Here is a 56,273-nt window from a genome sequence, read left to right on the forward strand (position 1 = left end):
TCTCGATCACACTCAGCGCCCGCTCCGCGCCGACGGCCTGACCGACCACCTCGACCCGGTCGTTGAACACAGCAAGCATGGCCTTGAGACCCTCGATGACCATTTCGTGGTCGTCGACCAGCACAAGGCGCACTGGATTGGAGGGCGCCATGGCATCACCCTAAAGGTGGTACCGCAGTCGGTAGATCAACTTGACCGGCCCAATCCCCCGTAGGGGGGACGCGCGACAGATGTGACGTGGGCCACTCTCATGTGGTGTCGTCAACACAAGAGAAGTCATGGCGGGCCGGACGGTTCTGGTGGGACTGTTCGCAGCCTGATCCGAGTGCCCATCCACTGCGTGCGGTGATCCTGGACCTCGATGCGTTGTCGGATGTGGACGTCGACGGGCATCGCGTCGTCTTCAACGCCGCCTTCGCCGCGCACGGTCTGCCCATTCAATGGGGTGTCGCGCGTTACCAGCAGCTTCTCGCGCTGCACGACGAGCGCCAGCGGGTCACCGCCGAGTTGCGCAAGCGGTGCGTGGGCCCGGACTGCGATGTGCTGACCGAGGTGCTCGCCGACGAGATCTGCATGACCAAAGACATGATGTTCGACGAGATGATCCTCGACGCCGGCCTGACGCCTCGGCCGGGTCTGGAGGACCTGATGAACGACGCGTTCCTGGCCGGGCTGCCGGTCGGGGTGGTGGCCGCAGGCCGTCGGCGCTGGGCCGAACCCCTGGTGCGCCAGCTCGTCGGGGACGGTCTGGTGGAAACCGTCGTCACCACCGACGACGTGAGTGGACCCGGCGAGCTCTACCGGCACGCACTGGCCGAGCTGGGCGTGGCAGGCCACGACGCATTGGCCATGGTGGGCTCGGTCGCGGGCCTGCGGTCGGCCAACGCCGCGGGGATGGCGGGCGTCGTGATCGACCCCGACGCCAGTCCGGTTTCACCCGGCGCGGTTGCGGTGCGGCCGGACTTCGCCGGCTCCGATCCGCTGCGGCTGCCGGCCTGCCAGCGCCTGCACACCCAGTGGTGGGTTCAGCGCAGCCCGACTGCTGCATAGGTTTTCGCGCCGTCTGCGTTCGTAACCGGGTGGCGGCGAAACGCGGATTTCACCGCCACCCGGTTACAAACGCGGGCCTGAATCAGGTGCGGAGCGTCTCGATCACGGCGCTGAAGTCCTTGTCGGCATTCGACTCAGCGAATTTCGCGTAGATCTCCGCCGCATGCGTGCCCAGCGGTGCCGATGACCCCGTGGATTCCACGGCCGCCATCGCCAGTCCGAGATCCTTGTTCATCAGTGCCGTCGCGAACCCCGGCTTGAAATCATTGTTGGCCGGGGAGGTCGGAACCGGCCCGGGCACCGGGCAATTCGTGTGAACGGCCCAGCAGTTGCCGGTCGCACCGGTGATCACGTCGAACAGTGCCTGTTTGTCCAGACCGAGCTTCTCGGCCAGGACGAATGCCTCTCCGACGGCGATCTGCTGCACCGCCAGCACCATGTTGTTGCACACCTTGGCGGCCTGGCCGGCGCCGGCGGCACCGCAATGGATGATCTTGCCCGCCATGGGTTCGAGCACAGGCCGCGCGGCGTCAACTGCTTCATCGGTACCGCCGACCATGAACGCGAGCGTGCCCGCCACCGCGCCCTTGACCCCGCCGGAGACCGGGGCGTCGAGCTGGGCGAAGCCGTGCTCGAGGGCAACCTTGTGCACCTCGCGAGCGTCGTCGACGGAGATCGTGGAGCTGTCGATGAACAGGGCTCCGTCGGCGGCGGCGGGCAGCACCTCGGCGTAGCAGCTCTTCACCAACGCCCCGTTGGGCAGCATGGTGATCACCACGTCTGAACCGCTCACTGCCTCGGCGCCGGTGGCGAACACGTTGACGCCGTTGGTCTTTGCCGCCTCCTGCGCGGCAGGCACCGGGTCGAAACCGCGCACGGTGTGCCCGGCGGTGACCAGGTTGGCGGCCATCGGCCCGCCCATGTTGCCCAGCCCCAAGAACGCGATCGTGCTCACGTACGTCTCCTATGCAGAGTTGCGGGCGCGGCTCGATTCCGAGCGACCGATGACCACGCGCATGATTTCGTTGGTGCCCTCAAGGATGCGGTGCACCCGCAGATCCCGGACGATTTTCTCCAGACCGTACTCACGCAGATAGCCGTAGCCGCCGTGCAACTGCAGCGCCTGATCTGCCACCTCGTAGCAGGTGTCGGTGACATACAGCTTGGCCATGGCGCACAACGTCACCTTGTCGGGGTGGTTTGCATCCAGGGCAGACGCAGCCCGCCACAACATGTTTCGTGATGTTTCCAAACCCATGGCCATGTCGGCGAGGGTGAACCGGATGGTCGGCTCGTCGAGCAGGGCCCCGCCGAACGCCTGCCGGTCGGCCAGGTAGCTCAATGCCTTGTCGTAGGCGGCCTGTGCTCCGCCCAGTGAGCAGGCGGCGATGTTGATCCGCCCGCCGTTGAGCCCGTTCATCGCGATGCCGAACCCGGTGCCCTCGGTGCCGCCGAGCAATGCGTCGGCCGGAACCCGGACCCCCTCGAAGATCACCTGTGCGGTGGGCTGGGCGTTCCAGCCCATCTTCTGTTCCTGTGCGCCGAAGCTCAGCCCGGGCGCGTCCTTTTCGACGACGAACGCGGAGATGCCCTTCGGGCCGTCCGCTCCCGTCCGGGCCATCACCACATATACATCCGAGCTGCCGGCCCCCGAGATGAACTGCTTGACCCCGTCCAGCACATAGTCGTCACCGTCGCGCACGGCCCGCGTCCGCAGCGCGGCCGCGTCCGAGCCGGCACCCGGTTCGGTCAGGCAGTAACTGGCGATGGCCTCCATCGACGCCAGCCTGGGCACCCAGGTCTTGCGTTGCTCCTCGGTGCCGAAACTGTCGACCATCCACGCGCACATGTTGTGGATGGACAGGAACGCCGCCAGGGTGGGGTCGGCGACTGCGAGCTGCTCGAAGATGCGTACCGCATCCAGGCGACGCAGCCCGCTGCCGCCGGCGTCCTCGCCGCAGTAGATGGCGCCCATGCCGAGTTCGGCCGCCTCGCGCAATACGTCGGTGGGGAAGTGATGGGTCTCATCCCATTCCAACGCGTATGGCGCGATGCGCTTTTCGGCGAACGCGGCCGCCGTGTCGGTGATGACACGGTCGTCCTCGCTCAGGCTGTACGGGTCGTTCAGATTCACGGGTTGGCTACTTCATGGTCGGGATGACGAACTCGGCGCCATCCTTGATGCCTGACGGCCACCGCTCGGTGACGGTCTTGGTCTTGGTGTAGAACAGGATCGAATGCGGCCCGTGCTGGTTGAGATCGCCGAAACCGGAACGCTTCCAGCCGCCGAAGGTGTGGTAGGCCACCGGAACCGGGATCGGCACGTTGACGCCCACCATGCCGACCTGCACGCGTGAGACGAAGTCGCGGGCGGCATCGCCGTCGCGGGTGAAGATCGCCACGCCGTTGCCGTACTCGTGCTCCGACGGCAGCTTCAGCGCCTCTTCGTAGTCATGCGCCCGGACGATGCACAACACCGGGCCGAAGATCTCGTCGGTGTAGATCGACATGTCGGTGGTGACGTTGTCGAACAGGGTGGGGCCGATGAAGTAGCCCTTCTCCAGGCTCGCGTCACCGAAAGTCAGCTCGCTGCTGGCCCGTTCGCGGCCGTCGACCACGAGTTCGGCACCGGCCTCGACGCCCTGGCCGATGTAGTCGCGCACCCGCTCCAGCGCGGCGCCGGTGACCAGTGGCCCGTAGTCGGCCTTGGGATCGAGGCTGTGCCCGACCCGTAGCTGGTTGACCCGCTCGACGAGCCTGGCGCGCAGGCGGTTCGCGGTCTCTTCGCCGACCGGCACTGCGACGCTGATGGCCATGCAGCGCTCGCCCGCACTGCCGTAGCCGGCACCGATCAATGCGTCGACGGCCTGATCCAGATCGGCGTCGGGCATCACGATCATGTGGTTCTTCGCACCGCCGAAGCACTGGGCCCGCTTGCCGTGCGCGGCCGCGCCCGAATAGATGTACTGCGCGATGTCAGAGCTGCCGACGAAGCCGACGGCCTTGATCTCGGGGTGCTCGAGGATGGCGTCGACGGCTTCCTTGTCGCCCTGCACCACCTGGAACACACCGGCGGGCAGACCCGCCTCGATGAACAGCTCGGCCAGCCGCAGCGGCACCGAGGGGTCACGCTCGGAAGGCTTGAGCACGAACGCATTTCCGCATGCCAGCGCCGGGCCGGCCTTCCACAGCGGGATCATCGCCGGGAAGTTGAACGGGGTGATGCCCGCGACCACGCCCAGGGGCTGGCGGATCGAGTACACATCGATACCGGTGCCCGCGCCCTCGGTGAACTCGCCCTTGAGCAGGTGGGGGATGCCGACCGAGAACTCGATGACCTCAAGGCCGCGCTGGATGTCGCCGTGTGAGTCCGCGACGGTCTTGCCGTGCTCCAGGGACAGCATCTCGGCCAACTCGTCGGCATTCTGGTGCACCAGTTCGATGAACTTCATCAACACCCGGGCGCGGCGCTGCGGGTTGTAGGCGGCCCATTCTTTCTGGGCCTCGACGGCACCGGCGACCGCGGCGTCGACATCGGCGGCCGACGCCAGGACCACCTGTGCCTGCACCTCGCCGGTGCTGGGATTGAGCACATCGGCGGTACGGGTCGACCCGGCGGTGGTGCGCTGGCCGTTGATGAAGTGGGGAATCTGTGTAGTCATGACATTCCGTCCAGGATTGTGCGCAGTGGTGGCAACTCGGGGCTCACCCGAGATACTTGGATATCCTAGTAATTGGTCGGAACCTTTGGCAAGGGTTCTGGTGGTCTGCTGTGCGGTCTCGGCACGGAACCACACGCATCACCGTGGGAGATGGGTCAGTCGAGTGAGACCGGGTCGCCGATCTGCAGGGTGCCTGCGGCGAGCACCTGAAGGTACGTGCCGGCGCACGGCAGAAGGCCGAGGCCGAAGGCGTCGACCCGATTCTCGGCTGCGGGAGTCCGGAGCGCGTGTGGCGCCCGGGGCAGAGCACCGTGCTCGAGGGTCGGAATGACGCAGCGGGGAGTTGGTCCCATGGCCCGTAGCCGCACTCCGCCCACGGTGAGGATTTGATCGGTCCACTCGTTCTCGGCGTATGCGGGAAAACCGGGTGGCGTGGCGATCACCAGATTGGGCCGGTAGCGCGCGGCCTCGACGCCGATGCGCTCGAGGGTCGCGGTGGTGACGGCATGCACAGGAGCCAGATCGGTGAAGGAGTCTCCCGGGGTTGCCAGACCCAGCTCCAGGATCGGAGCGTCGACCTCTGCGTCGACGCCTTTGTCGAGCACTTGATCGGGGTCTGCGCGCTCGATGGAAGCACCGGCGGGCCTGCTGTCGATCAGTCGGACCGACCGCCCCACGAACTGTGACAACACGTCGTCGACACCGTCCTCGTCGGTCGTCGTCGTGCTGCCGTCCGGTAGGTGGATGCGTACCCGCCGCTGTTCGGTGACAGCGCCGCACGACAGGAGGGTCCGCCATAGCCGGGCCTGCTTCGCGCTCGCCACCCGGCCGCTGGATTCGTCGATGAGTGCGAACTTTCGGTCACCCTCTGCTCCGCCGGCGTTGACGGACAACGTTTCCACGCTCTCCCCGAGCATTGACTTGATCGGATACCGGTACAGGCTCTCGACCCGCATGTGCTCAGCTGCATCGGCGCTCATGGACCGAAGATAGCCGGGCCGGGCGGCATGGCGGGCCGCCTCTTTAAATTACGGAACGGTATCGTTACTATATTCTTGTGTCCTTCTCGGATGAGAACCCCGATGTGATCGTGGTCGGCGCCGGCCCTACGGGGCTGACGTTGGCCTGCTCGTTGCGCCTACATGGCATCTCAGTCCGCGTCGTCGACCGCGCGCAGGGGCCGGCGATCACATCGCGGGCCAACTTCCTGCACGCGCGCGGCTCGGAAGTGCTGGGCCGCATCGGCGCGCTGGGAACGCTGCCCAGCGAGTCGTTACGCGCGATGCGCATCACCACCTATCTCGGCGACCGTCCCGTGATGACCCTGGAGTTCGGCGATCCCGGCATGCGGACCGCCGCACCGCCCATGGTGGTGTCGCAGGCCAAGGTCGAAGCGGCGCTGCGGGCCCGTCTGGCCGAGCTCGGCGTCGAACCGGAATGGGGCCGGGGTTTGATCGCCGCGCGAGAGGACGGCGACGCCGTCGTTGCCGAACTGTCAGATGGTGAACGCGTCCGCGCGAAGTGGCTCGTCGGATGCGACGGCACCTCCAGCGTGACCAGGCAACAGGCGGCCATCGGGTTTCCCGGCGTCAAGCTCTCCGAGCGTTTCCTGCTGGCCGACGTGCACCTGGATTGGGACGTGGACCGCAGCGGGACGACCGGGTGGATCCACCCCGACGGGTTGGTGGGCGCGATGCCGATGCCGGACCCGAGCGGTCGTGACGATCTGTGGCGTTTGTTCGTCTACGACCCCATCTCGGACCAAAAGCCGAGCGACAACGAGATCCGCGCACGCATCGAATACGTTGTGCCGCAGCGGACCGGGCGCAGTGTCAGCGTCGGAGACGCCGAGTGGCTGTCGGTGTTCACCGTTCACCGCAGACTCGCCGACAGATACCGCAACGGGCGGATCCTCATCGCCGGGGACGCCGCGCACGCCCATGCGCCGTTCGGCGGGCAGGGCATGTTGACCGGTATAGGCGATGCCGAGAATCTGGCGTTCAAACTGGCCCTCGTGATACGAAAGCTGGCCTCCGACAAACTGATCGACACGTACGAGGCCGAGCGCAGGCCTCTGGCCACCGAAGTGCTGCGCGGGACCAGCGCGGTGACCCGGATGAACGTGGCCAGCAACCGGGTGGGCCGCTTCCTGCGCGACCAGGTGGCCATTCGACTGTTCGGCCTGTCGTTCATCCAGCGGTGGACGACGTACACCACATCGCAGCTGTGGGTGAGTTATCGGAAAGGTCCGCTCGGCGGTGGTGGCCACAAACCGCGACCAGGGGATCGCATTGCCGATCGGCAGTGCACGCGCGCGGACGGCACCGCCACCCGGTTGCACAGTGAGCTCGGCGGCCGTTGGGCGCTACTGTTGCCCGACGGCGTGCCCCATGACCTCGAACTCCTGCGGGTTCACCTAGGCGAATTCGTCGTGGCGCTGCACCACGGCGGCACAGAGGCCATGCTGATCAGGCCCGACGCTCACCTGGCCTGGCGGGGGAGTCCCGCCGACAAGGCCAGCCTCGACCGTTGGCTGGCAACAGCTTTGAGCTCAGGGTCGGTACGATGACCACGCCGCCCGGCCGGGGCCGGCCGCGCGATGCGGGCGCCGATCGCGCGATCCTGCAGGCAGCGCTGGACCTGTTCATCGAGCGTGGTGTCGAGGGTTCCAGCATCGAGCAGATCGCCAAGCGCGCCGGTGTCGGCAAGCCGACCATCTACCGGCGGTGGTCGACCAAGGAAGAGTTGATCGCTGCGGCGGTGGAGACGTTGATCGCCGAAGAGGTGGGCTGGGCCTCACCGGAGGAGATCGATGTCGAGTCGCCCTACGAACTCGTCGAGGCGGCCATAGAAAGCGCCGCCGTCACGACGACCACGCCGCACTACCGGGCGCTGGTCGCCCGAGTTCTCGGATCGGCGGTCAGCCATCCGGCGCTCATGGCGGTGTACTGGGACCGCTACATCGCGCCGCGCCGCAAGCTCGCCGCTCGCCTACTTGAGCGCGCACGCGAGTGTGGAACTGTGCCTGCCGAAACGGATTTCGACGTGTCGATCGACATGATGGTCGGTGCGATCACCTACCGCGTGCTGCAACCCGACCCGCCCGACACCGAGGAGATGCGCCGCTATCTGCGGGCCGTCTACCGTCAGGTCGGCTTGCTTCCCTGATCGTTCTGGTGCTGCCAGCGGTCGAGGACAGCGGGAAGTTCGGCCATCAGGAACGTGTAGAAATCGCGCATCTGCGTCAGTCGGTGATGAGCCGGGCTGGTGCGGTCAGCGGCGGCGATGCCGGTGTCCGCGGCGGCCTGCATTGCCGCGATCGTCTCGTTCTGGCTGGTGAACAGGACCGCCCAAGCGTCGTCGCGTAAGCGGAAGTGCTCACGCCGGCTTGCCGGGGCGGGAACCCGCTCGGCAAGGCCGACGGACGTGAGCATCTTGAGTGAACCCGAGATCGCCCCGGCGCTGGCCTGCAGGGTCTCGGCCAGTTCGGCCATCGTGACGCTGGGTTGTTCGCTGAACAGCAGGGTGGCGAGCACGCGGGCGGTCATCTTCTGCATGCCGTGACTGCTGAGCACCAAGCCGAGTTGCTCAGCCGACTGCTGCAGATCTGTGGACTTTGACACCGCCGGATCCTCCTCGCCAAGAAAAGGCTTCAATAATTACTGAAAGTTTAGTACAGTCATGTCCGGTGTTCCGGGAAGTCTGGTCGGAGATGTGATTTTCGTCTGCGCGGAAGGGCACTGATGCACACAGCGACCGATGTCATCGACGTTCGGGGCTTGACTTTCACTTATCCCAAAGCAACTGAGCCGGCCGTACGCGGCATGGACTTCAGCGTCGCGCCGGGGGAGATCTTCGGGTTTCTGGGGCCCAGCGGCGCCGGAAAATCCACCACCCAGAAGCTGCTCATCGGGCTGCTGCGCGGGCATGGCGGCCAGGCCACGGTGTGGGGCCGGGACCCGCTGGACTGGGGGCCGGACTACCACCAGCGCGTGGGTGTGTCCTTCGAACTGCCCAACCACTATCACAAGCTCACCGGGCTGGAGAACCTCAGGTTCTTCGGCTCCCTCTATGACGGGCCGACGGCGGATCCGATGGAATTACTGGACGCGGTCGGTCTCGGTGATGCCGCCAACACCCGGGTTGCCAAGTACTCCAAGGGAATGCAGATGCGGCTGACGTTCGCACGGTCCCTGATCAACAACCCCGAGCTGCTGTTCCTCGACGAGCCCACCTCGGGGCTCGACCCGGTCACCGCCCGCAAGGTCAAGGACATCATCCTGGACCTCAAAGCGCGCGGCCGCACGATCTTCCTCACGACCCACGACATGTCCACGGCCGATGAACTGTGTGACCGGGTGGCCTTCGTCGTCGACGGCGCCATCGTCGCGCTCGACACCCCCGCCGAACTGAAGATCGCCCGCAGCCAACGGCGCGTCCGGGTGCAGTACCGCACTCCCGGCGGACTCGCCACCGCCGAGTACGGGATGGACGGTCTGGCCGACGATCCGGCATTCCATACGATCCTGCGTGAGCATCACGTCGAGACGATCCACAGTCGCGAAGCCAGTCTCAACGATGTCTTCGTCGAGGTCACCGGGCGGCGGTTGTCATGACCCGGTTGCTCACCGCGATCCGGCTGGAACTGACGGTGGCCAACCGGCAGAAGTTCCTGCACGCGGGTGTGTTCTCGGGCCTCATCTGGTTGGCGGTGCTGTTGCCGATGCCGCGCGACCTGCGCCCGGTCATGGAGCCCTACGTGCTCGCCGGCGACACCGCGATCATCGGCTTCTTCTTCATCGGCGGCTCGGTGTTCTTCGAGAAGCAGGAACGCACGCTCGGCGCGATCATCTCCACCCCGTTGCGCTTCTGGGAGTATCTGACAGCCAAACTATCTGTGCTGCTGGCTATCTCGTTGTTCGTGGCGATCGTGGTGTCGACCATCGCCGACGGCTTCACCTACCATCCGGTGCTGCTGGTCCTCGGGGTTGTCCTCGGCACCCTGCTGATGCTGCTGGTCGGGTTCATCACGTCGCTACCGTTCGCCTCGGTCACCGACTGGTTCCTGGCGGCCACCATCCCGCTGGCGGTCATGCTGGTACCCCCGCTGATCTACTACTCGGGGCTCTGGCCCAACGTGATGCTGTACCTCGTGCCCACCCAGGGGCCGGTGCTGCTCTTGGGCGCGGCGTTCGACCAGGTGGCGCTGACGAGCTGGCAGATGCTCTATTCGGTGCTGTATCCCGTGCTGTCGCTCGTGGTCCTGTGGCGGACCGCTCACGTGCTGTTCGGCCGCTACGTCGTCGAAAGGTCGGGTGTGCTGTGACCGCGATATCGAGTTCCGCGACGGGCAGGGCCGTGGCCGCATTCGGCCGCAACGATATCCGGGGCACCTACCGAGATCCGCTGCTGGTCATGGTGGTGTTTGCGCCGGTGATCTGGACTTCGCTGGTGGCGGTCCTGACGCCCGAGGTCACTGAGATGCTGGCGCAGCGTTACGGCTTCGACCTCGTGCCGTACTACCCGTTGGTGCTGACCGCGTTTCTGCTGTTGACCAGCATCATCATCGCCGGGGGTCTGGGCGCGTTCCTGATGCTCGACGAGGTCGATGCCGGCACGATGACCGCACTGCGGGTGACGCCGGTCCCGATGACGACGTTCTTCGGGTATCGCGCGGGAACCGTCATGGTGGTCACCACCGTCTACGTGATCGCGACGCTGTCGTTCAGCGGTCTCCTGGAGCCGGGGCTGACCGGAGCGCTCGTTCCGATCGGGTTGGTCGCCGGCTTGTCGGCGGTGGTGACGCTACTTCTCATTGTCACCATGGCCGGCAACAAGATTCAGGGCATTGCGATGCTGCGTGCACTGGGCATGCTGATCGCGGGGCTGCCGTGCCTGCCCTGGTTCATCGACTCGTCGTGGAACCTGGCCTTCGGTGTGCTGCCGCCGTACTGGGCGGCCAAGGCGTTCTGGGTCGCCAGTGCGCACGGCACGTGGTGGCCGTATCTGCTGGGCGGCGTGGCATACAACCTCGCGATTGCCTGGCCGCTGTTCCGTCGCTTCCTCGCGAAGAACCGCTGACACTTTCCCGCACTGAAAAGCTCGCCGCTAGCCGAGCGGTTCGGCGGGGCGTGCGTGTGCCGACCGCACCGCGCCGATACTGGCGACCGTCACCAGGGCTACGCCCAGGTAGCCGAGCACCCCGATCTGCTGACCGAGCACCACCAGGCCGGCGAGCGCCGCGGTGACCGGTGACAGGCACGTCAGCACCGCGAACGTGGCAGGTGGAAGACGGCGCAGAGAGATCAACTCGAGCGAGTACGGGATGACCGACGACAGCACGCCGACTGTGGCGCCCACCCCGAGTACGCGCCAGTCCAGTACGTTCAGGTGGACCGAGGCGACTGCGAACGGGGCGACGACGACTGCACCCATGGCGGTGGCAAGAGCCAGGCCGTCGACGCGACGGAACTCCACGGCGGTACGTGCAGATGCCAGGATGTAGCCGGCCCAGGCCACCCCCGCGGCGGCCGCGAATCCGAATCCGGTCGCCTCGAAATGCCCGCCGCCCCCGTGCGGCAGACCCAGTGCTGCGACGCCGGCGAAGGCGAGCAACGCCCACAGCCAAGCGGCCCGGCTCTTGCCGGTCACCACCGAAAGGATCAGCGGACCGAGGGCTTCGATGGTCACCGCGACGCCCAGTGGGATCCGCGCGATGGCCAGATAGAAGCAGAAATTCATCGCGCCGAGCGTCGCGGCCAGCGCGAGCGCCGCACCCCAGGCCTGACGAGTCAGGCCCCGCACGGTCGGGCGTACGGCCGCGCACAGGATCACGCCGGCCACCGCAAAGCGGGCGAACAACGCTCCTACGGTGCCGACCGCAGCGAAGAGTCCGACCGCGAACGCCGCCCCCACCTCCTGGCTGACCGCGGCGATCACCACCAGCAGCGCAGCCCCGAGCGGGGCGTGTGTGGTCACGCCGTCACCGGAAGCCGAGCCCCTGTCGCCAGTTCGGCATAGCCGCGCATCAGCCGCAGCGCGGTCGCGCGGTCGAGGTCGGGATCTCGTGCCACGATCCGGTACCCGAGATAGTCCTCCATCGACATGAGGGTCATCGCGATGTCACGGGTGGGCGAGGCGAGTGTGAAGATGCCTGCGGCGGAGCCTGTTTCGAGTATCTGAGCGTACAGGTCGACCTGTCGGTGATAGATGTGCTGGATGTCGCGCCGTTGGTCGAGCACGAACCCGGCGGCCAACACCGCCCGCCAGATTGCCCGCCACTCGGCGTCCTCCGGTCCCGATGGCAGACCGGCGGCGATCATGAACGCGATCTGATCTCGGACATCCTCGGTGCGTTCCACCACCGCGAGGCGGTCGTCGTAGAACTTGCGGTCCGAGCGCTGCGCGAGCGCCGACAACAGCTGGTCCATCTCGCGGAAGTAGTAGCGCACGGCATTGGGGGTCAGGTTGAGCTCAGCTGCCACGTCGGCGATCCGCACGGTGTTCAGATCGTTGCGCTCGATCAGTGCGATCGTGGCGTCGAGGATCTCCTCGCGCCGTTGCGCTTGTCGATTCGGCCGTCCCACAGGTCACATCCTTACCGGTTTTCGCCGATCAGGTTGCATCGAGCGGTGTCCACAGCCATTATTTGCCAATCTTGAAAAAAATTTCGCCACTACCTTCCGGGGGATGCATGTCTGAATGCTCCTCACGTCCACGCGCCCGCGACATCGGCGTCGTCATCGGCGAACACCCAACCGGTCCGAACAACGCCATCACCGATGTGGCGGGAGTGTCCGTCGGACATCACACGGTCCAGCGCTCCGGCCCCAACCCGGTGAACACCGGCGTCACCGTCGTGGTCCCGCACGCGGGGATCTTCACCGAGCCGGTGTTCGCCGGGGCCCACCGGCTCAACGGCAACGGCGAGCTCACCGGTCTGGAATGGATCCGCGAATCCGGCGAGCTCACCACGCCCATCGCGCTGACCAACACCCACAGCGTCGGTGTCGTCCGCGATGCGCTGGTCACGGCACAGGTGCAGGCCCGCGGCGACGGGTTGTACTGGTCTCTGCCGGTGGTCGGCGAGACCTACGACGGGCTGCTGAACGACTGCAACGGCCACCACGTCCAGGCCGAGCACGTGTTCGCCGCACTCGCCGATGCCTCGGACGGGCCGGTCGGTGAAGGCAATGTCGGTGGCGGCACCGGGATGATCTGCCACGGCTTCAAAGGTGGTATCGGCACCGCATCGCGGGTCACCGACACCGTGGGTGGGCAGTACACCGTCGGCGTACTGGTGCAGGCGAATCATGGTCGGCGGGAACGGCTTCGGGTCAACGGTGTGCCGGTCGGGGAGATGGTGGGGCCCGAACTGGTGCCGACACCGGATCTGCCGATCCCTTACCCGGCCGGATCCGGCTCGATCATCGTCGTCGTCGCCACCGATGCGCCGATGCTGCCGCATCAATGCACCCGACTTGCCCAACGCTCCGCCTTGGCGATCGGCCGGGTGGGCGGAACAGGTGAGCAGTACAGCGGCGACATGATGCTGGCGTTCTCGACCGGCAACCGGGGAATCCCGCCCTACGGATGGGACGAGAACCCCGACGCCAACCGGCCCGAAATCGGGGTGCGCATGGTGGCACCGCAGCTGATGACCCGGTTGTTCGACCTGGCCATCGAAGCCACGGAGGAGGCCATCGTCAACGCGTTGGTGGCGGCCGAGACCATGACGGGCCGGGGTGGGTTGACCGCGCACGCACTCGACCACAAGCTGCTGCACTCCGCACTGGTGCTGGAAGGTCATTGACCTAGGTCGGCGGGGCCGCACGGCCGGGGGAGGAACAGCGACCAGCACATGTTCGGCGGCTGCCACGGATACGGAGGCGGCGGGTTGTCGCCTTCCCACACAGTGGACGAGACGTTGCCCTGACCTTGGTTGACGTAGTGGTAGCTGTGGCAGACGTTCCAGTCCCAGCTCGGCCTCGCATCCGCAGGCGTGTTGAACCCACCGCCGTAACCGCCCGGTTCATCGCCGGGGCACCACTGGTACGGGCCGCCGGCCAGGGCGGTCGCCGCGCACACCAAGCTGGTCAGGGCCAGGCCACCGGACACCAGCAAGGTCGCCGTCAACTGGGAAGCTCGGTTCATGGTGGTCTCGTTTCGTCGGGCACGCCTGCGCTGATGCGCCCATCGTCGCCCCACCGGGCTGTCCCGTATGCAGTAGCGGACTACCTCAATTCAGCCCCGGACGCGGGCGCGCAGCTGTTCGACGAAGGAACGGGCCTCGTCCCACGTCGGCAACAGGCCGGTCGCGCGCACCTGCTCCAGCGTCGGGGCGGCAGCGTCGCGTTCGGAAAGGACCGGCTCGTCGATCGGCCAGTCGATCCCGAGATCGGTGGCCAGGATGGTGTGTTCCCGCTCGGGGCTGTACGGCGCCGAACACAGATACATCACCGTCGAGGAATCCTCCATCGACAGGAAGGCGTGGCCGAGGCCCTCCGACAGGTAGACCGATCGCCGGCTGTGCTCGTCGAGCAGCACCGAATCCCATTGCCCGAAAGTCGGGGAACCCACGCGGATGTCGACCACGACGTCGAGCACCGCGCCGCGCACACACGTCACATACTTGGCCTGACTGGGCGGCAGCTCGGAGAAATGCACCCCGCGCAGCACCCCGGCCGCTGACACCGAGCAGTTGGCCTGCCGCAGATCGAAACGGTGTCCGGTCATCTCGGCGAACCCGGCCTCGGTGAACCACTCGAAGAACAGCCCGCGTGCATCGCCGTGCAGCTTCGGTGTGATCTCCCAGGCGCCGGGGATGGTCAGCTCGCGCGTGGTCACTGGCCGCGCCCCGAGTACGCGTCCTCCACGCCCGTTTTCAATGGACCCCACCAGGATTCGTTGTTGCGATACCAGTCGATGGTGTCTGCGAGTCCTTCTTCGAAATCGGTGTGCTTGGGCGCCCAGCCCAGTTCGTCGTGCAGCGTCGACGGGTCGATGGCGTAGCGCAGGTCGTGGCCCTCCCGATCGGTCACATGGTCGAAGTCGTCGCGATCACGGCCCATCAAGCGCAGCAGCGTGCGCATCACCGTGAGGTTGCTGCGCTCGCACTCCGCCCCGATCAGGTACGTCTGCCCGACGCGGCCGTCGGTCAGGATCTGCCAGACCGCCCGGTTGTGGTCGTCCACGTGGATCCAGTCACGCACGTTGGCGCCGGTGCCGTAGAGCTTGGGGCGCCTGCCGGTGAGCACGTTGGTGATCTGGCGCGGGATGAACTTCTCCACATGCTGGTAGGGCCCGTAGTTGTTGGAGCAGTTCGAGATCGTCGCCGGCACGCGATACGACCGCACCCAGGCCCGCACCAGCAGATCGGCGGCGGCCTTGGTCGACGAGTACGGGCTCGACGGGTTGTACGGCGTGGTTTCGGTGAACCGCGCCGGGTCGTCGAGCTCGAGATCGCCGTACACCTCGTCGGTGGAGATGTGGTGCAACCGGACCCCGTGGGCCCGGACCGCCTCCAACACCGTGAACGTGCCGACGACGTTGCTGTGCAGGAACGGTTGCGGGTTCGCCAGGGCATTGTCGACGTGCGTTTCCGCGGCGAAGTGCACGACGGCGTCGGCCTCGGCCACCAACTGGTTCACCAGGGCCGCGTCGGCGATGTCGCCCTGCACCAACCGGACCTGGTCGGCGACCCCCGCCAGGGACTCCCGGCTGCCCGCATAGGTCATCGCATCGAGCACCGTGACCGACGTGGTCAGCGCCTCGCCGACAGCGAGGCGCACGAAGTTCGCGCCGATGAACCCGGCGCCGCCGGTGACCAGTAGCCGCATGCGCCAACCCTATCGGGCGGTGTCGTCATATCCGCACGATCGTCGGCCCTGACTGTGCGGCTACCCCTTCAGGCCGAGCGGCCCGGCCAATTCGGTCAACGTCGGGATCAGCTTGTCCGGACCGCCGAGAACCTGGATCGCGACATGATCGGCACCGTTGGCGACGTGTTGCTGCAGGCGCGCGGCAATGTCACCGGCGGTTCCGTGCGCGACGACCGCGTCGATCAGCTTGTCGCTACCCGGCTTGGCGATGTCGTCCTCGGTGAAACCCAACCGACGCCAGTTGTTGAGGTAATTGCTCAGGTTCAGATAGAAGTCGACGGTCTTGCGTCCGATCGCACGGGCTGCCGCGCTGTCGGTGCTCAGCACCACCTTGTGCTCAGGCGCCAGGAACACCGACTCGCCCAGCACGTCGCGGGCGTGCGCGGTGTGCTCGGGCGTTGTGAGGTACGGGTGGGCGCCCGCGCTGCGCCGTGCCGAGAGCTTCAGCACTTTGTCACCCAGCGCGGCGATCACCAGCCGACTGGTCGGCACCTTTGCCGCGTCCAGTGCGTCGAGGTACTCCACCAACGCGTCGTAGGGCTTGCGGTATTCGTCGGTGTGCTCTGGATGCCCGACCCCGACGCCGAGCAGGAACCGGCCCGGATACGCGGCCTCGATGCGGTGGAACGATTCGGCGACCGCCGCGGCGTCGGCCGTCCAGATGTTGACGATGCCGGTGGCCAACTGCAGCGTCTGCGTGCGTTCCAGGATGGGTTCGGCGAAAGACAGATCGGCGGCCGGCGAACCGCCGACCCACAGCGCGCCGTACCCGAGCTTCTCGACCTCGGCGGCCTGCTCGGGCTGCACCGCCCCGAACGTCCACACGCCGTAGCGGCCCAGATCCGGCTTGAGTGAGAGCGATTCGGTCATCTGAGCGTCCTTTTCTCTGGTCCTCTAGGCCAGGCCGAGCGGCCCGGCGAGTTCGGCCAGTGCCGGTACCAGTTTGTCCGGTGACGTCAACACTTGCACAGGTACGTGGTCGGCGCCCGCATCACGGTGCTGCCGCAGCCGGGCCGCCACGTCCTCCACCGTGCCATGCGCGACGACCGCGTCGATGAACCGGTCACTGCCCGGCTTGGCCAGATCCTCGTCGGTGAACCCGAGCCGTTTGAAGTTGTTGAGGTAGTTGGACAGTCCGAGATAGATGTCGAGCGCCTTGCGGCCGACGGCGCGCGCCTTGTCCTGATCGGTGGTCAGCACCACCTTGTGCTCGGGGGCCAGAAACGCTGCGGGCCCGATCAACTCGCGGGCCGTCGCGGTGTGTTCCGGGGTGGTCAGGTACGGGTGCGCGCCGGCGGAGCGGGCCGCCGACAGTTGCAGCACCTTGGGTCCGAGCGCGGCCACCACGCGGCGGTGCCGCGGCACGCCGTACTCATCGAGCCTGTCCAGATAATCGGTGAGCGCATCGAGCGGTTTGCGGTATTCGCCGATCGCCTCACGGTGCCCGACGCCGATGCCGAGCAGGAACCGGCCCGGATAGGCCGTCTCGATGCGGTGGAACGATCCTGCCACCGCCTCGGCGTCGGCTGACCAGATGTTCACGATGCCGGTGGCCAGCTGCAAAGTGTCGGTGGCGGCCAGGATCGGGTCGATCCACTCCAGCTCGGCAGGCGGTGATCCGCCGGCCCAGATCGCGCCGTAACCCAGCGCCTCGATGTCGCGCAACTGCTCGGGCGACAGTTGTTGGAACTGCAGGTAGTGGCCGAACGCACCGAACGTGCCGAGATCGGGCTTGGCGCCCACCGTGGTCTGGGTCATGAACGTCTCAACCGGTGTGTGGGTGGGGGCTATTCCGGGCGAATCACGCTGATTCTGGATCTGGCCGGGCCGGCGCCGCCCGCCTTGGCCACTCCAGCGTGACGCTCGACGCTGAGCGCCACTCCAGCGTGACAATCACAGGCGAACCGGCACGGCAGATCTGCCCGGCATCACTCCGACGCTGGAGTCTCCGCGGCCTGGCCCTCGGGCGCCGGCGCCTGCAGCGGCAACAGCACGATGAACCGGGTGTCACCCGGCTCGGACTGCACCCGCAGATCCCCGTGGTGCTTTTCCACCACGATGCGCCAGGCCAGGTCCAAGCCCAGGCCGGTGCCCTCGCCGAACGGCTTGGTGGTGAAGAACGGCGTGAAGATCCGGTTGATGTCCTCGGCCGGAATGCCCGGCCCGTCGTCGCAGATCTCCACCCGGATCATCTCGTCGGTCTCCCGGCTCGTGCGCAGCGTCAGCGTTCCGTGACCGTCCATCGCCTGGATGGCGTTGTCGATGATGTTGGTCCACACCTGATTGAGATCGCCTGGGTAGCAATGCAATTCGGGCAGCGACTTGTCAAGGTCCTTGCACAGGCTGACGGGCTTGTCCTTGCCGATCTTGTCGCCGAACATCATCAGCGTGCTGCGCAGCAGTTCGTGGACGTCGGCGCTCTGATAGTCGCCGCGGTCCATCTGCGAATACTGCTTGGCGCCGGCCAACAGCGCCGAGATCCGCTTGCTCGCCTCGGCGATCTCGTTCATCCGCAGTTCGGTGTCGATGGTGTACTTCAGCCAACCCAGGGCCGCCTGCAGCGTCGCCGACGCCTCCCCGTCTTTGAGCGCATCGTCGACGGACGCCGAGATACGTTCCAGCCAGTCGATGTCGAGACCGGCTTCGACGAAGGTCGGGGCATAGTCCCAGGCACCCACGATGTCGTGGTCCTCGAGCCAGTCGCCCATCTCGTCCTCGCGATCGGAGGTCTCCAGCGCCGTGAGCTCCAGCCCCTTGTGCTTGGCGACCTGCTCGGCGACCTCGTCCTGGATGGTCACCAGCATCCGCAGCGCCTGCGGGGTGAACTTGCCGTCGGCCAGCATCGCCAGCTTGTGCCGCATCTTGCCGACGCCCTCGCGCAGGTCGGCCACGGCACGAGCGGTGGCCGCCGCCGGGTTGTTCAGCTGATGGGTCAGGCCCGCGGTGATGTTGCCGAGCGCCAGCAGCTTCTCGCGCTGACCGATGATCTGGCTCTGCCGACGACCACCGACCTTGTGTCCCTCCAGCAGGTGCACCGCCATCGGGAACTGGGATTGCATGAACCCCGCGAAGGCATTGGCGTCCAGGACGAACACCCGCGACGGCTTCGTCAGGCGCACCGACGCCTCGTAGACGTGTTCCTCGCCGGGGATGTAGGCCGACCAAGCGCCGAAGTACACGCCGCGCATCGAGGTGCGGTTGGTCTGGATGTCGACGCCGCCGGAGCGCTTCGACATCACCAGCTCACCGTCGAGCATCACGTAGAAGCACGTCGCCGGATCACCCTCGGTGACGATCGGGCCTGCCGGGAACGTCTCGATGCTGCCGGCCTGGCACAACGTGTCGAGCTGCCCGTCGGACAAATGCTCGAACAGGAACAGTGTTCTCAGTTCGTCCCGCACGCAGGTCTCGCCCATATCCGTCCTCAACTCCTCAGGCCTCGCCGGCCATCACGCTTCTGCCAGGTAGCGGTGCACCAACATGACCGCCATCGACCCTTCGCCGACGGCGGCGGCCACCCGCTTGGCGGACTCGGCACGCACATCTCCTGCAACAAACACACCGGGCACACTTGTTTCCAGGTGATGTGGCGGACGTTCCAGCCCCCAGCCGCACACGTCGCGCAGGTCGGGGCCGGCCAGGATGAACCCGTGGTCGTCGCGGGCCACCACGCCGTCGAGCCAGTCGGTGCGCGGGGTCGCGCCGATGAAGCAGCACAGGCGCGTTGCAGGCACCTCCTCGTGCTCGCCGGTCTGCCTGTTCACCAGCTCGAGTCCCACCAGATGATCGTCCTCACCGATGGCGCCGACCACCTCGGTGCAGGTGCGGACGTGGATGTTCGGCGTCTGCTCGATCTGCTGGATCAGGTAGAACGACATCGACGCTTCCAGCGACGGTCCGCGCACCAGCAGCGTGACCGACTTGGCCTCGCGCGACATGAACATCGCGGCTTGCCCGGCGGAGTTGGCGCCGCCGACGATGTAGACGTCCTCTCCCTTGCACTCGGAGGCGTCGGACACCGAGGCTCCGTAGTAGACCCCGCGGCCGACGTAGTTGTTCGGGTTGTCGGGATCGGTCCAACAGCCCGGCACCGGGAGCTGGCGGTACTCGACGCCGGTGGCCAGGATGACTGCGCGGGCGCCGATGGTCTCCCCGTCGGCGAAGGTGATGGTGCGGGCCGCGCCCGCGATGTCGAGTGCGACGGCTTCGCGGGTGGTGATCACCTCGGCGCCGAAGCGCTCGGCCTGTCGGCGGGCCGAGGTGGCCAGTTCGGCTCCTGACACCCCCGTCGGGAAGCCCAGATAGTTCTCGATCCGCGAACTGCGGCCGGCCTGCCCACCGGTGGTGGTGCCCTCGATCAGCACCGTCCGCAGGCCCTCGGAGGCGCCGTACACCGCGGCAGCAAGGCCTGCCGGGCCACCGCCGATCACCGCGAGGTCATACATGGTCAGTGATGGGGTGGTCGACAGACCCAGCATGTCGGCGAGCTCACCGTCACTCGGTTCGACCAGCGTCTCGCCGCCCTCGGTGATCACCACGGGAAGTTGCAGGCCGTCGAGCCCCGCGGCTTCCAGGAGCTGGCGACCCATCGGCTCGTCGGTGGTGAACGCACGGAAGGTGTGCTGGTTGCGGGCCAGGAACTGGCGCACCTCCCAGGACCGCGAACTCCACTGGTGGCCGATCACCTTGGTGTGCGGGATGGCCCGGTCGCCGACGGTGTGCCACTGCTCCAGCAGGCCGTCGATCACCGGGTACAGCTTCTCCTCGGGCGGATCCCACGGCTTGAGCAGGTAGTGGTCGAGGTCGACGACGTTGATGGCGTCGATCGCGGCGGTGGTGTCGGCATATGCCGTCAACAGCACACGCCGGGCCATCGGGTAGAGGTCCATCGCGGATTCGAGGAATTCGATGCCGCTCATCTGCGGCATCCGGTAGTCGGCGACGAACACCGCGACGGTGTCGCCACGCAGCTTCAGTTCGTTGAGGGTCTCCAGGGCGTCCGGGCCGGATTCGGCGCGCACGATCCGGTACCGCTCGCCGTAGTGACGGCGTAGGTCCCGGGCAACTGCGCGGGACACCGCGGGATCGTCGTCGACGGTCAGGATTACGGGTTTACGGGGCTGGGAGGCGGGGCCGGTCATCGCTGCTAATTATGCGCCCCGCCGCAGCGGCGCGTCGGCCGCCTCGGTGGCCTGTGGCTACGCGAGGCGACGACGCGAGGCAACGGCGCGAGCCAACTACGCGAGGCAACACTGTGGGCGTCGGCCAATGAGTCAAAGGCCTGCGCCGGCACGGCATGTAAGAATGTCGCCGGTAAGGCGATGACGACAGTGAGGAAGCCGGTGCGAATCCGGCGCGGTCCCGCCACTGTCATCGGGGAGTGACCCTCATCGGCCACGGCTCTCAAAGGGGCTGGAAGGCGAGGCGAACGGTGATCCGAAAGCCAGGAGACTCACGTCATCGCGTCCTGCGATCCGGGGCGGTGTACCCCGAGGAAGCTGATGCACGCCCATGCCCCGTGCGTTGTGGGTGGCACGTGCGCTGATGACGGCGCTGGTCACCATTGCGGTCGCCTCGGCGGCCGGTTGCTCGGCCGAGCACGCCACCGTCACCGACGGCGCGCGTCCCGGTTGCATCACCGGCTTCGATCCGGCCGCCGACTACTTCCCGGACAAATCGACCCTGTCCGAGGCCACCAACTTCCGCCTCGAATACCACCGCAGCTACCAGATCCTGACCGTGCAGCGCCCCTACCTCGGCGGACAGCCGGTGTCGTATGTGCTGGTGCGCTGCGGCGCCCCGGCCCCCGAGCTGACCGGCGAACTCGCACACGCCCAGCAAATCACCGTCCCGGTACGCACTGTGTATTCGGGTTCCACCACCCATCTGGCGATGATCACCGAACTCGGTCAGGCCGATGTGGTGACCGGGGTATCCAGTCCTCCCGAGGTTGCCGATCCGCAGATCCGTAGCCGCATCGATGCCGGCGCGATCGTCGGCTACGCCCCGGGCGGGCAGCTCAACATCGAGTCGGTGCTGCAGGCCGGCCCCGATGTGCTGGTCACCGAGGGCGTGGACGACCCCGGTTATCCGAAGTTGCGTGAGACCGGAATCCCGGTGGTCGCCGACGCCGAATGGCTCGAGCCCACCCCGCTGGGCCGCGCCGAATGGATCAAAATGTTTGCGGCACTGACCAGTACCGAACGCCAGGCCGAGCAGACCTACCGCCAGATCCGTGATGGCTACCACGCGCTGAGCGCCCGGGCCGCCGCGGCCAGATCGGTCGATGTCCTGGTGGGCGCCATGTATTCGGGCAACTGGTCGATGCCCACCGGCGCCAGCTACCCGGGCCGGCTGGTCGCCGACGCCGGCGGGACCTACCCCTGGCTCAGCGACACCGGCGCGCAGAACCGGCAGCTGAACTTCGAATCGGTCTACGCCCGCGCCGGGAACGCACCACTGTGGCTGGTCACCGATAATTGGAAAACCGTGAGCGACGCGGCATCCCAAGACAGCCGCTACGGCGAGCTCGCTGCCGTCCGCGATGGTCAGGTGTGGTCGGCCACGAAGGCCGTCGACCAGAACGGCCGCAACACCTACTGGGAGCGCGGAACGGCGCGGCCGGATCTTCTGCTCGGCGACCTGGTGGCCATCCTGCATCCCGAGCTGGCACCCGGCCACGACTTCGCGTTCTACCGCCAGGTCCCTCGGTGAGGGCCCGGACTCCGCTGGTTCTGACGGGCCTGGTCGTCGCGGTCGTTGTGCTGGTCCTGCTGAGCCTGGCGCTCGGCCCGGTCCGCGTGCCGCTCGCCGACACCGTGCGGGTACTGCTCGGCGCCGAGGCTTCCGACCCGCGCTGGCAGGTGATCGTGGCGAACATGCGACTACCCCGGGTGCTCACCGCGCTGGCCGCCGGGGCCGCGCTCGGAGTCGCCGGGCTACAACTGCAGACACTGTTCCGCAACACCCTCGCCGATCCCTACATCCTGGGGGTCAGTTCCGGTGCCAGCCTCGGCGTGGCGCTGGTCGTGCTGGTCGGCGGCAGCGCCGGCGCCGGGTTCAGCGCCGGGATGGCCGGGGTCGGCCGCGCCGGGTCGGTGGTCGCGGCCGCGGTGGGTGCCGCCGCGATGCTGACGCTGGTGCTGGCGCTATCGCGCTGGACGCGCTCGCCGGCCACCCTGCTGCTGATCGGGGTGATGCTGGGCGCAGCCAGCACCGCACTGGTGAGCCTTGCGATGGTCTATTCCGACCCGCAACGGGTGCAGCAATTTCTGCTGTGGGGACTGGGCAGTTTCGCCGGAACCGGCTGGGGCGACCTGCGACTGTTACTCCCTCTGATCGGCGGCGGGCTGGCCACCGCTGCTCTGACGATCCGGCCGCTCAACGCGCTGCTGCTCGGTGAGAGCTACGCGGTGACCATGGGTATCAACGTCCGGCGAGCCCGGATGGTCACGGTCGGGTCGGCATCGGTGCTGGCGGGCGTGACGACGGCATTCTGCGGACCGATAGCGTTCCTCGGCCTGGTGGTCCCACACCTGGCGCGCATCGCCCTCGGGACCTCCGACCACCGCGTGGTGGTACCCGCGGTGACGTTGCTGGGTGCCGTGGCCGCCCTGGCCTGCGGGATCGTCAGCCAGGTGCCGGGCAGCGATCTGGTGATTCCGGTCAACGCGGTCACGGCGCTGGTCGGGGCGCCGGTGGTGATCACCGTGCTGCTGCGGGCCCGGCGAGGCTCGGGGATGCTGGCATGACCAATCCTGCAGTCGAATTGGCCGGCCTGAGCATCGGATACCGCCACCGCCGCCAGGTCAGCACCGTGGCCACCGGACTTGATGCGCAGGCCCGCCGCGGCGAGCTCACCGTGCTGATCGGCCCCAACGGCGCCGGCAAATCCACCCTGATCCGGACCCTGGCCGGGCTGCAGCCGGCGCTCGGGGGCCAGGTGCTGCTCGACGGGACCGACCTGACCAAGCTGCCTCGTGACGAACTGGCCCGACAGGTCGGCGTGGTCCTCACCGAACGGATCGACCCGGGCTTGCTGTCGGCGCGGGAACTGGTGGGGCTGGGCCGAATTCCGCACCTGGGCCTGGCCGCCCGGCTGGGTCGCGCCGACGAGGAGATCGTGGACTGGGCACTGGCAGCCACCGGCGCCGGGCACCTGGCGTCGCGGTCGGCCGCGGAACTGTCCGACGGCGAGTGCCAGCGGGTGCTGACCGCGCGTGCGCTGGCCCAACAACCCGGCCTGCTGATCCTCGACGAGCCGACCGCATTCCTGGATGTGTCCGCGCGGGCCGCGCTGTTCGGACTGCTGCGCAAGCTGGCCCGTGACCAGCAGCTGGCGGTGGTGCTGAGCACCCACGACCTGGAACTGGCATTGCGGGTCGCCGACCGGGTGTGGCTGATGGATCGGTCGGGCACCCTCACCGACACCATCGGCGAGGAGCTCATGGTGTCCGGGCGCATCTCGGCGATGTTCGGCAACGACACGCTGCACTTCGACCCGGCCAGCGGCATGTTCACCATCGTCGACGACGGCGACCATCGCACCGCTCGCATCGAAGCCGCTGAACCCTTGCGTTCGGCAGTGACGCGCGTGCTGTCCCGGGAGGGCTGGCGGGACGGAGACAGCGCCGAGATCATCCTCACCGCAACCGATGTCGACACCATTGCCGTGCGCACCGTGGCCGGTGCCGAGATAGTGGCACTGCGTGACCTGCCGCAGCTGCTGCGGAGCGTGCCCGCCGGCTCACACTGCTGCGTGCAGGCCGACCAGGTGGCGTCGGCGCTGGCGCAACTATCCACGGTCAGTTCCTATTTCGCGGTGTCCACCGGGCAGATCCCGGACGGCGACTGGCGCCCGGTCGCCCAGCTGTACACCGACGAGCAGCTGCTGGCCGGCGTGGTCGAGCGGGTCCGGGAGCGCATCGGGGCACCGGATCTGCGCGTCGCGGTGTCGACGTTCTACTTAGGTTTCGCCGCCCGGCTGTGGTCGATCGGTCTGGGCGGGCTCGCCGAACACGGCCTGCTGGTGGACCTGCATCGTGATCAGCTCTGGTTCAGCGAATCCGGCGGCTCGGTGCGCTTGCACCTGCGCCATCCCATCGCCTGGCGGGCAGCCGATTCCGAACCCCTGCTGGCCGACATGATCCTGCGTGACCACCTGGTACCGCTGGTCGACGCGGTCCGACGGCTCGGCCCGATATCGCAGCGGCTGCTGCTCGGCAATGCCGCCTCCGCGCTTCTGGGTGCCGCCCGTGCGTTGAGCCGGCATCACGGCGGCGAACTCGCGGCCGAGCCGGGCTGGATTCTCGCACGCGGCCTGTTCGACGACGAACGGCTGAGCGGCACAATATCTTTCAATGGATCGAGCACCGATTATCGGCGCACCAGTTGCTGCCTGTTCTATCGCACGCCCGACGCCGGGTTGTGCGGTGATTGCACGCTGACCCACAAACCCGAGACCGATTCACGTTTGGAGAAGGGATCCACATGACTGACACCACCGCTGAGATCGTCGCCGATCCGCCGATCGTCGACACCGAAGACCGTGGCCGCGAACAGGTGTGGCCGTTGCCCACCGATCAGGACAGCCTGCTGGATTTGCTGCACCTGTGCTTCGACGAGTACTGGGACGAGATCTGGTTCGGGATCATCATGCAGGGTGCCGCCTGGGAAGTGGCCGCGCCCAACGCACCACGCAAGATCGCGATGCTCGACGGTTATGCCACCATCGATTTCGGTCGCTGGCACTTCCACCTGTGCATCGGAAAGCACCGCGCCAGCGGCCGCGAGCTGGGCCAGATCCGCCGCTGCAGCCGCGCCGAGCTGTACCGCTCGATCGGCAAGGAAGGCAACCCGATGTCGTGGGGGGTGCGGCTCTACAACGGGCGCGACGAGCAGATGATGACGGTGATGCTGCCCAACCCGTTCCTCACCAATGTCCAGCAGATCCGTGACGAGCCAGAGTGGGGCCAGCTGGAACTGTGGGACAAGCTGCGCGAGAAATACCTCGGCCTGGGCCCGGATCAGTTGGACCGCAGCGGGAATCAGATCCGCTGCGGGGGCTGATCGCCGCTCAGCTGTTGTCCCGGTCGGCCGGCCAGGTGTTCGGAAGCAGCGGACTGACAGCGCCACCGCCGAACTCATCCTCGGTCAGCGCGGCGAACCCGGCCGGTGACGCGGTGCCCTCCCGTGGGGCGGAACCGGCGAAGCCGAGCCTTCCGGCGCCGCGGCCCGAGGGCATGGCCACCGGATCGGGCACCAGGTCCTGATCCAGGTACATGTACTTGTGTCCGCGCCCGTGCATCCCGACTTTCTCCCGGCGTCGGCGATGACGCGGTGCCGCAGCATCTTCCTCAGGCTCGGCCACATCAGCTTCGTCGGCGGCCGGCTTGGAGGCCGCCTTCTTGCGGGTTCTGCTCCCCGCCGCGCGACGGGCACCCATGTCCAAGCCGCCGACCATGTACCCGTAGGCGGGCATGGACACCGACGGCGGACCAGCCGGCGTCGGCGGCGGGGCAGGCGGCGGTGCGGGGGCTGGGGTAGCTGTCGGCGTCGGTGTCGGCGCGGGTGCGGGGGCTGGCGCAGGGGCCGGTGCAGAAGGTGACGGCTGAGCCATTGCCAGGCCGGCTGACGGCGCGGGCGGAGGTGGCGGCGCTACCACGGCCTCCGTCGTGGCATGGTGCGCCAGCGCCCCGACCCCCAGGCCGCCGACCACTCCGACCGGGGCCAGCGCGGTCGTGGCGGCCAGCGCCGGCAGCAACGCGGGGAGCAACGCCGTCTGGGTGATCGTGTAGTTGAGCAACTGGATGGTGTTGCCGATCGTGGACCCGATGATCTCCACCATCACCAGTGGGATGACCACACCCAGGGCCTGGGGATTGAAAAGCGCGGTGTACAGGACCGCGATCAGGTCGTCGATGATCACCTTGCTGGTGAACACGATGTAGGACACCGGGTCCAGTGGCACCGAGAAGATATAGGCCAGGGTGGCGGGGTTGAGATAGCTCAACGGGTTGCCGGTCCAACCCAGCCACGACCCCGGCACCCCGATTGGTGGCAGCAGATTCGATCCGTTCTGCAGCCCGGCGAAGAAATCGGCCAGCGGATCCGGGATACCGGTGTAGCCGATCTTGTTGAAGAACTCCTGCAGCTCGACGTAGAGCGGATACTGGCTGCTGTCGGGATAAGGCGCTTGGGGGACAAAGCCTTCGAGCCAATTGGCGAAGTCGGTGAACCACTGCGGGGCCTCCGGCGCGGTTTCCGGGGCCGAGTCCGCACTGTCCAGCGTCTTGAGCATCGCGGGCTCTACCTTGAGCATCGGGGGCGCCGCCTCGAGCTGTGGCACCGAGGTCACCGAGGCGTCCGCCGTCGCCTCGTAGGTGGTCATCACCGCGGCGGCCTGTGCCCACATCCGCGCATAGTTGGCCTCGTTCAGCGCTATCGGAATGGTGTTGACACCAAAGAAATTCGTGCCCACCAGCACCGCGTGTGCGGCGTGGTTGGCGGCCAGCTCAGCCATGGTCGGCATGGCCGCCAGGGCGCTGGCATAGGCCCCGGCGGCGGTCTGCAGCGCGGCGGCCGTCGACGTGGCCTGGGCTCCGGCGCGTCGTAGCCACGCCAGATAGGGGCCGTTGGCGGCCACGTACGCCTCCGCGGATGGGCCCATCCAGATCTCGGACTGGACTGCGCCCAGTACTGCGGTCAGCTCGTCGGCGATGGAGTTGTAGTCCGCCGCCAACGTGGACCACGCTGCGGCGGAGGCCAGCAATGAGCCGGCGCCGGGGCCGGCGGACAACAAGGACGAATGGACCTCAGGCGGCGACGCCGCCCAGACCGGGGCAGGCAAGGGGACCAGCTCTCTTCGGGGTACACCGCCCCGCGTCGAAGGATGCGACGATGTGAGTGTCCTGACTCTCGGATCAACGCTCGCCTCGCCTTCCAGCTCCGTTGAGAGCCGTGGCTGTTGAGGGTCGCTCCCCGATCACAGTGGCGGGACCGTGCCGGATTTACACCGGCTTCCTGCACCATCGTTGCCGTACCGGGGCATTGTCGCATGTCACTGGAAGACGCAATAGCTGACGCGCGCGTCGCCCGATCGCCCAACCGATCTGCCTTTGGAACGTTGTTGCGGGAGTTGACCTTCGGCCATGCCCGCCAACTTGAGTCGGTCATTAGGTGAACACCTGAGGCAACCGTGCCGACCAGCACACCCCGGTGGCGGGGACGTCACGGTGCGCCACGACGACCTGTACGCGGGCGCGCGCCCGACCGGCCGGTGGGCATCGGGCCCGAACCCGCCTGACTCAGCGTCCCGGTAGCCGAAGTCGGTTCGCTTCCTCGACGCTGAATCAGTCCTGCGCGATCAGTCCTGCGCGTCGGCCTTGTCAGCATTCCGGTTGAGCATGGCCGCCACGTCGATGCCCGAGGCCTTGAGCGACTCCAGGATGTTGGCCACCGCGAGCGGGCTGATGCCGAGCAGGCTCCCGACCGCGCCCTGGGTGTCGCCAGACCCGCCGATGATCGACAGCCGGTCGATCTCGGCCAGCGGTGCGGCCGCCGCCTCGGTCGCCTTGACCACCGAGGCGAGCACGTCGGGAAGCATCAGCAGGCGCGCGGCCTCGGCCGTGTAGCCGTTGAGCGCCGCGGCGATCTCCTTCTTACCGTTGGCCTCGGCCAGCAGTTTGGCCTCGATACCGGCGGCCTCGGCCTGTTGCTCGACCCGCAGGGCGTCGGCCAGTTCCTTCTTACCGGCGGCCTCGGCGACGAGCTTGGCCTGCAGGCTGTCGGCCTCGGCTTGCTTCTCCACCCGAAGGGCGTCGGCGGCCGCCTTGCGGGCGTCGGCCTCGGCCTGACCCTTGCGCCGCTCGGTCTCGGCTGCGGCCTCGGCGGCCAGGATCGTGGACTGGCGCTGGCCTTCGGCGATCGCGATGTCGGCCTGTCGCTTTGCCTCGGCAGGTGCGATCACGTCGGCCTGCAGGGCAGCCTGGGCCTGTTCGGCGCGGCGCTGCTCCACCTCGATGCGGGCCTGCACCCGGGCCGCCTCGGCCTGCTCCGTGGCAATGCCGACGTCCTTCTGGGCGCGGGCGTTGGCCAGCGGTCCGGCCTGGTCGGCCTGGGCGTTCTCGGCCTCGGTCTGCGCGCGCAGCCGGGCCAGCTCGACGTCGCGCTTCTGGTTGGCGGTGGCGATCGCGGTGTCGGCCTCGGCCTGCGCGATGGACCCCTCCTGGCGGGCCTTGGCCGACTGGATCTGGGCGTCGCGCTCGGCCTCGGCGGTGCCGACCGTGGCGTCCCGCTTGACCTCGGCGATGCGGCGCTGGCCGAGCGACTTCAGGTAGTCGTTGGCATCGGAGATGCCGGCGATCTTGAGGACGTCGACCTCCATGCCGATCCGGGCCAGGTCACCGCCGGCCTCCTCGACCACGCTGCGGGCCAGGCTGTCGCGGTTGGAGTTGAGGTCCTCGACGGTCATGGTCGCGGTGATGCCGCGCAGGCTGCCGGCCAGGATCTCGTTGATCTGACGCTGCAACTCGTTGAGGTCGGAGGTCAGGAAGCGTTGCACCGCGGTCTGTACGGCCTCGTCGGCCGAGCCGATGCGCACCAGCCCGACGGCTTCGACGTTGACCGGCACACCGTTGTTGGACAGCGCGTTCTGCAGGTTGATGCTGACGTTGAACGGTTCCAGGCTCATGATGTCCACCCGCTCGATGCCGGGCATCCGGAACCGGGCACCGCCGCGGACCACCTTGGGGGTGCCGCGTCCGGTGAACACGGCCACCTCGTTGGGCGGCACCTTGATGTAGTTCTTGACGTAGATCAACGGCAGCACCACCAGGATGAGGATCGCGGCGATGGCGGCGAGGACGACGATGAGCAGCAGGGACACTGTGGTGCCTTTCTCGGTGGGGCAGCGCTCGGGTGCAGCTCAGGTTTCTGGAACTGCTCAGGTTGCTGGAAGCTCAGGTTTCTGGAACTGCGACGATGTGGACGAAATCCGGATCGATGTCCGCGATGTAGACGCGCGTCGCCTTGGGCAGGGCGTCGGCCTCGTCGCTCTTGGCGCGGGAGAACACCCGGTTGCCGTCGGCGTCGACGAAGGAGATCTCGCCCCAGCCGCCCGGCGGGACTTCGAGGGTGACCGTGCCGAGCAGGCCGACATAAGAGGACCGGCCCTTGTGCGAGTTGGACTGCTGGCGGCGCATGTAGGGCAACAGCAGGCCGTTGAGGGTGAACACCAGCACGACCGCGCAGGCCGCGGCCAGGGCTGCGGACCAGATGGCGCCCAGGCCCAGCCAGGTGCCGATCAGGCCGCCGGTGCCGGCGCCGAGTAGGGCGACCGACAGGCCGGTCAGGCTCAGGAAGGGCATGCCGTCGCCGTGCCCGACATCGGCGAGCAGCAGGGCGGCCAGTACAGCGATGCCGCCGACGACGAACGCGGCCAGGTACACAGCCATCACGTGCTCGTGTCTCCATTCGCCGGGTGCGCGGATCAGTCCGTACCATTCTCGCTTGATTCGTGGCTTCTCGGCGCACCAATATTCGGGGCAGATCGAGGTCGCCGGACTGATCAGCCGTGATTTTGGTACTGGCCGCCGAGCGGGTATTGTGGACCAACGGTGCGACTATCGCGCCGACTTTTTGCGTGCCCCGTCTTGGAACTGCTGAATTTCTGCAACTTCGCCTCGATCCGGCTCACGTTTTGAAGTTGGTCGGTTGCAGCACCACGACGGGCTGCATTGAGACTGATGAAGCTACGAAACGAAAGCAAGGATCGCCGAAAAGTATGGCCAAGAAAGACGGTGCCATCGAGGTCGAGGGTCGCGTGGTCGAGCCTCTGCCCAATGCGATGTTCCGCATTGAGCTGGAGAACGGACACAAGGTCTTGGCCCACATCAGCGGCAAGATGCGGCAGCACTACATCCGCATCCTGCCCGAGGACCGCGTAGTGGTGGAGCTCTCGCCCTACGACCTGTCCCGGGGCCGCATCGTGTACCGGTACAAATGACCCGATAGAAGCCCGACCAGTAACGACGAGAACGGTGACGTGCGCATGCGCATGACACCAACAAGCCAGAAGGATCGAAACAGCCGTGAAGGTGAACCCGAGCGTCAAGCCCATCTGCGATAAGTGCAGGGTGATCCGCCGGCATGGGCGGGTCATGGTGATCTGCAGCGATCCCCGCCACAAGCAGCGGCAGGGTTAGTCAGGACTCCCTTCGGGAGCCTTGATCGACCACGTTGGATCACAACACAACTGAATGATGAACTCCCAGCACCACTGAGCGGATACGCCGCTCATACGAGATGAGCACTCATCCACGTCCGGTACGGAGGCCGGACCCCGGAGAGCCCTTAGGGGCTGAAGGGAACGGGCTGGGACCAGACCTCCGCAGAAAAGAAGGAACACCGCCACATGGCACGCCTCGTGGGCGTCGATCTTCCGCGCGACAAGCGCATGGAGATCGCGCTGACCTACATTTTCGGCATCGGCCGTACCCGTTCGAACGAGATCCTCGCCGCGACGGGCATTGACAAGAACATGCGCACGAAGGACCTGACCGACGATCAGGTGACCGTTCTGCGTGACTACATCGAAGGCAACCTCAAGGTTGAGGGTGACCTGCGCCGCGAGGTGCAGGCCGACATTCGCCGCAAGATCGAGATCGGCTGCTACCAGGGCCTGCGGCACCGCCGTGGTCTGCCCGTGCGTGGGCAGCGCACCAAGACCAACGCGCGTACCCGCAAGGGCCCCAAGCGCACCATCGCCGGCAAGAAGAAGGCTAGGTAACCCCGATGGCACCCCCGAAAAAAGCTGGGCAGGCTTCGAAGCGCGGTAAGACCACCCGTCGCCGGGAAAAGAAGAACGTCCCGCACGGCGCCGCTCACATCAAGAGCACGTTCAACAACACGATCGTCTCGATCACCGATCCCCAGGGCAACGTCATCGCCTGGGCGTCGTCGGGTCACGTCGGCTTCAAGGGTTCGCGTAAGTCGACCCCGTTCGCCGCACAGCTGGCCGCCGAGAACGCTGCCCGCAAGGCGCAGGAGCACGGCGTGAAGAAGGTCGACGTGTTCGTCAAGGGTCCGGGTTCGGGCCGTGAGACCGCCATCCGCTCGCTGCAGGCCGCCGGTCTCGAGGTGGGCGCGATTTCCGACGTCACTCCGCAGCCGCACAACGGCTGCCGTCCGCCCAAGCGGCGCAGGGTCTAGGTCGGCTCGGGAAAAGGATTAGGTAAAGAAAATGGCTCGTTATACCGGACCCGCCACCCGCAAGTCGCGCCGTCTCGGCGTCGACCTGATCGGTGGAGACCAGTCGTTCGAGAAGCGCCCCTACCCGCCCGGCCAGCACGGCCGCGCGCGGATCAAGGAGAGCGAATACCGCACCCAGCTGCAGGAGAAGCAGAAGGCTCGCTTCACCTACGGCGTGCTGGAGAAGCAGTTCCGCAAGTACTACGAAGAGGCCAACCGCCAGTCGGGTAAGACCGGCGAGAACCTGCTCCAGATCCTGGAGAGCCGCCTGGACAACGTGGTGTACCGCGCCGGCCTGGCGCGCACCCGCCGGATGGCCCGTCAGCTGGTCAGCCACGGCCACTTCACCGTCAACGGTGTCAAGGTGAACATCCCGAGCTACCGGGTGTCGCAGTACGACATCATCGACATCAAGGAGAAGTCGCTCAACACCCTGCCGTTCGAGCTTTCTCGGCAGACTGCGGGTGAGCGTCCGATCCCGTCGTGGCTGCAGGTCGTCGGGGAGCGTCAGCGCATCCTCGTCCACCAGCTGCCGGAGCGCGCGCAGATCCAGGTGCCGCTCGCCGAACAGCTCATCGTCGAGTTCTACTCGAAGTAATGACCTACCGGTCACCCGACCGGTAGGTACCAGACGGCATCAAATAGCGGGTGCCGAGAAGGAGAAGAAACACCATGCTGATCTCTCAGCGACCCACACTGTCCGAGGAAACCCTCGCCGACAACCGCTCCAAGTTCGTCATCGAGCCCCTGGAGCCCGGTTTCGGTTACACGTTGGGTAACTCGCTGCGGCGCACGCTGCTGTCGTCCATTCCGGGCGCAGCGGTCACGAGCATCCGCATCGACGGTGTGCTGCACGAGTTCACCACCGTCCCCGGCGTCAAGGAAGACGTCACCGACATCATCCTGAACCTCAAGGGCCTGGTCGTGTCCTCCGAGGAGGACGAGCCGGTCACCATGTACCTGCGCAAGCAGGGCCCGGGTGCCGTCACCGCCGGTGACATCGTGCCCCCGGCCGGTGTGACGGTGCACAACCCGGACATGCACATCGCCACCCTCAACGACAAGGGCAAGCTGGAGGTCGAGCTCGTCGTCGAGCGCGGTCGCGGCTACGTCCCGGCCGTGCAGAACAAGGCCTCGGGCGCTGAGATCGGCCGTATCCCGGTCGATTCGATCTACTCGCCGGTCCTCAAGGTCACCTACAAGGTGGAGGCCACGCGTGTCGAGCAGCGCACCGACTTCGACAAGCTGATTCTCGATGTCGAGACCAAGAACTCGATCAGCCCGCGTGACGCCCTGGCGTCGGCCGGCAAGACCCTGGTCGAGCTGTTCGGTCTGGCACGGGAACTCAACGTCGAGGCCGAGGGCATCGAGATCGGCCCGTCGCCGGCCGAGGCAGACCACATTGCCAGCTTCGCGCTGCCGATCGACGATCTGGACCTGACCGTCCGTTCGTACAACTGCCTCAAGCGCGAGGGTGTGCACACGGTGGGCGAGCTCGTCGCCCGCACGGAGTCCGACCTGCTGGACATCCGTAACTTCGGCCAGAAGTCCATCGACGAGGTGAAGATCAAGCTGCACCAGCTGGGTCTCTCGCTCAAGGACAGCCCGGCTACGTTCGATCCGTCCGAGGTCGCCGGTTACGACGCCGCCACCGGCACCTGGACCGCGGATGCCGGCGGTTACGACCTGGACGACACCCAGGACTACGCCGAGACCGAGCAGCTCTAAAGAATTACCGTCCCGGTCCTACCTGATACGGGGACCGGCCCCATTTAGGAGATAGTCGCAATGCCCAAGCCCACCAAGGGTGCTCGCCTCGGCGGGTCGTCCTCACACCAGAAGGCGATCCTGGCCAACCTGGCTACGTCGTTGTTCGAGCACGGTCGCATCAAGACGACCGAACCGAAGGCCCGGGCGCTGCGTCCGTACGCCGAGAAGCTGATCACCCATGCCCGCAAGGGTGAGCTGCACAACCGCCGCGAGGTGATGAAGAAGATCCGCGACAAGGACGTCGTGCACGTTCTGTTCGCCGAGATCGGCCCCTTCTTCGCCGATCGCGAGGGTGGCTACACGCGCATCATCAAGGTCGAGAACCGCAAGGGCGACAACGCCCCCATGGCTGTCATCGAGCTGGTGCGGGAGAAGACCGTGACCTCCGAGGCCGACCGCGCTCGTCGTGCGGCCGCCGCGCAGGCCAAGGCTGCCGAGGCTGAGGCTCCCGCTGAGGACGCTGTCGAAGAGGCCGCGACCGAAGAGGCGACCGAAGAGACTGTCGCTGAGGAGGCTCCGGCCGACGAGGCGTCCGCCGATGAGGCAGTCACTGAGGATGAAGCCAAGTCCTAACCAGGCATTGAACGACATGCCCGCCATCGATTCCGGTGGCGGGCATGTCGCTTCTGTCCGCCTGCGGCTCGATATCGCATACGACGGCACCGATTTCGCGGGCTGGGCGGTGCAGATCGGTCAGCGCACCGTGGCCGGGGTGATCGACGAGGCACTCTCGACGGTGTTCCGCGCGCCGGTGGTGACGCGTACCGCGGGCCGTACCGACACCGGGGTGCATGCCACCGGTCAGGTCGCCCATGTCGACATCCCCGTCGATGCCGTCGCGCATGCCTATCCGCGCACCACCCGCCCGGGTGACGCCGAATTCACCCCGCTGGTGCGTCGATTGGCGCGATTGTTGCCGACCGATGTCCGGATCCGCGACATCGTCCGGGCGCCTGCGGGTTTCGATGCCAGATTCTCGGCACTGCGCCGGCACTACACCTACCGGTTGAGTCTCGCCCCCTACGGGGTCGAGCCGTCCGAGGCGCGGTTCGTCACCCCGTGGTCGAAGTCCCTGGATCTCGACGCGATGGCCGCCGCGTCGCAGGAGTTGGTGGGGCTCAACGATTTCGCGGCGTTCTGCCGTCCCCGCCCGGGAGCCACCACGATTCGTGACCTGCAGCGGCTGGAGTGGGTGCGTGACGGGCACTATGTGACGGCGTATGTCACCGCGGATGCCTTCTGCTGGAACATGGTTCGCTCGTTGGTCGGCGCGATTCTGGCGGTGGGGGAGGGCAGGCGTTCAGCTGACTGGACCGCCGGGCTCCTGGGTGAGTCGAGCCGCTCCAGCGATTTCGCCGCCGCACCTGCGCGTGGGCTCACGCTCGTTCAGGTCGACTATCCGCCCGATGATGAACTGGCCGGCCGGAACACCGTCACCCGGGACCTGCGTACGCTCTGAGAACCTCGGGCGCCCTCAGAGTCGGGCGGCGACAAACTTGGCCGCCTGCGCCATCATCCCCGAGCGGATGTAGCCGGGTGCCAGATGGTCCTGCCAGCCGGCCCGCCAGTTGTACGGGCTGCTCGGATTGCACACCGGGTCGTCACTGTGGCACAGGTCGATGGTCCGACTCTGATATGTGGGGTTCAACAACGTGATCGGGCCTGCCCAGTTGGCACCGTTGCCGAACAGCGCCACTGCGGCGATGTGCCGATCGGTGCCACGCGGTAGCGGACTGTTGAAGGTGAACGCCGAAACCGGCATGGCCAGAACCAGGTCGGTGGCGGCGGCGCCCAACGAGTAACCGCCCAGCACGAGCTTGGTCCTCGGACAATTGCGCGTCATCCACTGCACGTGCCGGCTCATGTCGTTGGCGCCCACGTCAACCTGGGTGTCCGCCGGGTAATTCACCGGATAGAAGCTGATGTTCGGGCCTCGGAGGGCTCGGAGAGTCTTGATGAATGCGGTGCCGACCTGACCGGGGCCCGGGGGTTCCATCCGGCCGCGGGCGAACACCACTTCCGCCGGTGGACACACGGCACCGTTGGCAACGCCAATCATGCTGGGAGCTACCGTCATCGGCGTCATGACGGCGGCCAGGGTGGTGATGAGCGCGGTGAACATCCGGCGGACGATCACGCATTCGATGGTATTGACGACGACGTCGAGAATAGGTGCCGGTCAGGCAACGATCCGGCGACGGTCGACGTCGGTCAGATGCGACCGGTCACGAAATCCGCGGCCTGGTTGACCATCCCGCCGTCGATGTAGGCGCCCGCCAGGTGATCGGGCCAGTTGTTCTTCCAGGTGTCGGGATCGGCCGGGTTACAGATCGGGTCGGCACCGTGGCACAACTCGATGGTCCGGTCGGCATAGACCGGGCTGAAGCGCGTGATGGGACCGACCCACGCGGCGCCGTTGCCGAACAGGGCGACCGCGGCGATGTGCCCGTCGGCACCTGCGGGCAGCGGAGTCTTGAAGCCGAAGCCGGTGAACGGAACGGCCAGCACCACGTCGGCGACTGCGGCGCCCAACGAATACCCGCCGATCACCAATCGGGTGTCCGGGCAGTTGTTCATCATGTACTGGATGTGCTGGCTCATGTCGTTGGCGCCGATGTCGACCTCGCTGTCGGCCGGATACTTGACCGCATAGACGCCGATGTTCTTGTTCGACTTGGACCGCAGGGCACTCACGAACGCGTTCCCGAGAGTGCCGACCCCGGCAGGTTCGGTACGGCCACGGGCGAAGACGACCTCGACCGGAGGGCATGGGGCGGCGTTGGCCACGGCGACGGAGCCAGGCACGACAGCCGCGGCGGCGGGCAGGACGACAACGGCCGCCGCGAAAATGACAGCTACACCGATCCAGCGCCGAAGCCGTCGGGCTACGTGGCTGGTCGCAGGGAGTTCGACCACCTCAGCGATGGTAGCGGACGCGGCCTACAACAGTCCGGCGACGAAGTTGGCGGCATCGTTGGCCGGGCCTTCATACGCCCGGTGTGCCTGAACGCTGTCGCCGTCACCGCAGATCGGATCGCCGGGGTTGCACAGGTCGATGGCGCGGCCCCCGTACACCGGGCTGGAGGTCAGCGGCAGACCGAGTTTCGCCGACGGGTTACCGAAGACGGCGACCGCGGCGACGTGCTCCGGGACGTTCGGCGGCAGCGGTGCGTTGAAGCCGACGGCCGGGAACGGAACGGCAGCGATCACGTCGATCACCGCGGCGCCCTGGGAGTAGCCCCCCAGCACCAGCCGGGTATTGGGGCAGTTGTCCACCATCCACTGGATGTGGCCGGAGGCATCGTTGGCGCCGCCGGCTGCGGCCAGGAAGTCGAAGCTGGCCGGATAACTCACCGCGTAGGCGCCGACCGAACGGCCGCCGACCTTGTTGCGCAGCGAACTGACGAACGCGTTGCCGATCCGCCCGAGACCCGGGGTGTCGTTGGTGCCGCGGGCAAATACCACCTCGATGTCGGGGCAGTCCGCGGCTTTGGCCGAAGGCAGACCTACGCCGAGCCCGGGTGTGGAGGACGGCACCAGAACCGGTGCGACGACGGCAGCAGCAGCGGTGAGCGCTGCTGCCGCAAACACGGCGCAGCGACGAACAAGATCAATGGCCACACCAAATCCTAACGTCTGTTTTGACTAGACGATTCCTGCGACGAAGTTGACGGCCTGATCTGCCATGCCGACGTAGTCGCTGTGCGCGAACGGGTTCCGGCCGCGCGAACAGATGGGATCCCCGTCCTTGCAGATGTCGATCGCCTTGCCTCCGAACACCGACGAGGTGATCGGAATGCCGAATTTCGCCGACGGGTTGCCGAATACGGCAACGGCAGCGACCTGGGGCACAAGATCGCCTGCGAGCGGCGGTGCGGATCCGATCTCTCCGACCCTGTTGCCGAGCGGGGGGATGCCGGCCAGCATGTCCACGACCGCGGCGCCCTGCGAGTAGCCGCCGAGTACGACCTTGGTGGACGGGCAGGAGGACGCCAGCGTGGCAATACGGTTGGCAGCGTCGTTGGCGCCGTCGGCGGCGGCCAGGAAGTCGTAGCTGGCCGGGTAGTTCACCGCGTAGGTGGAGACCGTACGGCCGCCGAGTCGGGAGCTCAGCCCGTCGGCGAATGCCTGGCCCGGCCGGCCCAGTCCGGGCAAGTCATTGGTCCCGCGGGCGAAGATGACCTCTACGTCGGAGCATGGTTCGGCCGTGGCGGGCGCGGCGAACACCAGCGGAAAAGCTGCGCTGACCAGGGTTGAGACGATCGCGGCCACCCGGGCCGACTTCCGGAGGAGACTCACGGGCAACATAGTCACACAAAATGGTTAGCCGCGGCTAATCGTTTGCCCCGTCGGACGTCTCCTGCATGGCCATATCGGGCCAGGTCGCCCGCTCGACCTGGGTGGGCGCTTCCGGGTCCGCCTGCTCGCCGCGGTCACCCTGGCGGGCCACTGCGAGACCGACCAGTACGACGGCGCCGCCGATCGCCTGGCTCACCGACATCGCCTCGCCGAGCATGACCCAGGCGATGAGGACCGCGAACAGCACCTCGGAGAGCCCGACCAGGGAGGCAAAGCGTGGCTTGAGTTTGGCGATCCCGACGATGCCGAGCGTGTAGGCCAGGGCGGTGGGGATCAGGCCGAGTGCGATCACCGGCACCAGCCACGAAGTGGTGTGTCCGGCAAGGGTGACGGGGTTGGTGGTGAAGATCAGTGGCATGACGCCGGCGACGCCGAGGAGCGCCACGGCCGTGGTCCCGATGATCAGACCACCGGCAGCCAGGCTGATCGGGCTGAGCCCGTCGCCGTCGGTACTGGCCTTGTTGGACATCATGAAGTAGCAGGCGGCGCACACTGCAGCGGCCAGGCCCCAGCTCACGCCGGCGAGGTTGATCTGGGCGCCGCTGAACACGTCGAGCACCAGGACGATGCCGGCGATGGCGACGGCCACGCCGCCGAAGGTCAGCGCGCTGGGGCGGTGCCGGGTGGTGGCCCAGACCCAGCCGACGACCAGGATCGGGGCGGTGTACTCCAGCAGCAGCGCCACACCGACGGACAGGTGTGCGACGGCGTTGTAGTAGCAGAGCTGCGCGCCGGCGATCGGGATCAGGCCGTAGCCGATGACTGTCTTGGCGTGCCCGAGCACTTCGCGGATCCAGCCGGGCCGGACGACGCCGGCGAACGCGGCCATCATCAGCGCACCACCGGCCAGCCGGGCCGTGACGGCGGCGGTGGGGCTCCAGCCGGACTCCATCAGGGCTTTGGCGAACGGGCCCGATGAGCCGAACGCCAGCGCGGAGCTGACGGCGAACAGCAGGCCGAGCCGGAAGCGGTTGTCTGCGGTCGTGCGGTCGAGCTGGGCTTCGGCAGTCATCGGTACACCCCCCTGGGACGTGTCATGAGTAAAATCGATTTTGGTAATGACAGTAGGGTTGACGGTACGGCGACAGGGGGTCATGAGTCAAATGCTTTTTACCTATGACACGGAGCTCACGCTTCGGGCTGCGATGGTGTTGGTGAACACCGATCGGGTAGAAGGCGAACAACTGTCTGACCAGGCCGACCTGAGTGCCTATCTCGATGACTTCGGCTGGACCGGACGACGCGACCGAGACGACGCCGAGCTGGCCGCGGTGCGCGCACTGCGCGGGCGCATCGGGGAGGTCTGGGCGGTGGCCGACGACGAGGAGGAGGCGGTCCGTCGGGTCAACGCCCTGCTGAGTGACACCAAGGCGGCGCCGTGGCTGACGCGGCACAAGGAGATGCCGGAGTGGCACCTGCACCTGGCGTCGGTCGACGATCCGCTCGCGCAGCGGATGGGCGCCGAGATGGCGATGGCGCTGGCCGACCTGATTCGTGGCGGCGAACTGCGTCGGCTCAAGATCTGCGCCGCCCCGGACTGTGAGGCCGTGCTGACCGACCTGTCGCGGAACCGCTCCCGCATTTTCTGCGATACCGGCAACTGCGGTAACCGCCAGCATGTCGCGGCCTACCGGCAGCGTCAGCGCGAGGACTGAAACGCCCTCTACGCGTACTTCACGCGGTTTCTGCCGCTGAGCGCATGCCGCTCAACAGCGTGAACAGGACAGCTTCGACGTCCTTGGCGGTCTGGTCCGGATCGCTTCCGGCCGCGATGATCAGTACCGAATTGCAGAACAGGCTGAACAAGACGTCCGCAGCGGTCGCCACCGGTACGGGGACGGCTTCGCCCGTTGCAATGGCGTCGGCGAGCGTAGCCCGGATCAGGGGCAGCGACATTTCCTCGTCCAGTTCGCGGACCCGGTCCCAGCCCAACACGCCGACGGCCTGCCGGAGCAGCATCCGAGCATCATCGTCATCGACATAGCCACGCAGAAAAGCCCGCGTGGCGACCTCCACGCGTTGCCACGCGGTGGTGTCGGGCGGCATCGACGCGACGGCGGCTTGGAGCACCGAGGCCTGGGCGCCGCGGAACACCTCGGCGAAGATCTCCTGCTTGTCCCGAAAGTGGTGGTAGACGGCGCCGTTGCTCGATTCGGAGGCGCGGGCGATCTCGTCGATCGACGTCGCCTCGAACCCCTTGGTGACGAACAGGTGGCGTGCGGCGTCGAGCACTGCCGTGCGCGTGAGCGCCGCGCTGATGTCGCGCCGGCGGGGCTTGACGGAGCTCATAGAGGCGAGCATAGTGGCCGACTATAAATCGGTAACAGAGTGCGACTCTGTGAAACGGAAAGCGGGAGGCGCTATGGATTCGGTGGGGGAGTTCGACGGGCCGGCCGACGTCGGCGCGATGCGTCGCGACGTGGAGCAACTGGTCAGGTTCGATCGCCGAACTGCGGGTGAGGGGGAGCGTGCCTCGGCGCGTTACCTCGGTGAGCGCTTGCACGGGCTCGGCGCCAAAGATGTCGCGACCTCTACATTCCGCAGCCAGACATCCTGGGCCCCTGCGCATCTCGTGCACCTTGCGATCGGCGCCGGCCTCGCGGCGCTTCGGCATCCGGTGGCGCGGTGGGGAGGTGCGGCGATCGCGGTGTCTTATGAGCTGGAAGTCTCGGGACGGCTGCAGTGGGCGCGTCGGCTCTTGCCGGCGCGACGCGGCGTATCGGTGTGGGCGCGGATTCCGGCGGCAGGTCATTCGCGTCGCACGGTGGTGCTCTGTGCCCATCACGATGCTGCGCACATGGGCGCAGTGTGGCATCCGTATGCCGTCGCGGCGAGCCGCCGCCTGGCCGCGGCCACCGGCCACGCGGTGCCCAGTCACGCCATCCCGTTGACGGCACTGGCGGCGGCCGCGATCCCGTCCCGCCGGATCAGGTTTGCTGCCGGCGCCGCCTTGGCGGCGAGTGCAGCGCTCATGGTGCAGTCGATGGGAAGTCGGACCGCCCCGGGGGCCAACGACAATGCCTCGGGCGTTGCCGCTGTGCTCGCGCTCGCCGGCCAGTTCGTAGCCTCACCTCTGCCGGAAACCACTGTGCTGGTGGTGTTTCCGGGTGGCGAAGAGGCCGGAAACACCGGAATCAAGGATTGGCTCCGCCGTCATCGGAGGCAACTGGACCCCGACCACACCCTGGTGATCAATCTCGACTCGGTCGGCAGTCGTGGGCCGATGGTCGTGTCTGCGCGAGAGGCGTTGACGAACACGCTGGCGGCAGATGCGGTCGAGCGGGCCCATCGCGCTGCCGCCGAACTCGGTTTGGACCTCGAGCAGGTCAGCTTCCCCAATGCCACGGACGCGGCGATCATGACCCACGTCGGCCTGCCTGCGGTCTCGCTACTGTCCGTCGAGGACGGTTGGGTGAGCCACCTGCACCGCCCGTCCGACACCGTGGACAACGTCGACTGGACCACGGTGAGCAACGCTGTCCGCCTGGCCGGGCAGATCGCCCGAACCTGGGTGCGGGACGTACGGGATGTCGTCGCGGCATGAGTACCTCGCCGCGACTGGTCACCGATCAATCCGATCGTGTGCTCACGGTGACCTTCAACAACCCGCCCCGACACTTCTTCGATGAGCCGATGAGCATCGAATTGGACCGGCTCACCAGGGAATTGCGCCGCGATTCGACAATACGGGCGGTGGTGTTCAGGGGCAGCGATGACACCTATCTCACTCATTTCGACGTACCGTCACTGCTCCGCGGAGCCGAATCGGTGCCGGTCAGCGTCGGCTACGGCCCGGCCCGGGCCGTCATCGCGGGTGCGCGGGTGGCCGTCGCCAACCGGAGTGTGGACGCCGTACTGCGTCGAACCGCTCTGCGGAACACTTTGTTCCTGGCCCGGACCTACCGGTCCCTGGACCGGCTGTCCCGGCTGGATCAGGTGGTGATCACCGAGATCAACGGTCTCGCCCTCGGGATGGGAGCGATCTTCGCGCTGGCCTGCGACATCCGAATCATGGCGGATGACACCAAGATCGGCTTGGTCGAGTCAGGAATCGGCCTGCTCGCCGGGGCCGGGGGAACCCAACGTCTGACCCGGATCGTGGGGGCGGCGGCCTCCGTCCAACTGCTGCTCGACGGGAGCTGGCTCACGGCTGGCGACGCGGCCCGACTCGGCATCGTGCACCAGGTTTGCCCACGAGAACGACTGCGCGCAAGCACGGTAGAGCTCGCGGATCGCCTGGCGGCCAGACCGCCGGCGGTCACTCGGGAGATCAAACGCGCGGTCTATGACTCGAGCACCAGGCCGGGAGTTGCCTCGATGCGGCGCGAAGCCGCGGGGTTGGTCCGGACGCTCACCGATCGCGAAACAAAGCGGTCGATGGCCGCCTACCGTGACTATCTCGCTACCAACGCACCATTGACCGATGAGGTGATCCTGCGTGGGTGGGAACGCGTCGGGATTTCGCGCCACACCATTTCGCCCTCCAGTCCTTCAGCCCGATAGGGAGAATCAGTGCCTGACAACCGATCAACCGACGTCGCGGTCTTCGGAGCCACCGGATACACCGGAAAGCAGATCGTGCGTGAACTTCTCGCAGCCGGCCGCTCGGTAGTGTGCGTGGGCCGCGACCTCGACAAATTGCACAAGCTGGCGGCCGATATCGGTCAGGCCGTCCGCGTGGAGTCCGGTGCCCTGAGTGACCGGTCACGAGTCGAGGAGATCTGCTCGGACGTACGAACTGTCGTCAACGCGGCCGGGTCGTTCGTCGAAACCTGCGAACCGGTCGCCCGTGCCGCGATCGCCACCCGGACCCACTATGTCGACATCAGCGGTGAGCAACGCTCGATCCAGTACGTGTTCGACGAACTGAGCGCTGCCGCCGCGAGTGCCGGTGTCGCCCTGATTCCATCCGCGGGGTTCTACGCGGCGCTCGCCGATGCGTTGGTCACCTTGATCGCGGCCGAGACGGGGCGCATCGACATCGTCGACATCGCCTATCACATCACCGACTGGACGCCGAGCGGCGCCGCGTACGCCAACTTCCTGCGTGGAATGGGGCAGCCCATAGTCCAGTTCGATCGGAGGTACGTCGAGGTCAGGACGCCCCTGCTCCAGACGGCGGCGTTCCCGGATCCGGTCGGCACCCAGACCGTGTTCACCTACCCGGCACCGGATGCCGTCACCGTTCCGCGACATCTCGATGTCGGCGCCGTCCGAACGTGGATGTCTGCCAGCACATTCGGAAGCCCGGTGCCGGACCGCTTCGTTCCGCTGATGACCCGCGCGGTAGGCGCGGCGCTGCGGAGCCCGTTCCATTCGCTGGCCGAATCGCTCTTCGGTGCGACGACCCGGTCCACTCACACCCGGATCGACGACGACCCCACGCGCTTCTGGATATCGGTCAGGGCGGCAGGAGAATCCGGCGAAAGGACAGCTACCCTGAACGCCGAGGGCATCTTCGATCTGACGGCTCCCATCGCGGCCTCGATCGTGGGGACGACCCTCGACGACGTATTCGCCGCCACCGGGGCCGTGAGCCCGGCACAGATCGTCGAGCCGCGTGTCTTTCTCGATGGCCTGGCCGGACACGGGCTCACCTACACGTTGAGCTGACGGTGCCGGGTGTCGTGAGCAGGTGCAGGCCGGAATCACTGCGTGGGGCGTGCCTCCGACCGGGTTAGGGTGATCGCCGGGGGACATATGGCACGGCGAACTGCCACTCGGCTACAGCTCAGCGGGCATCGATTCCTGTTGCGGCGCATGACACACGCGTTGGTTCGCGGTGACGCGCGGATGCTCGATGATCCGCTGCGCGCGCAGGCGGTCGCCTACGGCGCGGGCTGCGCCCTGACGGCTGCAGCGATCGCGGTGTGTGCGGTGCTGGCGCTGGTCCGTCCAGGATCGGTGCCAGGTGATGCGGCGATCCTGCTGGCGCGCGATACCGGAGCCCTGTACGTCCGCGTCGACGACACCGTGCACCCGGTGTCTGATCTGGCTTCGGCCCGGCTCATCGTCGGTACACCGGTGAATCCGCTGGTGGTCGACGCCGCTGCCATCGCCAAGTTCCGGCGCGGCCCACTGGTGGGCATCCCGGGCGCCCCGGCCGAGCTCGGTCAACCGCTGAGCCTCGACGAATCGGACTGGGCTGTCTGCGACGGCACAGAGCCGGCCGAGACAGTGCTGCTGGCGGGGCGGGGCGACCGCAGGATGGTGGCGTTGGGTAGCGGTCAGGCGTTGCTCGTGTCGGCGCGCACGATGGGAGGGGCGACGTACCTGCTAGCCGACGGGTGGCGGGCGCGGGTCGATCTCCGCGACATCGCCGTGGTACGAGCACTGCATCTGGAAGGTTTGCCGGTACAAGCGGTTTCGCAAGCCCTGCTGGACTCGGTGCCCGAGGCGCCGGCGTTACGGGCACCGCCGATCGCGGGCGTGGGCAACCCTGGACCGGCCGCGCTGGGCGGACTCGCGGTGGGCACCGTGGTGCGCGTGGTACGCGCCGGCCCCGCCGAGTTCTATGTGGTGCTGACCGACGGCCTCCAACGCGTCGGCCGGGTGGCGGCCGACGTCATCCGATTCAGCGTGGCTCAGTCGCACGACGAACCGCCCGTCGTTCCGGCCGACGTCGTGGCCGACGTGCCGGTGGCCGACAACCTCGCCGTGGCCCGGTTCCCGGAGCGGGTAGTGCCGCGGGCACCTGCGGTGGTGTGCGCCAACTGGGATCCGCGGCAGCGCGGATCGGCAACGAATACCAGTGTGGTCATGGCAGATTCGCTGCCCGATCACAGTATGCAACTGGCGCAGGCAGACGGTATGGGCCCGAATGTCGATCGGGTGGTGATTCCGGGTGGCCGCAGCGTGCTGCTGCAGGCCGCGGGTGTGACCCGCGACGGCATCGACGGTGGGCCGCTGTACCTGTTGAACGATCGGGGCGTGCTGTTCGGGATCCGCGACGGGGCCACCGCAGAAATGCTCGGTCTGGGTACCGACCCTGTTCCCGCGCCGTGGCCGATGCTCGCGATGCTGCCACGGGGGCCCGAACTGAACCGCGAAGCCGCCTCAGTCAGCCGGGACGTGACGACCGGCGCCCGGGCGGTGCCGGCGTAACCGCTTGGCTGCCATCATCAGTGCGATCAGGAGCGTCGCGCCGACGCACACGGCGGCGCCGCCGAAGGCGATGCGCTGGGGCCGGGCGTCGATCGAGGCCGGGGCACCCGGCACTACCAGGGCCGGGACGGCCGGCGCGGACACAGACGACGGAGTGCCGCCGCTGACGGCGGCCAGGGCGTCGACCACACCGTGCCCGACCAACGGATTCCAGCCGTCGGCCGGAGTACGTGCGGTGTCCTCGATGCGGCGCATCACCTCTCGCGCGCTGAGTTGCGGGAACCGGGCGCGCACCAGCGCAGCCACCCCGGCCACGACGGGCGCGGCATAGTTGGTTCCCGAAATCGGGGCTTCCCGTCCGATCGTGTCGATCAACCGTTCGCCGTCGGGGTGAAGCGAGACGCGATTCTCGCCGGGCGCGGCCACATCGACCCAGGGACCGGCCAGACTGAAAACCGATGCCGTGCCGTCGGATCCGACCGAACCCACGCACAACACCAGGTCGTCGTACCAGCCCGGGCTGGATACCGTGCGGAGACTGTCCCAGTCGGGTACGCCGGCCGGACCGGTGGGACCTTCCTGCTGCGTACAGCCCGCGCCGACGTTGCCGGCTGCGGCCACCACCACGACGTTACGGACGTCGACGGCGTAGCTCAGTGCGGCGCCGAGGGCTCGGTCGTCGGGTGCTGCGGTGGCGGCTACGCACGCGGGCGACGAGATGTTGATGACGGTGGCGCCGAGGTCGGCTGCGGTACGCACCGCCATGGCGAGGGTGGTGACGTCGCCGACACCGGTAGGTCCGCCGTCCGCGCTGAACTTGTTGCTCGACTGACGGATGGCCAGGATGACGGAGTCGGGTGCGACCCCGCTGAATCCGGGACTAGGTGCAGCACCGGCGATTCCGGCAACGATCGTGCCGTGGCCGTCGCAATCGGCGGTACCGTCGCCGTGTGACACATAGTCACCACCGCCGACAAGGTGCGGCAACAGACGGTGCCGGGCGACCCCGGTGTCGATCACCGCGATCTTCTGCCCCGCACCGCGTGTGAGCGGCCACACCGACTCCAGTCCCAGTGGAGACCCCGCCACAGCGGCGGTGGCGTCGGCCGGAGACTGATAGCAGGGTTGGCGTTGTTCGGTGCGCTCGACGGGTCCCGGTGGCGCAGGCCGAGGGAGCAAAGTCGCATCGACTGCGGGTGGTACGACGGCTGCTGCCGGCGCAATGGGCAGCAGTGGAAACCCGACGATCAGCGCCGCAGCCAACCGGACCGGCCTGTTCACCTCAGTGCCAGGTCGCGAACGATGTCGAAAGCGCCGGCCAGCCAGCATGTCAGCGGCACCACCGCGGCCAGCGCGGCGTACTCCAGGGCATCTGCGAACCGAGCTGCGGCCGGACTGTGGATCGTGACCGGCCAGATCAGGGCGATCCCAGTGCCGACGGCGAGCACTCCGGTCCAACTGCCATGTACTGGATTCCAGGCCACTACAAGAACGAAAGCTGCAGTGAGCGAGAGGAATCCGCAGACGCCGGCGACGGTGCGGCAACGGCCCGACACGTAGCTGCGTGAGCGCAGCAGTAGCGCCACGCCGACGGCCGCGGCGAACGTGACCTCGACGGCTGTGACCCGCTGCGGACCGGCGAATGTGAGGATTGCCGTCCCCAGCGCGGCAGCGGTCGAACAACCGGCCACCAGGCTCGCCAGGTACCGGTGCCCGACGAGAGCTCGTGCATCGACGTCGAATCCGTCCGGCTCTGGCGTCTCGTCGCCGGCATACCCGGGTACCGGCGGCGTCAGGCCGGCCAACGCAATGGACAACCGCGGTGTCAGCGGCAGCAGGCCCACCCCGAGTGCGCTCACCAACGAACCCAGTATCGGGGTGGCCGAGGGCCACCACGAGACGAAACCGGTCGCTGCGGCGACCACCCCGGTGACCGTGACGACCGCGAGCAGAGTCTCCGAGCCGCCACCGGATACCCGCATCAGTATCGCGCCCAGTGATCCCGCAGCGATCGCAGCCAGAAAGAAGTTCGCCGGAGCCGGCCCGGCCGGAACGACGAGGAAACCGAGGACTGCCGCGTGCGCGAGCGCTGCGACGTCGAGCGCCGCGACCTTTGCCGAACTCAGATCGAAACGCCGGGCAGCCAGCGCCACGGCAGAGACAGCCACTGCCGCCACCGCGGCCACGGCAATGCGGTCCAATCCGCTGCCGGCGAGCCCGGTCCACGCCAGCGCCACGACGCCAAGCGCGCAGGCCCACAAGCAGGCGGCCACCCGCAGTCCGTCGGACACGGCGTCCTCCGTGGAGTCGCCGGTCAACACGGCAGTCAGCGACCGTTCTGGCGTGGGCTCTTCGCGGGCTCCGGCAAGCACCAGCAGATCGCCGTCGCGAACATCGTTCTGCGACAGGGTCGCCGACTCGTTCAGATCGTTTCCGCCCAGGTGTGCCAACCGCCAGCGCAGCGCGGTGCCGTCGGCGGCGCCGAGCGCGTCGACGATCCACGGCAGGAGTTCGCCTACTGTCATCGCGCCCGGCAAGGACAGGTCGACCGTGGCGCCGTGCCCGGCCGCGTCAGCAGCGCCAAAGTGAATCGATACGTGACACAAGGAATCCGGCATCGCATCACCCCCGGTTGACGCCGACATCTGCCACGCTAACCGACTCGAGGAACCTCGTCGTACACCAATTTTTCCGGTGCGCAGCGGGAACCCGGCGGGCCCCGCGTGCGTCCAAATGTCGATGGAACCGATCCGCGCACCGCACGCCGCCCGCGAGCTCCCCGTACCGGAGTCGCAGGTGACGGAGCTTGTGATCGATGCACCGCCTGCGCTGCCGCGCCACAACCCGATCAGCCCGCTCACCAGGTTGCTGCCGCTGCTGGTCGTCGTCGCGATGGGCGGCATGGTCGCGGTGTACGTCACCTCTGGCGCGCCCGCGACACGTGGTCCGGCCGCCATGATGTTCCCGATCATGATGGCCATGTCGGCGATCGGCACGGCCGCCTACAGCATGAAGAACGGCGGCCGCGCATCGCAGCTCCACCGGGACCGCGGGGAGTACCTGCGTTACCTGGACGGGATCGACACAGTGGCCGGTGAATCCGCCCGCGCGCAGTGGTTGGGCCTGCATGCCGCACATCCCGATCCGGGGTGCTTGTGGACGCTGGCCGGTGGCGAACAGATGTGGCGACGCGTCCCCGATGACCCTGGCTTCTGTGAGGTGCGCGTGGGCGTGGGGGACACGCCGTCGTCCACCAGGCTGGTCGCCGGTGGCGATGACCCCGGGCGTGAAGCCGACCCGGTGACGGTATCGGCTCTCGCCCAACTGATCCGGCATCGATCGACGGTGGCAGGAGTCCCGGTGACGGTGAAGCTGCGCGGCCTCGGGCACGTGTCGGTGGAGGGACCGATCGACGCGGCCCGGGCCTTGCTGCGCGCGGTGATCTGCCAACTGGCCACGGCACACAGTCCGCGGTACATGCGCATCGCCGTGGTCGGCGACGTAGCGACAGCAGACGAATGGGAATGGTTGAAATGGCTTGGCCACCACTGGTATCCCGATGATGATCACCGTGGACCGGTCGCGCTGCGGCTGCGCACACTGACCGACCTGCCCGCCACAGATCCGCCGGCACACACCGTCGTCATCGTCGATTCCGCCACAACCGGGCCTGTGGTGTCGCGCCCCGGTGCGGGCGTCACCGTACTGACCGTCGCGGCTCGTCGCGGAAACGCCACGGCGGACCTGCATCTGGACCTCGAGGCTGACCTGGTGCGACTCGGCGCGGTCTCGGCGCGCCCGGACCGGATGACCCGCGAGCAGGCCGTGACCTGTGCCCGGTGGCTGTCGCGATGGCGTCGTGCTCCGATGCCCGTGGCTGCCGGCTGGCCGGAGCTGATCGGGATCGACGACCCGGCCGGCATCGATCCGCCGAGCGTATGGACGACATCGGATCCGAGGCGGTTCCTCCGGGTTCCCGTCGGGCGGCGTGCCGACGGCACCCCGGTTCACCTCGACCTCAAGGAGGCCGCGCACGACGGCATGGGCCCGCACGGGCTCTGTGTCGGTGCGACCGGCTCGGGGAAATCGGAGTTCCTGCGCACACTGGTACTGGGGTTGATCACCACACATTCCCCCCAGTCCCTCAACCTTGTCCTCATCGATTTCAAAGGCGGGGCAACATTTCTCGGCCTGCACCGGGCGCGTCATGTCAGCGCGTTGATCACCAACCTGGCGCAGGAGGCGCAGCTCGTGGACCGGATGGCCGATGCGCTGGCCGGAGAGATGACCCGGCGTCAGGAACTGCTTCGGGCAGCCGGCAACCTGGCCAATATCGCGGAATACCGGCGCCGCACCGAGCTGCCCGCCTTACCGGCGCTGCTGATCGTGGTCGACGAGTTCTCCGAACTGCTGCAGCAACATCCCGATTTCGCTGAGTTGTTCGTGGCGATCGGCCGACTCGGGCGCTCGCTGGGCATACACCTGCTGTTGGCCAGCCAGCGCCTCGACGAGGGCCGGCTGCGTGGGCTGGAGAGCCACCTGTCGTACCGGATATGCCTGAAGACATTCTCGCCCAACGAGTCCCGATCAGTGCTCGGTATCGCCGATGCGTACGAGCTGCCGAACACGCCCGGAGCGGCCTACCTGAAGACACCGGCCGGGGAGATCGTCAGATTTCAGACCGCGTTCGTCTCCGCTGCCGGTTCGGTGCCCGACCAGCGGCCGCTCGAGGCTCCAGGCCCCAGCCGGTTCACCGCACCGTGGATGTCGGCCGGCCGCGGGGCCTCCGGCGCCGCCACGACCGTGCTGCAGCAGGTCGTCGACCGGTTGGCCGGGTACGGCACACCGGCACACCAGGTCTGGTTGCCGCCGCTGCCGGGTGCCGTGCCGCTCAGCGACGTCCTGCTGTCGGATCCCGATCCGCTCGACGTCGCGATCGGGTTGGTCGACCGACCTTTCGAACAGCGCCGGGACCGACTGATGCTGTCGCTGGGCGGCGGCCGGGGCAACGTGGCGATCGTCGGCGGTCCGCAATCCGGAAAATCCACGGCGGCCAAGACTCTGGCGGTGGCACTGGCAGCGACCCACCATCCCCGGGACGTGACGATCTACTGCCTGGACTTCGGTGGCGGAACGCTGAGTGCACTGCAAGCCCTGCCGCACGTCGGCGCCGTGGCCGGACGCGCCGACGCTGACCTCGTCCGGCGCACCGTCGCCGAGATGCAGGCCCTGGTCAGCGCCCGTGAGGCGCGGTTCACCGCGCTCGGCATCGGCTCCATGGCCGAATACCGGACCCGTCGTGATGCCGGGGAGATCGCTGATCCCTCAGGTGACGTGTTCCTTGTCATCGACGGCTGGTCGACGTTCCGAGCCGAATTCGACGCGCTTGAGCCGACGGTCACCGCGCTTGCCGTGCAGGGGCTTTCGCTCGGCATCCATGTGGTCGCGACCGCGTCGCGGTGGGCAGAGTTCCGTCCCGCGTTCAAGGACCAACTGGGTACCCGCATCGAGTTGCGGCTCGGTGATCCGGCCGAGTCCGAGATGGACCGCAAACGCGCCAGGCAGTTGACCCAGTGCGCGCCGGGGCGGGGACTCACCCAGGACGGCCGTGAGTTGTTGATCGCCTTGCCCCGGCTGGATGGCACACCGTCTGACGCCGGCATCGGCGCGGCGCTGGAGCGGATCGGGGAGATTCTGCAGGTGCAGTGCGGCGAGGCTCGCGCGCCGGAGATCCGGCTCCTGCCGCCGTGTGTGCACGCACACGAGCTGCACCCGGTGTCTCGGATCCGGCCCGCCACCGAGGTGCTGCTGGGGCTCGGTGAACGCGAACTCATGCCGGTGCTGGTCGATTTCAACGCTCAGCCCGATCTGGTGATCTTCGGTGACACCGGATGCGGCAAGTCCACCGCACTGCGCGCCCTGTGCTGCGACCTGGCGGCGGGCAACGACCCGGCGAGCGTGCAACTGCTCATCGTGGATTTCCGCCGCGCCTTGCTGGGCGCGGTGGAATCGGGACATCTGGCCGGATACGCCACTTCGGTCGCGGCGTTGGACGCGGCACTTCCGAGATTGCTTGAGACACTGAAGGACCGGTTGCCGGGTCCCGAGGTCACCCAGCGGGAGCTTCGCGACCGCACGTGGTGGACCGGACCCGAACTCTACGTCGTGGTCGACGATTACGATCTGGTGGCCGGAGGCGGACCGAATCCGTTGTCACCGCTGTTGAGTTACCTGCCGCATGCCCGTGACCTCGGACTGCACCTGCTGCTGGCCCGCCGTTCCGGCGGTGCGGCGCGTGCGATGTTCGATCCGGTGCTGTCTGCGGTCAGGGACCTCGGCTGCATGGGCCTGATGATGAGCGCCGGCCCCGACGACGGCGTACTACTGGGAACGGTACGGCCGGTTCGCCTTCCACCGGGGCGCGGCACGCTGATCACCCGCGCGGCACCCGATCAGCTGGTTCAGATCGCCCTGTCTGGAGGAGGCGAGGCGCGGTGACGTCAGCCGTCATCGAGGTGGGTCCGGTGACCGTGCGCGGACCAGGCCCCGTTGCGGCGGACCTCGCCGCAGTCGCGGTGGCCGGCATCGACGACGAGATCGCGCTGATCGAGGACGAGCCGGTCGCAGTGTCAGATCTGTGGGTCGAGGTACTCGGTGCGGCCGGTGCCGGGGCGGGGATGCTCACCCTGGTGTGTCCCACGTGGTGGACAGCCGACCGGTGCGACCGTGTGCGGGATGGCGCGATGGGCTCTGAAGTGGTTGTGATGCAGCGGGTTCAGGCCCTGAGTGCGTCGCTGTCCGCGGGGTCCTCGGTGGTGGTCGAGATCGCCGACGAGGTCGTCATGGTGTCCGGCGTCCATGCGAGTGGCATCGCACTGGCGCGCCATGCTCTGGACGATCCGGATGCCGAAGCGGTCGTGCGCGCAGTGCTGGCGATCGCCGGCAGATCGGCAGAGGTGGTTGTCGACGCTCCGGTCGAGGTGTCCGGAGCTGTGACATTGGGTAACGAGGTGGTGGAAGGACTGCGCCGTCGTGACCTGGTGGCAAGCGTGGCCGACGCCCGGACCTGGCGGAACACGCTCGTGGCACCGGATACCGAGGTCGATGAGCAACTTGGCAGGCGGAGTCGGACCGGGAAGTTCGCGATGTGCGCTGCAGCGGCTTTGGCTGCGGTACTCGGTGGGATCGCCTTCGCCGCTCACGGTCCGCCCACCGACCACCCGTCGATGACGGTCCTGGTCGAGGGCCGGGTGGGTGTGCAGATTCCGGCGGGTTGGACGGTACGAAGAATCACCGAGGGGCCGGGATCGGCTCGGGTCGAGGTGGTTTCGCCGAGCGACCCAGAGCTGATGATTCATCTGACCCAGTCCGGTGTCGGTGACGGCTCAGTGGCTGACACTCTGCAGGCCGCCCTGCGGGAGCAACCCGCGGGGGTGTTCGTCGACTTCGATCCGTCTGCGGTCGTGGCAGCCCGACAGGTGGTCAGCTACCGGGAAGTCCGGGCCGGGCGGGAGATCCGTTGGGCGGTGTTCGTCGACGGTGTGGTGCGGATCGCGGTCGGATGCCAGAGCGCACCGGGACACGGTGAGGCCGTGCGCTGGGCGTGTGAGGCGGCCACCCGGTCCGCACACGCGGTGTTCTGAAATCGGGTGGAACCAAACAGCGCCGCGCTGCGTCGAATTGTTATATCCCGCAACACAAGACCGGAGGACCAGAGGACATGTCACGAGCGCCGACGGGGCCGTTGGGCACCGACTTCGAGGTAATGACGAGTGTGGCGGGCCGGATCGACGTGCTGAACGACGACGTCCGGGCCATGCTGCAGAGCTTCATCGGAAAGATGAGCAGCGTGCCACCGTCAGTTTGGGGCGGCGTGGCGGCAGCGCGGTTCCGTGACGTGGTGGACCGCTGGAACACTGAATCGCTGACACTGCACACCACGTTGGGCCGTATCGCGGAGACCATCCGGACCAACGAGCGCACGCTGCGCGCTGCTACCGACACTCACGCGCAGCGGCTCGGCGCCGTCGGCGACGGCATCTGATCGGCGCCGGCCATGGATCATGTGCTGTCCTACGACTTCGGCGAGATCGAGTACTCGGTTCGCCAGGAGATCCACACGACGTCGAGCCGGTTCAACGCTGCTCTCGATGAATTGCGTTCGCAGATCGCGCCTTTGCAGCAGGTCTGGACCCGTGAGGCCGCGCAGGCCTATGCCGTCGAACAGGCCCGCTGGAACCAGGCCGCGGCGGCCCTCAACGAGATCCTGTTCTCCCTGGGCAATGCGGTGCGCGACGGCGCCGACGAGGTGGCCGCAACCGACCGCAGTGCGGCCAACGCGTGGGGAGCCTGAGGCCGCTCAGCCCAGAAAGACATGTGCGGTCCCGTCCGGTGGAGAGGACCGGGCGGGACCGCACACTTTCGTCTGGTTCGGGCTAGCGAGCAGAGCCGGAGTCGCGGCGGGGACGGCGGTGTCCGCCACCGCGCTGTTGTCCGCCTGTACCGGCCCCGGAGCGGGCCGACGGTCCGCCGCCGTTGCGGGAGGAGCCGTTCGGGCGGTTGCGGCCCTGCTGCTGGCCCGACTTGCCCGGCTGCCCGGACCGGTTGCCCTGGCGCCGCGGTGCCGGAGCGGCCTGGGTGGCCGGCTCGGGACGAATCGGGTCACCGAAAACCCGGTCGCCGGGGGCGATCTCACGAAGCACCGGATGGTCGATGCCGTTCACCCGGGTGATCGTGGGCTTGACCCCGGCCTTCTTGGTCAGGGTGCGCACATCGGAGACCTGTGCGTCATGCATGAGCGTCACGACGGTGCCCTCGTTGCCTGCGCGTGCCGTACGGCCGGACCGGTGCAGGTAGGCCTTGTGCTCGACGGGCGGGTCGGCGTGCACGACGAGGCTGACGTCGTCGACGTGGATACCGCGGGCGGCGATGTCGGTGGCCACCAGCACTCCGGCCGATCCGTCGGAGAACGCCGTCAGGTTGCGGGTGCGGGCATTCTGGGACAGGTTGCCGTGCAGCTCAACTGCCGAGACGCCACGCGAATTGAGCTGACGGGTCAGGTTTTTCGCACCGTGCTTGGTGCGGGCGAACACGATGGTGCGCCCGGGGGCGGCGGCCAGATCGGCAACCACGTTGACCCGGGAGGCGTTGTCCACGTGCAGCACGTGGTGCACCATCGCGGTCACCGGGGACTGCGCCGAATCGACACTGTGCACCACCGGGTCGTGCAGGTAGCGCTTGACCAGCACGTCGACCCCGGCATCGAGCGTGGCCGAGAACAGCAGGCGCTGGCAGTCTTTCGGCGTGCGGTCCAGCAGGCGCTTCACGCCGGGCAGGAAGCCGAGGTCGGCCATGTGGTCGGCTTCGTCGAGCACGGTGACCTCGACCGCGGACAGGTCGGCGTGACCCGACCGCATGTGGTCTTCGAGCCGGCCCGGGCAGGCGATCACGATGTCCACCCCCCCTCTGAGGGCGGAGATCTGCGGGTTGGGGCCCACGCCACCGAAAATGTTGACCGACCGCAGGCCGGTCGTCTTGGCCAGCGGCGCCAGCGAGGCCTCGATCTGGGTGACGAGTTCACGGGTCGGCGCCAGGATCAGTGCGCGGGGCCGGTTCGGCGCGCGGCGGGTGCCGCTGGTCGCCAAGCGCGCCACCAGGGGCAACAGGAACGCGTAGGTCTTGCCGGACCCGGTCCGGCCACGGCCGAGGACATCGCGGCCCTTGAGCGAATCAGGCAGCGTCGCGGCCTGGATCGGGAAGGGAGACTCCACGCCGTTACCGGCGAGGGTGGCGACGATCTCGGCGGGCAGGCCGAGCTCGGCGAAAGTAGGCACGGCGGTGCCAGGGGTTTCTTGGACAGACAAAATGAAAGCTCCGAAAATAGAGGGCGGTCGTCCTGCCCGGCGCGAGTGAGATCTCGCGGCGCTCGGTTGACGATCGAGAAGGCGGCAAAGGCAGAACAGACAAGCCGCCGTGGCCCAACTATACCGGTCATCGACGGATTTCCCGATTTCCGGGCGCCTGACCAGCGGGTGGGATCCATCACAGGCCGGGCAGGTCAACTATCCTGGCGGACACGCGTGAATGCCATGTCAATGGCCCGACGCCGGGAGCGTGATAGCGGTGGCCGCATCGAGAAGCGTGGGAGGCCGGATGTCGCCCCGGGCACTTCCCGCGAAGGTGCGTGCGATCCATGACCTTTTCATCGCGGGCCGGGTGGACGCCGATTCTCTGGACACCACCCCGGTTCGTCGCGTCATCGTGGAGAGCTGGCAACGCAGTCTGGCCACCGGGGTGGACCCCGACATGGGCGCCCGGGCGGCTGCCGCGGCCGCTTCGCTGACCGAGTTGCGCAACACGCACCCGCTCGCGCCCACCCTGCCGCTGATCCGTCGATTGCTGGTCGACGACGCCGTCGGCGCCGGAGTGTTGGTGGCGATCACTGCGGCCGACGGCACGCTGCTGTGGGTCGAGGGAGACCACGGCGCACGCCGCAAGGCCGAAGGGATGAACTTCGTCCCGGGGTCGGACTGGAGTGAGCGGGCGGCGGGCACCAACGCGCCCGGCACCGCTCTGGCGCTGGACCGGGAACTGCAGATCCTGGGCTCCGAGCACTTCTCCCGAACCGTGCACTCGTGGAGTTGCACCGCCGTGCCCGTGCACGACCCGGCCACCGGGGTGCTGCTGGGCGCCATCGACCTGACCGGCGGGTCCGCGGTCGCCACACCTCAGACATTGGCCCTGGTCAGGGCCACTGCTGTGGCGGTCGAGAACCAGCTGGCCCTGCTGCGGCTCACCGGACCGGCCGAGCCGGCCGAAACCGAGACGGCGCGGCTGACGGTGCTGGGCGCCGACCGCCCGCGCTGGCGGATGGCAGACGTCGAGGGCCGGCCCCAGTCCAGCGTTCTCACCGGCCGCCATGCCGACATCCTGGTCCTGCTGATCCGGCACCCCGAGGGGTTGAGTGCCGATCATCTGGCCATGCTGCTCGACGACAAGGACCTCGACGTGGTCACGGTCCGCGCCGAGGTGTCGCGGCTGCGGCGGGTCATCGGCAGCAGTTACATCGAGTCGCGGCCGTACCGGCTGTTGGCGCCGGTGGCCAGCGACATGGGTGACGTGTATGACGCGTTGCAGGCCGGGAACGTCTCGGCCGCCCTGGATGCGTACTCGGGCGCGTTGCTGCCGCAGTCGGTCTCAC

The 56,273-nt window shown here is 67.5% G+C and carries 56 protein-coding genes and 2 riboswitches (2 of these 58 running past the window's edge); of the genes, 29 read left to right on the forward strand and 27 right to left on the reverse strand.

The features are described 5' to 3' along the window. Positions 1-151 carry the start of a response regulator gene (locus tag AC4ELS_RS21855; protein ID WP_064883226.1) on the reverse strand. 512 nt of this gene lie to the left of the window's left edge, so 151 of the gene's 663 nt are visible here — the first part of the coding sequence; its start codon is at positions 149-151; its stop codon lies beyond the left edge, outside the window. Between the two features lie 104 nt (positions 152-255). Here AC4ELS_RS21855 and AC4ELS_RS21860 point away from each other — a divergent pair, with 104 nt between their 5' ends. Beyond that, positions 256-1,050, forward strand: coding sequence for an HAD family hydrolase (locus AC4ELS_RS21860; RefSeq protein WP_499049289.1), 795 nt, complete (start codon positions 256-258; stop codon positions 1,048-1,050). 82 nt (positions 1,051-1,132) lie between these two features. On the opposite strand, the gene mmsB is transcribed toward AC4ELS_RS21860, so the two are convergent. From mmsB to AC4ELS_RS21880, 4 genes are all read right to left on the reverse strand, one after another. Further along, positions 1,133-2,005 carry a 3-hydroxyisobutyrate dehydrogenase gene (mmsB, locus tag AC4ELS_RS21865; protein ID WP_499049291.1) on the reverse strand — a complete coding sequence of 291 codons (873 nt, stop codon included), beginning with the start codon at positions 2,003-2,005 and terminating at the stop codon, positions 1,133-1,135. 9 nt (positions 2,006-2,014) lie between these two features. Further along, complete coding sequence (locus AC4ELS_RS21870; protein ID WP_499049476.1) at positions 2,015-3,160, reverse strand: acyl-CoA dehydrogenase family protein; 1,146 nt, start codon at positions 3,158-3,160, stop codon at positions 2,015-2,017. 31 nt (positions 3,161-3,191) lie between these two features. After that, a complete protein-coding gene (locus AC4ELS_RS21875) occupies positions 3,192-4,712 on the reverse strand; it encodes a CoA-acylating methylmalonate-semialdehyde dehydrogenase (protein WP_064883217.1) in 1,521 nt (506 codons plus the stop codon). Positions 4,713-4,867: 155 nt separating this feature from the next. Then, the gene (locus tag AC4ELS_RS21880) at positions 4,868-5,692 is read right to left on the reverse strand and encodes an MOSC domain-containing protein (protein ID WP_499049293.1); all 825 of its coding nucleotides are present in this window, start codon (positions 5,690-5,692) and stop codon (positions 4,868-4,870) included. A gap of 77 nt (positions 5,693-5,769) precedes the next feature. Between AC4ELS_RS21880 and AC4ELS_RS21885 the strand changes: the two genes are divergently transcribed. Both AC4ELS_RS21885 and AC4ELS_RS21890 read left to right on the forward strand, forming a co-directional pair. Beyond that, positions 5,770-7,281 (forward strand): FAD-dependent monooxygenase, encoded by a 1,512-nt coding sequence (locus AC4ELS_RS21885; RefSeq protein ID WP_499049295.1) that lies wholly within the window; start codon positions 5,770-5,772, stop codon positions 7,279-7,281. Then, positions 7,278-7,880, forward strand: coding sequence for a TetR/AcrR family transcriptional regulator (locus AC4ELS_RS21890; protein WP_448445936.1), 603 nt, complete (start codon positions 7,278-7,280; stop codon positions 7,878-7,880). The genes AC4ELS_RS21885 and AC4ELS_RS21890 overlap by 4 nt, the downstream gene beginning before the upstream one ends. On the opposite strand, the gene AC4ELS_RS21895 is transcribed toward AC4ELS_RS21890, so the two are convergent. Beyond that, positions 7,859-8,317, reverse strand: a complete 459-nt coding sequence (locus AC4ELS_RS21895) for a GbsR/MarR family transcriptional regulator (protein ID WP_064959391.1) — start codon at positions 8,315-8,317, stop codon at positions 7,859-7,861. The genes AC4ELS_RS21890 and AC4ELS_RS21895 overlap by 22 nt on opposite strands. 138 nt (positions 8,318-8,455) lie before the next feature. On the opposite strand from AC4ELS_RS21895, the gene AC4ELS_RS21900 reads away from it, so the two are divergent. From AC4ELS_RS21900 to AC4ELS_RS21910, 3 genes are read left to right on the forward strand one after another with little or no spacing between them, the layout of a single operon-like run. Further along, complete coding sequence (locus AC4ELS_RS21900; RefSeq protein ID WP_499049297.1) at positions 8,456-9,328, forward strand: ABC transporter ATP-binding protein; 873 nt, start codon at positions 8,456-8,458, stop codon at positions 9,326-9,328. Further along, positions 9,325-10,038 carry a fluoroquinolone export ABC transporter permease subunit gene (locus AC4ELS_RS21905; protein WP_499049299.1) on the forward strand — a complete coding sequence of 238 codons (714 nt, stop codon included), beginning with the start codon at positions 9,325-9,327 and terminating at the stop codon, positions 10,036-10,038. The genes AC4ELS_RS21900 and AC4ELS_RS21905 overlap by 4 nt, the downstream gene beginning before the upstream one ends. Beyond that, entirely contained in the window at positions 10,035-10,793 is a 759-nt protein-coding gene (locus AC4ELS_RS21910) for an Rv2686c family ABC transporter permease subunit (RefSeq protein WP_064883205.1), read from the forward strand. The genes AC4ELS_RS21905 and AC4ELS_RS21910 overlap by 4 nt, the downstream gene beginning before the upstream one ends. 27 nt (positions 10,794-10,820) lie before the next feature. Here the strand turns inward: AC4ELS_RS21910 and AC4ELS_RS21915 are convergent, their stop codons facing one another. Both AC4ELS_RS21915 and AC4ELS_RS21920 read right to left on the reverse strand, forming a co-directional pair. Then, the gene (locus AC4ELS_RS21915) at positions 10,821-11,690 is read right to left on the reverse strand and encodes an EamA family transporter (protein WP_499049301.1); all 870 of its coding nucleotides are present in this window, start codon (positions 11,688-11,690) and stop codon (positions 10,821-10,823) included. Then, complete coding sequence (locus tag AC4ELS_RS21920) at positions 11,687-12,298, reverse strand: TetR/AcrR family transcriptional regulator (protein WP_064959357.1); 612 nt, start codon at positions 12,296-12,298, stop codon at positions 11,687-11,689. Before AC4ELS_RS21920 ends, AC4ELS_RS21915 begins: the two co-directional genes overlap by 4 nt. A 107-nt stretch (positions 12,299-12,405) precedes the next feature. Between AC4ELS_RS21920 and AC4ELS_RS21925 the strand changes: the two genes are divergently transcribed. Further along, entirely contained in the window at positions 12,406-13,524 is a 1,119-nt protein-coding gene (locus tag AC4ELS_RS21925; protein WP_499049303.1) for a DmpA family aminopeptidase, read from the forward strand. Here the strand turns inward: AC4ELS_RS21925 and AC4ELS_RS21930 are convergent. The 7 genes from AC4ELS_RS21930 to AC4ELS_RS21960 all read right to left on the reverse strand — a co-directional run bounded on the left by AC4ELS_RS21930 (position 13,518) and on the right by AC4ELS_RS21960 (position 20,733). Beyond that, complete coding sequence (locus tag AC4ELS_RS21930; RefSeq protein WP_064959359.1) at positions 13,518-13,865, reverse strand: hypothetical protein; 348 nt, start codon at positions 13,863-13,865, stop codon at positions 13,518-13,520. The two genes, AC4ELS_RS21925 and AC4ELS_RS21930, sit on opposite strands and share 7 nt — an antisense overlap. A 90-nt stretch (positions 13,866-13,955) precedes the next feature. Then, positions 13,956-14,558: a dTDP-4-dehydrorhamnose 3,5-epimerase family protein gene (locus AC4ELS_RS21935; protein WP_499049305.1), complete on the reverse strand. Its 603-nt coding sequence runs from the start codon at positions 14,556-14,558 to the stop codon at positions 13,956-13,958. Then, positions 14,555-15,550, reverse strand: a complete 996-nt coding sequence (gene rfbB / locus AC4ELS_RS21940) for a dTDP-glucose 4,6-dehydratase (protein ID WP_499049307.1) — start codon at positions 15,548-15,550, stop codon at positions 14,555-14,557. Before rfbB ends, AC4ELS_RS21935 begins: the two co-directional genes overlap by 4 nt. Positions 15,551-15,610: 60 nt before the next feature. Beyond that, positions 15,611-16,462 carry an LLM class F420-dependent oxidoreductase gene (locus tag AC4ELS_RS21945; RefSeq protein ID WP_064883191.1) on the reverse strand — a complete coding sequence of 284 codons (852 nt, stop codon included), beginning with the start codon at positions 16,460-16,462 and terminating at the stop codon, positions 15,611-15,613. Between the two features lie 24 nt (positions 16,463-16,486). Then, positions 16,487-17,350 (reverse strand): LLM class F420-dependent oxidoreductase, encoded by an 864-nt coding sequence (locus tag AC4ELS_RS21950; RefSeq protein WP_498885449.1) that lies wholly within the window; start codon positions 17,348-17,350, stop codon positions 16,487-16,489. Positions 17,351-17,520: 170 nt separating this feature from the next. After that, positions 17,521-19,008, reverse strand: a complete 1,488-nt coding sequence (locus tag AC4ELS_RS21955; RefSeq protein ID WP_064883187.1) for an ATP-binding protein — start codon at positions 19,006-19,008, stop codon at positions 17,521-17,523. A 33-nt stretch (positions 19,009-19,041) separates the two neighbouring features. Then, on the reverse strand, positions 19,042-20,733 hold the full coding sequence (locus AC4ELS_RS21960) for an NAD(P)/FAD-dependent oxidoreductase (protein WP_064883185.1): 1,692 nt from the start codon (positions 20,731-20,733) through the stop codon (positions 19,042-19,044). A gap of 146 nt (positions 20,734-20,879) precedes the next feature. Further along, positions 20,880-21,066, forward strand: a riboswitch (cobalamin riboswitch). Between the two features lie 37 nt (positions 21,067-21,103). On the opposite strand from AC4ELS_RS21960, the gene AC4ELS_RS21965 reads away from it, so the two are divergent. The 4 genes from AC4ELS_RS21965 to AC4ELS_RS21980 are packed head-to-tail and all read left to right on the forward strand — an operon-like array spanning position 21,104 to position 25,660. Beyond that, the gene (locus tag AC4ELS_RS21965) at positions 21,104-22,306 is read left to right on the forward strand and encodes an ABC transporter substrate-binding protein (protein ID WP_499049310.1); all 1,203 of its coding nucleotides are present in this window, start codon (positions 21,104-21,106) and stop codon (positions 22,304-22,306) included. After that, entirely contained in the window at positions 22,303-23,343 is a 1,041-nt protein-coding gene (locus AC4ELS_RS21970) for a FecCD family ABC transporter permease (protein ID WP_498885443.1), read from the forward strand. Before AC4ELS_RS21965 ends, AC4ELS_RS21970 begins: the two co-directional genes overlap by 4 nt. Beyond that, on the forward strand, positions 23,340-25,085 hold the full coding sequence (locus tag AC4ELS_RS21975; RefSeq protein ID WP_499049312.1) for an ATP-binding cassette domain-containing protein: 1,746 nt from the start codon (positions 23,340-23,342) through the stop codon (positions 25,083-25,085). The genes AC4ELS_RS21970 and AC4ELS_RS21975 overlap by 4 nt, the downstream gene beginning before the upstream one ends. Beyond that, positions 25,082-25,660, forward strand: a complete 579-nt coding sequence (locus tag AC4ELS_RS21980) for a DUF7676 family protein (RefSeq protein ID WP_064959364.1) — start codon at positions 25,082-25,084, stop codon at positions 25,658-25,660. Before AC4ELS_RS21975 ends, AC4ELS_RS21980 begins: the two co-directional genes overlap by 4 nt. Positions 25,661-25,667: 7 nt before the next feature. Here the strand turns inward: AC4ELS_RS21980 and AC4ELS_RS21985 are convergent, their stop codons facing one another. The 3 genes from AC4ELS_RS21985 to AC4ELS_RS21995 all read right to left on the reverse strand — a co-directional run bounded on the left by AC4ELS_RS21985 (position 25,668) and on the right by AC4ELS_RS21995 (position 30,045). Continuing rightward, positions 25,668-27,440, reverse strand: a complete 1,773-nt coding sequence (locus tag AC4ELS_RS21985; protein ID WP_499049314.1) for a PPE family protein — start codon at positions 27,438-27,440, stop codon at positions 25,668-25,670. A 34-nt stretch (positions 27,441-27,474) separates the two neighbouring features. Then, positions 27,475-27,658: riboswitch (cobalamin riboswitch) on the reverse strand. A gap of 298 nt (positions 27,659-27,956) precedes the next feature. Then, positions 27,957-29,477, reverse strand: coding sequence for a flotillin family protein (locus AC4ELS_RS21990; RefSeq protein ID WP_448445905.1), 1,521 nt, complete (start codon positions 29,475-29,477; stop codon positions 27,957-27,959). A gap of 73 nt (positions 29,478-29,550) precedes the next feature. Continuing rightward, positions 29,551-30,045: an NfeD family membrane protein gene (locus AC4ELS_RS21995; RefSeq protein ID WP_499049316.1), complete on the reverse strand. Its 495-nt coding sequence runs from the start codon at positions 30,043-30,045 to the stop codon at positions 29,551-29,553. A 329-nt stretch (positions 30,046-30,374) separates the two neighbouring features. Between AC4ELS_RS21995 and infA the strand changes: the two genes are divergently transcribed. From infA to truA, 8 genes are all read left to right on the forward strand, one after another. Then, positions 30,375-30,596: a translation initiation factor IF-1 gene (infA, locus tag AC4ELS_RS22000; RefSeq protein WP_003418601.1), complete on the forward strand. Its 222-nt coding sequence runs from the start codon at positions 30,375-30,377 to the stop codon at positions 30,594-30,596. An 85-nt stretch (positions 30,597-30,681) separates the two neighbouring features. Next, positions 30,682-30,795 carry a 50S ribosomal protein L36 gene (gene rpmJ / locus AC4ELS_RS22005; protein WP_003879483.1) on the forward strand — a complete coding sequence of 38 codons (114 nt, stop codon included), beginning with the start codon at positions 30,682-30,684 and terminating at the stop codon, positions 30,793-30,795. A 209-nt stretch (positions 30,796-31,004) separates the two neighbouring features. Then, the gene (rpsM, locus tag AC4ELS_RS22010) at positions 31,005-31,379 is read left to right on the forward strand and encodes a 30S ribosomal protein S13 (RefSeq protein ID WP_044519236.1); all 375 of its coding nucleotides are present in this window, start codon (positions 31,005-31,007) and stop codon (positions 31,377-31,379) included. A 5-nt stretch (positions 31,380-31,384) separates the two neighbouring features. Then, positions 31,385-31,801, forward strand: coding sequence for a 30S ribosomal protein S11 (gene rpsK, locus AC4ELS_RS22015; RefSeq protein WP_448445900.1), 417 nt, complete (start codon positions 31,385-31,387; stop codon positions 31,799-31,801). Between the two features lie 31 nt (positions 31,802-31,832). Then, a complete protein-coding gene (gene rpsD, locus AC4ELS_RS22020; RefSeq protein WP_055109864.1) occupies positions 31,833-32,438 on the forward strand; it encodes a 30S ribosomal protein S4 in 606 nt (201 codons plus the stop codon). A 74-nt stretch (positions 32,439-32,512) separates the two neighbouring features. Continuing rightward, entirely contained in the window at positions 32,513-33,568 is a 1,056-nt protein-coding gene (locus AC4ELS_RS22025; RefSeq protein WP_019347690.1) for a DNA-directed RNA polymerase subunit alpha, read from the forward strand. A 60-nt stretch (positions 33,569-33,628) separates the two neighbouring features. After that, complete coding sequence (gene rplQ, locus AC4ELS_RS22030) at positions 33,629-34,183, forward strand: 50S ribosomal protein L17 (RefSeq protein WP_064960030.1); 555 nt, start codon at positions 33,629-33,631, stop codon at positions 34,181-34,183. A 16-nt stretch (positions 34,184-34,199) separates the two neighbouring features. After that, on the forward strand, positions 34,200-35,069 hold the full coding sequence (gene truA, locus AC4ELS_RS22035; RefSeq protein ID WP_064960031.1) for a tRNA pseudouridine(38-40) synthase TruA: 870 nt from the start codon (positions 34,200-34,202) through the stop codon (positions 35,067-35,069). 15 nt (positions 35,070-35,084) lie between these two features. Here truA and AC4ELS_RS22040 read toward each other — a convergent pair whose 3' ends face one another. From AC4ELS_RS22040 to AC4ELS_RS22060, 5 genes are all read right to left on the reverse strand, one after another. Next, positions 35,085-35,756: a cutinase family protein gene (locus tag AC4ELS_RS22040; protein ID WP_499049478.1), complete on the reverse strand. Its 672-nt coding sequence runs from the start codon at positions 35,754-35,756 to the stop codon at positions 35,085-35,087. A 65-nt stretch (positions 35,757-35,821) separates the two neighbouring features. Then, the gene (locus AC4ELS_RS22045; RefSeq protein WP_448446060.1) at positions 35,822-36,475 is read right to left on the reverse strand and encodes a cutinase family protein; all 654 of its coding nucleotides are present in this window, start codon (positions 36,473-36,475) and stop codon (positions 35,822-35,824) included. A 75-nt stretch (positions 36,476-36,550) separates the two neighbouring features. Further along, positions 36,551-37,231 (reverse strand): cutinase family protein, encoded by a 681-nt coding sequence (locus tag AC4ELS_RS22050; RefSeq protein ID WP_064960032.1) that lies wholly within the window; start codon positions 37,229-37,231, stop codon positions 36,551-36,553. A 24-nt stretch (positions 37,232-37,255) separates the two neighbouring features. Beyond that, positions 37,256-37,918, reverse strand: a complete 663-nt coding sequence (locus AC4ELS_RS22055; protein WP_174554289.1) for a cutinase family protein — start codon at positions 37,916-37,918, stop codon at positions 37,256-37,258. A 25-nt stretch (positions 37,919-37,943) separates the two neighbouring features. Next, entirely contained in the window at positions 37,944-38,981 is a 1,038-nt protein-coding gene (locus AC4ELS_RS22060) for an EamA family transporter (RefSeq protein ID WP_448445895.1), read from the reverse strand. A gap of 91 nt (positions 38,982-39,072) precedes the next feature. Here AC4ELS_RS22060 and AC4ELS_RS22065 point away from each other — a divergent pair, with 91 nt between their 5' ends. After that, entirely contained in the window at positions 39,073-39,624 is a 552-nt protein-coding gene (locus tag AC4ELS_RS22065; protein WP_064960034.1) for a CGNR zinc finger domain-containing protein, read from the forward strand. Positions 39,625-39,643: 19 nt separating this feature from the next. On the opposite strand, the gene AC4ELS_RS22070 is transcribed toward AC4ELS_RS22065, so the two are convergent. Then, complete coding sequence (locus tag AC4ELS_RS22070; protein ID WP_064960035.1) at positions 39,644-40,258, reverse strand: TetR/AcrR family transcriptional regulator; 615 nt, start codon at positions 40,256-40,258, stop codon at positions 39,644-39,646. Positions 40,259-40,331: 73 nt separating this feature from the next. On the opposite strand from AC4ELS_RS22070, the gene AC4ELS_RS22075 reads away from it, so the two are divergent. The 4 genes from AC4ELS_RS22075 (at position 40,332) to eccB (ending at position 45,073) form a co-directional block, all read left to right on the forward strand. After that, entirely contained in the window at positions 40,332-41,513 is a 1,182-nt protein-coding gene (locus AC4ELS_RS22075) for a M28 family metallopeptidase (RefSeq protein WP_448445892.1), read from the forward strand. After that, entirely contained in the window at positions 41,510-42,472 is a 963-nt protein-coding gene (locus AC4ELS_RS22080) for an enoyl-CoA hydratase/isomerase family protein (protein WP_448445890.1), read from the forward strand. The genes AC4ELS_RS22075 and AC4ELS_RS22080 overlap by 4 nt, the downstream gene beginning before the upstream one ends. Positions 42,473-42,481: 9 nt before the next feature. Next, positions 42,482-43,582 carry a saccharopine dehydrogenase NADP-binding domain-containing protein gene (locus tag AC4ELS_RS22085; protein ID WP_448445888.1) on the forward strand — a complete coding sequence of 367 codons (1,101 nt, stop codon included), beginning with the start codon at positions 42,482-42,484 and terminating at the stop codon, positions 43,580-43,582. Positions 43,583-43,669: 87 nt separating this feature from the next. Further along, entirely contained in the window at positions 43,670-45,073 is a 1,404-nt protein-coding gene (gene eccB / locus AC4ELS_RS22090) for a type VII secretion protein EccB (protein WP_499049319.1), read from the forward strand. Here eccB and mycP read toward each other — a convergent pair. Both mycP and eccD read right to left on the reverse strand, forming a co-directional pair. Further along, complete coding sequence (mycP, locus tag AC4ELS_RS22095; RefSeq protein ID WP_448445884.1) at positions 45,026-46,354, reverse strand: type VII secretion-associated serine protease mycosin; 1,329 nt, start codon at positions 46,352-46,354, stop codon at positions 45,026-45,028. The two genes, eccB and mycP, sit on opposite strands and share 48 nt — an antisense overlap. After that, positions 46,351-47,691, reverse strand: coding sequence for a type VII secretion integral membrane protein EccD (gene eccD / locus AC4ELS_RS22100; RefSeq protein WP_498885426.1), 1,341 nt, complete (start codon positions 47,689-47,691; stop codon positions 46,351-46,353). The genes mycP and eccD overlap by 4 nt, the downstream gene beginning before the upstream one ends. A 121-nt stretch (positions 47,692-47,812) precedes the next feature. Between eccD and eccCa the strand changes: the two genes are divergently transcribed. The 4 genes from eccCa (at position 47,813) to AC4ELS_RS22120 (ending at position 53,426) form a co-directional block, all read left to right on the forward strand. Beyond that, complete coding sequence (gene eccCa / locus AC4ELS_RS22105; RefSeq protein WP_499049480.1) at positions 47,813-51,571, forward strand: type VII secretion protein EccCa; 3,759 nt, start codon at positions 47,813-47,815, stop codon at positions 51,569-51,571. Beyond that, positions 51,568-52,716: a type VII secretion-associated protein gene (locus tag AC4ELS_RS22110; protein WP_448445880.1), complete on the forward strand. Its 1,149-nt coding sequence runs from the start codon at positions 51,568-51,570 to the stop codon at positions 52,714-52,716. Before eccCa ends, AC4ELS_RS22110 begins: the two co-directional genes overlap by 4 nt. A gap of 77 nt (positions 52,717-52,793) precedes the next feature. Then, entirely contained in the window at positions 52,794-53,117 is a 324-nt protein-coding gene (locus AC4ELS_RS22115; RefSeq protein WP_448445878.1) for a WXG100 family type VII secretion target, read from the forward strand. Between the two features lie 12 nt (positions 53,118-53,129). Then, the gene (locus tag AC4ELS_RS22120) at positions 53,130-53,426 is read left to right on the forward strand and encodes a WXG100 family type VII secretion target (RefSeq protein WP_064883162.1); all 297 of its coding nucleotides are present in this window, start codon (positions 53,130-53,132) and stop codon (positions 53,424-53,426) included. Positions 53,427-53,508: 82 nt separating this feature from the next. On the opposite strand, the gene AC4ELS_RS22125 is transcribed toward AC4ELS_RS22120, so the two are convergent. Beyond that, positions 53,509-54,906: a DEAD/DEAH box helicase gene (locus AC4ELS_RS22125; RefSeq protein WP_448445876.1), complete on the reverse strand. Its 1,398-nt coding sequence runs from the start codon at positions 54,904-54,906 to the stop codon at positions 53,509-53,511. A gap of 319 nt (positions 54,907-55,225) precedes the next feature. Here AC4ELS_RS22125 and AC4ELS_RS22130 point away from each other — a divergent pair, with 319 nt between their 5' ends. Beyond that, on the forward strand, positions 55,226-56,273 hold the 5' portion of the coding sequence (locus tag AC4ELS_RS22130) for a GAF domain-containing protein (RefSeq protein WP_448445873.1). The gene runs 218 nt beyond the window's last position; only the first 1,048 of its 1,266 coding nucleotides appear in the window; it begins with the start codon at positions 55,226-55,228; its stop codon lies off the right edge, out of view.

The organism is Mycobacterium shunyiense (genome assembly GCF_058270035.1).

Coding starts and splice junctions, on each gene's coding strand:
- AC4ELS_RS22080 (WP_448445890.1), top strand. CDS start 41,510: ATGAGTACCTCGCCGCGACTGGTCACCGATCAATCCGATCGTGTGCTC.
- AC4ELS_RS21925 (WP_499049303.1), top strand. CDS start 12,406: ATGTCTGAATGCTCCTCACGTCCACGCGCCCGCGACATCGGCGTCGTC.
- AC4ELS_RS21905 (WP_499049299.1), top strand. CDS start 9,325: ATGACCCGGTTGCTCACCGCGATCCGGCTGGAACTGACGGTGGCCAAC.
- AC4ELS_RS22075 (WP_448445892.1), top strand. CDS start 40,332: ATGGATTCGGTGGGGGAGTTCGACGGGCCGGCCGACGTCGGCGCGATG.
- rpsD (WP_055109864.1), top strand. CDS start 31,833: ATGGCTCGTTATACCGGACCCGCCACCCGCAAGTCGCGCCGTCTCGGC.
- infA (WP_003418601.1), top strand. CDS start 30,375: ATGGCCAAGAAAGACGGTGCCATCGAGGTCGAGGGTCGCGTGGTCGAG.
- AC4ELS_RS21875 (WP_064883217.1), bottom strand. CDS start 4,712: ATGACTACACAGATTCCCCACTTCATCAACGGCCAGCGCACCACCGCC.
- AC4ELS_RS22120 (WP_064883162.1), top strand. CDS start 53,130: ATGGATCATGTGCTGTCCTACGACTTCGGCGAGATCGAGTACTCGGTT.
- AC4ELS_RS21930 (WP_064959359.1), bottom strand. CDS start 13,865: ATGAACCGAGCTTCCCAGTTGACGGCGACCTTGCTGGTGTCCGGTGGC.
- AC4ELS_RS22025 (WP_019347690.1), top strand. CDS start 32,513: ATGCTGATCTCTCAGCGACCCACACTGTCCGAGGAAACCCTCGCCGAC.
- AC4ELS_RS21950 (WP_498885449.1), bottom strand. CDS start 17,350: ATGACCCAGACCACGGTGGGCGCCAAGCCCGATCTCGGCACGTTCGGT.
- AC4ELS_RS22060 (WP_448445895.1), bottom strand. CDS start 38,981: ATGACTGCCGAAGCCCAGCTCGACCGCACGACCGCAGACAACCGCTTC.
- AC4ELS_RS22070 (WP_064960035.1), bottom strand. CDS start 40,258: ATGAGCTCCGTCAAGCCCCGCCGGCGCGACATCAGCGCGGCGCTCACG.
- AC4ELS_RS21995 (WP_499049316.1), bottom strand. CDS start 30,045: ATGGCTGTGTACCTGGCCGCGTTCGTCGTCGGCGGCATCGCTGTACTG.
- rplQ (WP_064960030.1), top strand. CDS start 33,629: ATGCCCAAGCCCACCAAGGGTGCTCGCCTCGGCGGGTCGTCCTCACAC.
- eccB (WP_499049319.1), top strand. CDS start 43,670: ATGGCACGGCGAACTGCCACTCGGCTACAGCTCAGCGGGCATCGATTC.
- rpsK (WP_448445900.1), top strand. CDS start 31,385: ATGGCACCCCCGAAAAAAGCTGGGCAGGCTTCGAAGCGCGGTAAGACC.
- rfbB (WP_499049307.1), bottom strand. CDS start 15,550: ATGCGGCTACTGGTCACCGGCGGCGCCGGGTTCATCGGCGCGAACTTC.
- eccCa (WP_499049480.1), top strand. CDS start 47,813: ATGGAACCGATCCGCGCACCGCACGCCGCCCGCGAGCTCCCCGTACCG.
- AC4ELS_RS21890 (WP_448445936.1), top strand. CDS start 7,278: ATGACCACGCCGCCCGGCCGGGGCCGGCCGCGCGATGCGGGCGCCGAT.
- AC4ELS_RS21945 (WP_064883191.1), bottom strand. CDS start 16,462: ATGACCGAATCGCTCTCACTCAAGCCGGATCTGGGCCGCTACGGCGTG.
- AC4ELS_RS21900 (WP_499049297.1), top strand. CDS start 8,456: ATGCACACAGCGACCGATGTCATCGACGTTCGGGGCTTGACTTTCACT.
- AC4ELS_RS21880 (WP_499049293.1), bottom strand. CDS start 5,692: ATGAGCGCCGATGCAGCTGAGCACATGCGGGTCGAGAGCCTGTACCGG.
- AC4ELS_RS21980 (WP_064959364.1), top strand. CDS start 25,082: ATGACTGACACCACCGCTGAGATCGTCGCCGATCCGCCGATCGTCGAC.
- rpsM (WP_044519236.1), top strand. CDS start 31,005: ATGGCACGCCTCGTGGGCGTCGATCTTCCGCGCGACAAGCGCATGGAG.
- AC4ELS_RS21965 (WP_499049310.1), top strand. CDS start 21,104: ATGCCCCGTGCGTTGTGGGTGGCACGTGCGCTGATGACGGCGCTGGTC.
- truA (WP_064960031.1), top strand. CDS start 34,200: ATGCCCGCCATCGATTCCGGTGGCGGGCATGTCGCTTCTGTCCGCCTG.
- AC4ELS_RS22115 (WP_448445878.1), top strand. CDS start 52,794: ATGTCACGAGCGCCGACGGGGCCGTTGGGCACCGACTTCGAGGTAATG.
- AC4ELS_RS21960 (WP_064883185.1), bottom strand. CDS start 20,733: ATGACCGGCCCCGCCTCCCAGCCCCGTAAACCCGTAATCCTGACCGTC.
- eccD (WP_498885426.1), bottom strand. CDS start 47,691: ATGCCGGATTCCTTGTGTCACGTATCGATTCACTTTGGCGCTGCTGAC.
- AC4ELS_RS21975 (WP_499049312.1), top strand. CDS start 23,340: ATGACCAATCCTGCAGTCGAATTGGCCGGCCTGAGCATCGGATACCGC.
- AC4ELS_RS22055 (WP_174554289.1), bottom strand. CDS start 37,918: ATGTTGCCCGTGAGTCTCCTCCGGAAGTCGGCCCGGGTGGCCGCGATC.
- AC4ELS_RS22065 (WP_064960034.1), top strand. CDS start 39,073: ATGCTTTTTACCTATGACACGGAGCTCACGCTTCGGGCTGCGATGGTG.
- AC4ELS_RS21955 (WP_064883187.1), bottom strand. CDS start 19,008: ATGGGCGAGACCTGCGTGCGGGACGAACTGAGAACACTGTTCCTGTTC.